The sequence below is a fragment of the Sphingobium sp. FG125 genome (assembly GCF_057809795.1).
Map to the genome: position 1 here is coordinate 57,004 of NZ_JBMDKQ010000015.1, position 42,885 is coordinate 99,888.

Below are 42,885 nucleotides of genomic sequence, written 5' to 3' on the forward strand. Positions count from 1 at the left end.
GAGCCGATCGCCATTTCCGGCACGCGCGACGATGTGACCATCGACGTCGCGCTGGAATGGAATGACAGCTATTATGAAAATGTGCTGTGTTTCACGAATAACATCCCGCAGCGCGACGGCGGCACCCATCTGGCCGCGTTCCGCGCGGCGCTGACCCGGACCCTCAACAATTATGCCGACAAGTCGGGCATGTTGAAGAAGGAGAAGGTGTCGCTGACCGGCGAGGATATGCGCGAGGGGTTGACCGCGATCGTATCGGTCAAGCTGCCCGACCCCAAATTCTCGTCGCAGACCAAGGACAAGCTGGTCAGTTCCGAAGTGCGCCAGCCGCTTGAAAGCCTGATGGCCGACAAGATGGCCGAGTGGCTGGAGGAAAATCCCGCGCATGGCAAGATGATCATCCAGAAGGTGATCGACGCCGCCGCCGCGCGGGAAGCGGCCAAGAAAGCGCGCGAACTGACCCGGCGCAAGGGCGTGCTGGACATTGCCAGCCTGCCCGGCAAGCTGGCCGACTGTCAGGAACGCGACCCGGCCAAGTCCGAACTGTTCCTGGTCGAAGGCGATTCGGCGGGCGGGTCGGCCAAGCAGGGCCGCAACCGGCATAATCAGGCGATCCTGCCCTTGAAGGGCAAGATTTTGAACGTCGAGCGCGCGCGGTTCGACCGGATGATCTCTTCCAAGGAGGTCGGCACGCTGATCCAGGCGATGGGCACCGGCATTCGCGACGATTTCAACATCGAGAAGCTGCGTTACCACAAGATCGTCATCATGACCGACGCCGACGTCGATGGCGCGCATATCCGCACGCTGCTGTTGACCTTCTTCTACCGCCAGATGCCCCAGATCATCGAGGCCGGGCATCTCTTCATCGCCCAGCCGCCGCTGTACAAGGCGACGCGGGGACGGAGCGAACTTTACCTGAAGAACGACACCGCGCTGGAGCAATATCTGGTCGACAATGGCGTCGAATCGATGGTGCTGGAAGGGCCGGGCGGCAGCCGAACCGGCAATGACCTCAAAAGCCTGGTCGATCATGCACGGCGGATGCGCGCGGTGATGCGCTATGTGCCGCGTCGCTATGACCCGACGATCATCGAGGCGCTGAGCCTGACCGGCGCGCTGGACCCCGAATTGTCGCAGGACGAGCAGGCGACCCGTCTGGCCGCTGCGGTTGCGTGGATGGGCGCGCAGGATGCGGAAGGCAAATGGACCGGCCGGATCGCAGAGGAAGGCGGCTTCCATTTCGAGCGGCTGTGGCGCGGCGTGACCGACCATCATGTCATCGAACATGGCTTTGTCGGGTCAGCCGAGGCGCGCAAGCTGCACACGTTGGCGATCGAGGAATCGCAAAGCTATGTGACGCCATCGCGGCTGGTGAGCGCCAAGGCGGCGCAGGCGGCGGAAGAAGCAGGTGAGGACGAGTTGCCAGCGGTCGCCGCCAAGGGTTCGACCCTGGTGACCCGGCCAAGCGAATTGCTGGCGGCGATCCTGGCCGCCGGGCGCAAGGGGCTGGCGATCCAGCGCTACAAAGGGCTGGGCGAAATGAACGCGGAACAGCTGTGGGAAACCACGCTCGACCCGGACAATCGCTCGATGTTGCGGGTCGAGGTCGAGCAGGCGGACGTCGCCGACGAGATTTTCAGCCGCCTGATGGGCGAAATCGTCGAACCGCGCCGCGAGTTCATTCAGGACAATGCGCTGAACGTCGCCAATCTGGACGTTTAAGGTGACGGGCTTGCGGCTGGCTGGCGTCGTGCTGATGGGCGCGGGGCTGGCTGGCTGTGACACTGAGCTGGACAATGATACAGGGTCGTTCAGTCAGGCCGCGCCAGTGGTGGTGAATAGTGCACCGCCGGTGAATGGCTCCGCGCCGGCCAAACAGAATAAGTCATTGAAAAATGACAATCTTTCTGTTTCACGCGAAACACACTCTGCCCCGTCACAAGTCAAGTCTACACCCGATTATCGGGCGATCGGCACTGAACCCTTTTGGGCGGTGACGGTGCGCGGGAACGCCGCAACGCTGGAACGACCGGATCATCCGCCGGTGCGCTTCGCCGTGGCGCATCATGTCGAGGAGCGCGTGATTCGCTATTCCGGCGACGGGTTTGCCATGACGATCAGCGAAGGACCGTGCAGCGACGGGATGAGCGACGCGCTGTGGCGCGACCGGGTGGCGGTGGCTTTTGGCGACGGCGTGTTGAAAGGGTGCGGGGGTGAGCAGGACGAGGGCGCGCCGTAAGGGGAAGGCGCGCAGGTTTCTCGACTGCGCTCGAAACGAACGGAGATGGGCTTTACTTGCGCCCTTCCAGTTGCGCGACCATGGCGTCATTGCCCTGCCCCTGCGCCACGGCTTTGGCGGTGCGGCCTGACGCATCGGCAAGTGCCGGGTCCGCGCCTGCCTTGACCAGCATCGTCACCTGCGCGCTGCGGCCGAACAGGGCGGCCATCATCAGCGCGGTCTGGCCTGCCTTGTTGCGGGCATTGACGTCACAACTGGCGGTCAGCAGCCGGGCGGCGATGGCGTCATTGCCCTTGAACGCGACGCCCATCTGCGCGGTGTTGCCCTGTGATACATCGGGCTTGCAGGGGTCAGCGCCTGCCGCGATCAGCGCGTCGAGCGTCTCTGCCTGACCATTATAGGCGGCCAGGATCAGCGGGGTGAAGCCGCGCGCGTCGGTGGCGTTGATGTCCACGCCAGCCGTGACCAGCGGGGCGATCATGTCGGTGCGGCCGAGGCGGGCGGCGTCGAACAGGAGTTGCTGGCGGCGTTCGGGCGTGGGGAGAGCGTCGGGCGCGGGGGAAGCGGCGGCAAGCGTGGCGGCGAGGAGGAGGGAGAGCATGGGGATGTCCTTGGTGATTTTCAGGCGTGGCCTCCGGCGGCGCGGCCCCACCCCAACCCCTCCCCTGAAGGGGAGGGGCTTTTATGGTTGTTATCAGCGCACGGTCATGCGCTGTTGCGGGTAGGCGGCTTCATATTCCGATACGGCCTTGGTTACTTCGCCCATCGGCACATTGACCGCCTTGGCCAGCCGCGTGCCATAATCCTTGTCGGCCTGATAGAAGTAGCTGACCATGATCGTGCGGGTGCGGTCGGACGTCACCTGACCCAGATCGCCCGCCAGGTTGGCAATCAGGTCCGCCTTGTCCCTGGCCGAGAGCGAACGGTAGAAAATGCCCGCCTGCGCGAAATTATTGGTCTTTTCGATCGGCTTGGCATCGACCGTGGCGTTCAGGTCATAGGTGGACTGGCCAAATTCCGCAGCCGCCTGCTTCTGGACGGTCGCGGGGAAATAATTGACGTTGGAGGTCGACCCCGTCCCGTCCATCACCCCGTCCTGATAATTATTCACCACCGGTGCCAGCGGCTTGTTGACCGGCAACGACATGACGTTCGCGCCGACGCGATAGCGCTGGGTGTCGGAATAGCTGAACAGGCGGCCCTGCAACATGCGGTCGGGCGAGGCTTCGATACCTGGCACCATATTGGCGGGGGCAAAGGCCGACTGTTCGGTGAACTCGAAATAATTGGCGGGCATCTTGTTCAATGTCATTTCGCCGATCTTGCGGAAGGGGACATTCAGCCATTCCTTGGTATCGTCGAACGGGTTATAGTCGAGACCGGCAAACTGGTCCGGCGTCATGGTCTGGATCATCAGGTCCCAGATCGGGGCATTGCCCTTGCCGACTTCGCGATAGAGATCGTCGGTCATGAAGTTGAACTGCGCCGCGCCGGCTTCCTTGGCAGTCAGATTTTTGACGCCCTGACGGCTGATCCAGCGGAACTTGGCAAAGGTCACCTTGCCCTGCGCGTTCACCAGCTTGAAGGCGTGAACGCCATTGCCGTCCATCGTGCGGTAGGAGGATGGCGTACCCAGATTGGAATAAAGCTGGGTCAGCATGTTGGTGGATTCAGGCGTGTTCGAGAAGAAGTCGAAATAGCGATTGGGATCCTGCTTGTTGGTCACGGGCGAGGGCTTGAGGCTATGCACCATGTCGGGGAACTGCATGGCGTCGCGGATGAAAAAGACCGGCAGGTTGTTGCCGACCAGATCCCAATTGCCCTGATCGGTGTAGAATTTGGTGGCAAAGCCGCGCGGATCGCGCAGGCCTTCGGGGCTGCCTGACGGGTGGATGACGCTGGAAAAGCGGACGAATACCGGGGTTTCCTTGCCCGATGTGAAGAGCGAGGCGCGGGTCAGATCGCTAATGTCGGCGGTGGCGCGGAACATGCCATGCGCGCCGGTGCCGCGGGCGTGGACGACACGCTCCGGGATGCGCTCACGGTCGAAGCGCGACAGCTTTTCGATGAGGGTCGTGTCCTCCAGCAGGACGGGGCCAAGGTCGCCCGCCGTCTTGCTGTTGCGATTGGCCCCGATCGGCGCGCCATTGTCGCGGGTGAGGTTGGGGATGGCTGCGGGTGCGGCTTCGGCGGGGACGGCCATGGTCGTGCCAGCGTCGGCGGGCAGGGTCACGGTCGCCATGCGTGCGGCGATCTGCGTTTCCGTCTGGGCAAAGACTTGCGCGCCGATAAGCGCGGACAGGCTGACGGCAGCCAAGGTCAGGCCGCGCAGGGGCGCGGCCGAAATCGGTGAATTCGGCATGATCAGGTTCCTCTGTTGTTTCGTCGATCGTGGCGATCGACACCCCTCGGACTGGGAAACGCTGAATGAACCCGGATGACCGCCAAGAGAAACGGCTTATCTTGCTTTCAGATAGTGGCGTTTTCGATGATTGCTCCAGACATACTCAATCGGGGCGCATCGCCTGGGCGACGAGCGCCTCCGCCTCGATCAGCAGCGCGTCGTCCGCCGCGCTTTGCGCGACATGCTCGCGACCGATGAGGATGAGGACAGGGACAGCAAGCGGACTGACCCGGTCGAGCGTGACATGCAGCATGGTCGTCGCCGCGCGGTCGATCAGGTCGCCGAGCCGCCCCACATCGGTCATGCGGGCGCGCGCGTCGGCCCAGGCGGCCTTGAGCAACAGATGGTCGGGCTGATATTTGCGCAGCACGTCGTAGATAAGGTCGGTGGAGAAAGTGACCTGCCGCCCGGTCTTGCGCTTGCCGGGATGCTGACGCTCGATCAGGCCGGATATGACCGCGACGTCGCGGAAGGCGCGCTTCAAGAGGCTCGACTGTTCGACCCAGTCGATAAATTCATGGTCGAGAATGTCGGCGGAAAACAGGCTTTGCGGATCGATGACCGGCTTCATGCCATAGATGGCCAGCGCATAATCATTGGCGACGAAGCCCAGCGGCATCAGTCCTTGGCTCTCCATACGACGGGTGAGCAACATGCCCAGCGACTGATGCGCGTTCCAGCCTTCGAAACTGTAGCAGAGCAGATAATGCCGCCCTTCATGAGGGAAGGTTTCGATGAGCAATTGCCCCGGTTGCGGCAGGACCGAGCGCAATTTCTGCATGTCGAGCCATTCGCGCACGTCGGGCGGAAAGCGGTGCCATTGGTCTGGGCTGGCGAGGAAGGTGCGGACCCGGTCGGCGAGGCGCGTGGACATGGCCATGCGAGTGCCGCCCCAGCTGGGGATGCGCGCCTGTTTGGACGTGGCGCGGACGATCAGATCGCTTGTGTCCATCTTCACCACCTCCAGCGCCATGCCGGAGAAGAAGAAGCTGTCGCCGGGCGTGAGTTGGGCGGCGAAGCCCTCCTCCACCGTGCCGAGCTTGCGGCCATTGGCGAAGCGGACGGCGAGCGCTGGCTGATCGACGATGATGCCCGCATTCAGCCGATGCTGCTGGATGAAGCGGGGGTGGGAAACGCGCCATGTGCCGTCGCTGTCCTGCGTCAGCCGCTTGAACCGGTCATAGGCGCGCAGGGCGTAGCCGCCGCCCTCGATGAAATGGAGGACGGCGGCGAAACCTTCTGGGGTCAGTGCGCTATAGGGGGTGGCGGACTGGATTTCGGCCAGCATGTCCGCTTCGCGGAACGGCCCGGCGCAGGCGAGACCCATTATGTGTTGGGCCAGCACATCGAGGCTGCCCGCGCGAAAATCATCGGCATCGCGTTCGCCCGCCTCCACCGCGTCGAGGGCGGCGCGAGCTTCGAGATATTCAAAGCGGTTGCCGGGGATCAGGATGGCTTCGCTGGCCTGATCAAGCCGGTGATTGGCGCGGCCGATCCGCTGGAGCAGGCGGGAAGAGCCTTTGGGTGCGCCCATCTGGATGACGCAATCGACATTGCCCCAGTCGACGCCCAGGTCGAGCGACGCGGTGGCGACGAGGGCGCGGAGTTTGCCGTCTGCCATGGCGCTTTCCACCTTGCGGCGCGCCTCGATCGACAGGCTGCCATGGTGGATGGCGATGGGCAGGTTGGCGTCATTGGCCGACCATAATGACTGGAAGATGAGTTCGGCGAGGCCGCGCGTGTTGCAGAATACAAGCGTGGTCTGGTGCGCGGCGATTTCGGCCATGACCTGACTGGCCGCATATTTGCCCGAATGACCCGACCAGGGGACGCGGCCTTCGGGGATGAGGATGGTGACGTTGGGTTCTGCGCCAGCCTCCCCCAGCACGGCGGCGACCGTGTCGATATCGCCATCTGGCGCGAGCCAGGCGCGGTAGGCGTCGATGTCCGCAACGGTGGCGGACAAAGCGACGCGGCGCAGGCCGGGGTTGATCGTCTGCAACCGGGCCATCGACAGGCTGAGCAGGTCGCCGCGTTTCTGGGTGGCGAAGGCGTGGACTTCATCGACGATGACGGTTTGCAGATCGGCGAACATCAGCACTGCGTCGGGATAGCTGAGCAGCAGGGAGAGCGATTCGGGCGTGGTGAGGAGGATGTGGGGCGGCTTGACCCGCTGGCGCGCCTTGCGATCCGATGGTGTGTCGCCGGTGCGGGTTTCGACGCGGATCGGGAGGGCCATTTCCTCGATCGGGGTCAGCAGGTTGCGGCGGACATCGACCGCCAGCGCCTTAAGCGGCGAGACATAGAGGGTGTGGAGCCGGTCGGTCGGGCGTTCGATCAGGTCCGTGAGCGTTGGCAGGAACCCGGCCAGCGTCTTGCCCGCACCGGTCGGCGCGACGAGCAGCGCATGATCGCCCCGGCGCGCGGCGGCGAGCATCGCGCGCTGATGGGCGCGCGGGGTCCAGTCGCGCGCGGCGAACCATTGTTCCAGCACGGGGGGGAGAAGAACCATGAACGGGATGTAGGGAGGCGCCCGTCCGGTGTCACCGGCTTCGTCCGCACCGCCGCCTATGCGGCAACTAAAATACCAACACGCGAAATATTCTTACGTCACCCTCTGGCCCTCCGGCCCGTCCCTGCGTTATCATCGCGCCATCAGGAGCGGCGCAGCAGACGCCGTATCGAGCAGGAGATAATCTATGTCTGGCGAAAGTGAAGCCGACCTTACCGGTGTCGAATCCAACCGCCGCCGTCCCAAGCCGCCGATCATGGAGATTGACGGGCGCAAGCTGAAACCTGCGACGCTGATGATGGGGCATGGCTATGATCCGACCCTGTCGGAGGGGTCTCTCAAGCCGCCGATTTTCCTCACCTCCACCTTCGCGTTCGAGAGCGCGGCGGCGGGCAAGCGGCATTTTGAAGGGGTGACGGGCATAAGGCCCGGCGGATCGGAGGGCCTTGTCTATTCGCGCTTCAACGGTCCCAATCAGGAAATTGCCGAGGATCGGCTGTCGGTATGGGAGGAGGCCGAGGATGCATTGCTTTTTTCCAGCGGCATGTCGGCCATCGCCACCACCTTGCTGGCGCTGGTGCAGCCGGGCGACGTGATCGTCCATTCAGCCCCGCTCTATGCCGCGACCGAATCGCTGATCGGGCGGATATTGGGCAAGTTCGGGGTGCAGTGGCTCGATTTTCCCGCTGGCGCGAGCGAGGACGAGATTGGCACGGTGATAGAGAAGGCCAGGGGTCTGGGCCGCGTTGCGATGATCTATCTGGAAAGTCCGGCCAATCCGACCAATGTGCTGGTCGATATCGAGGCCGTTGTCGCGCGGCGCAACTTCCTGTTTGAGGGCGAGGACCATGTGCCGCCGATCGCGATCGACAATACATTTCTGGGGCCGTTATGGTTGAAGCCGCTGGCCCATGGCGCGGATCTGGTGATCTATAGCCTGACCAAATATGCCGGCGGGCATAGTGATCTGGTCGCGGGCGGGGTGCTGGGGTCCAATGCGCTGATCACCACGATCCGGCTGATGCGCAACACGATCGGCACGATCCTGGACCCGCACTCGGCATGGATGCTGTTACGGTCGCTGGAGACGCTGGAGTTGCGGATGAGCCGGGCGGGCGAGAATGCCGCCAAAGTGTGCGCCTGGCTGAAGGACCAGCCGCAGGTGGAGAAGATCGTCTATCTGGGCTTTCCCGAAAGTGAGCGGCAGCGCGACATTTATGCGCGCCATTGCAGCGGGGCGGGATCGACCTTCTCGCTTTACCTGAAAGGTGGCGAGGCGGAGGCGTTCGCCTTTCTCGACGCGCTCAAGATCGCCAAGCTGGCGGTCAGCCTGGGCGGAACCGAAACGCTGGCGAGCCATCCCGCCGCGATGACGCATTTGTCGGTGCCTGCCGCGCGCAAGGCAGCATTGGGGATTGGCGACAATATGGTGCGCATCTCGATCGGTTGTGAGGATGCCGACGATCTGATCGCCGATTTTGCCCAGGCATTGCGGGCGATTGGTTGAGATGCGCCGTCCTCTACTGTTGGTGGGCCAGCCCTTGCTGGCCCCCGTGGTGCCGCTGTTGACGCAGGATTATGACGTCATGACTCTGTGGGAGCAGCCGGACACGGCGGCGCTGGCGCAGGTGGATGCGGTGATCTGGGCGGGCGAATTTGCGCTGGAAAGGGCGCTGATCGACGCGATGCCGCGCCTGTCGCTGATCGCCTGTTTCACCGTGGGCTATGACGGGGTTGACCTGACGCTGGCCAAGGCGCGCGGCATCGCCGTCACCCATGCCGGCGATGCCAATGCGCAAGATGTGGCCGATCATGCGATCGGGCTGATGATCGCCCATCGTCGCTGGATCGTCGGCGGCGACCGGCATTTGCGCGCGGGACTTTGGACGATCGAGGCCAAGACGCGCACCCGGTCGATGGGCGGGGCAAAGCTGGGGATCGTCGGTATGGGGTCGATCGGCATTGCAGCGGCGGAGCGGGCGCAGGCGATGCGGATGCAGGTGAGCTGGTGGGGACCGCGCGACAAGCCTGCCCTCCCCTGGCCACGCGCCAACAGTCTGGAAGCGCTGGCGCGCCAGAGCGACATTTTGCTGGTTGCGGCGCGCGCCGATGAAAGCAACCGCAAGATGATTTCGGCGGCGATCATGGAGACGCTGGGACCCGACGGGCTGCTGGTCAATGTCGCGCGCGGGCAATTGGTGGATGAGGAGGCGCTGATCGCCGCGCTGAAAAGCGGGCGGCTGGGCGGCGCAGCGATCGACGTGTTCGATCCCGAACCGACCGATCCGGCGCGCTGGGCCGATGTCCCCAATATCGTGCTGACCCCGCATACTGGCGGGGCGACGCATGAGGCGGTCGGGCAGATGGCGCAGATGCTGATCGCCAATCTGTCCGCCCATTTTGCAGGAGAGCCACTCCCCTCGCGGGTCGTCTAATCCCAGTCCACCCGCGTCCAGCCGCGCGCCGCCGCCAGTTTGGCCAGCTTCTTGTGCGGGTTGGAGGCGAAGGGGATGTCGGCAAATTCCAGCATCGGCGCGTCCGATACATGGTCGGAGTAAGCGCGGATATGGGCCTGGCTGCGGTCGATGGCTTCGGCCACCATCCATGCCTTGATCATCCGCAGCTTGCCGGTGTCGTAACAATTTTCACCCGCAATCTTGGCGCGGACATAGCGCAGATCCTGGGACAGATGATCGGTCGCGATCACCGCATCGAAGCCCAGCCTCCGGGCGATCGGCTCGACATAGAGGCGGTAGGAGGCGGTGGCGAGGACGAGGCGATAGCCATCGGCCCGGTCCTGCGCGATCTGCGCCACCGCGCCCTGACGCAAATTGGTCGCCACCACCTTGTCGGCATAGGTTTCGACATGGGGCATCAAACGCGCACGTTCGACATTGAAACCGATCATCAGCGCCTGATTCAGTTCCTTCAGGCGTTGGCGGGTGATCAGCTTGACCACATAGGCGAGCATCAGCAGCCCGACGCAGGGCAGCAACGCCAGCCGCCACGGGGCCATGGCGCGCGCCATATGGATGAGAAAGCCGGTATAGGTGCCGCTGAACGTCACCGTCCGGTCCATGTCGTAAATTGCCAGCCGGTGCGTCATGCCGTGTCCGAAACTTTTGCCTCTATGCTTCGTTCTGGCTTGCAGTTGGGCCGTTTCGGCTTGCCGTGCAACCGATATTGGACCAGTAATCCCATCGCATGAACAAAGCCGCCGATCTTGCTGAAGAAATGCGTGACGACGGCACAGTGATCCGGCTTTCCGGGTCGCTGGCGGTCGCCTGTCTGCATGACCTGCCCGGTCGGCTGGATGCGGTGCAGGGACCGGTCAGCGCGATCGACCTGTCGGGCGTGGACCATATCGACACGATAGGCGCCTGGACCGTGCATCGCACCGCCAAGCGGCTGAACAGCCCGATCACGGGCGGGCGAGACGATACGATGCGCCTGATCGAAGCGGTCGGCGCGCTGGACGAGCCGGTGGCGATCCGTCCCGATCATGTCCCCGCCGTCACCCGCATTGTCAGCCAGATTGGCGAGGCGGTCAGCACCGCCGGATCGACCATGCTGGGTCTGCTCGGCTTTTTCGGCGGCACGCTGGTCGCCACCTGGAGCGTCATCCGCCACCCCAGCCGCTTCCGCGTCAATGCCGTGGTGCAGCGGTTCGAGGTGGTTGGCGTGTCCGCGCTGGGCATTATCGGCCTGATGAGTTTCCTGATCGGCATCGTCATCGCGCAGCAGGGATCGGTGCAGTTGCGCCAGTTCGGCATGGAAATGCTGACGATCAATCTGGTCGGTCGGCTGACCTTCCGCGAACTGGGCGTGCTGATGACCGCGATCATGGTAGCGGGCCGATCCGGCTCCGCCTTTGCCGCGCAGCTTGGCACGATGAAGCTGACCGAGGAAGTCGATGCGATGCGCACGATCGGCGTGTCGCCGATGGAGGCGCTGGTGCTGCCGCGCACGCTGGCGGTCGTCATCATGATGCCACTGCTCGGCTTTTACGCATCGATCATGGCGGTGATTGGTGGTGGCTTTCTCTGCGCGATTGCGCTCGACATTCCACCGATCACCTTCGTTCAGCGGCTGCGCGAAGTCGTGCCGATCACCGACCTGTGGGTGGGGCTGATCAAGGCACCGGTATTCGGCCTGATCATCGCCATTTCGGGCTGCTTTCAGGGGATGCAGGTCAAGGGCAATGCCGAGGAAGTGGGGCTGCGCACCACCGCTGCGGTCGTGCAGGCCATCTTCCTGGTCATCGTCCTCGACGCCATATTCGCCGTATTCTTCACCTGGCTGGGGTGGAACTGATGGCGGAACAGGACGACATCGCGGCCGAGGAAGCGCGGGTTGAGGAGGTGATGGCGCAGAGCGACATCGCGATTTCGGTGCGCGGCATCCGCAACAGTTTTGGCGATCAGGTCGTGCATGACGGGCTGGACCTGGACGTGCGCAAGGGCGAGATTTTGGGCGTGGTCGGCGGGTCCGGCACCGGCAAATCGGTGCTGATGCGCGCGATCATCGGCCTCCAGACCCCGGACGAGGGCGAAATCCACGTTTTTGGCGAATCGATGGTCGGGCGGCTGGACGATGAAGCGCTGGCGATCCGCAAGCGCTGGGGCGTGCTGTTTCAGGGCGGCGCGCTGTTTTCCACGCTGACGGTCGCTGAAAATGTCGAAGTGCCGATCCGCGAATATTATCCCAATATCGGCGCGGAACTGCGCGACGAGATCGCCGCCTACAAGATCCGCATGACCGGGCTGCCGGCTGAGGCTGGCCCCAAATATCCGTCCGAACTGTCGGGCGGCATGAAGAAGCGCGCTGGCCTTGCCCGTGCGCTGGCGCTGGACCCGGACCTGCTGTTTCTGGATGAGCCGACCGCCGGGCTGGACCCGATCGGCGCGGCAGCGTTCGACGAACAGACCCGCCAGTTGCAGCAGACGCTGGGGCTGACCGTGTTCCTGATCACCCATGATCTTGATACGCTTTATTCGATCTGCGACCGTGTCGCCGTGCTGGCCGACAAGAAGGTCATTGCGGTCGGTACGATCGACGAATTGCTGGCCACCGATCATCCGTGGATACAGGAATATTTCAATGGCCCGCGCGGCCGCGCCGCAACGGCGGCGGTGGCCCGTCATCATGACCGCGAACAGGATAGGGCGGCACAGACCCCGCCCGATGGAAGGCAATAGGATATGGAAACCCGATCCAACCATGTGCTGGTGGGCGCGGTCACGCTGATCTTGCTGGCGGCGATCATTGCGGCAGCCTTCTGGTTCTCGCGCATCTCCGATGGGCAGAACAAGGAATATGACATCTTTTTCAAACAGTCGGTCAACGGCCTGGCGAAGGGGTCGAGCGTCAATTATTCCGGCGTGCCGTCGGGCCAGGTCGAAAAGATCGAGCTGTGGAAGCGCGATCCGGGCTTTGTGAAGGTGCGCATTTCGGTGAAGGAGGGCACGCCCGTTCTGCAAGGCACTACTGCGACGATCGCAGGCGTGGGCTTCACTGGCGTGAGCGAAATCGTGCTGGATGGCGCGGTCAAGGGCGCGCCGCCGATCCAGTGCCCGACCAATAACCCGCTGGCGGTCTGCCCCGACGGCGTGCCGGTGATCCCGACCAAGCCGGGCGCGCTGGGCGAATTGCTCAACAATGCGCCGCAGCTGCTGGAGCGGCTGTCGACCCTGACCGAGCGGCTGACCGAATTGCTGAACGACAAGAATCAGCAGTCGATCGCGGGTATCCTGGCCAATGTCGAGCGTATCTCCAGCTCGCTGGCCGATCGCAGCCCGGAAATCTCCGCCACGCTGGCCGAAGCGCGCATCGCAGTGCAGCGCACCGGGGTAGCGGCTGAACAGATTGGCAAGCTGGCTGCCACCACTGATTCGCTGCTGACCGATGAGGGCAAGCCGCTGATGGCCGACCTGCGCAAGAGCGTGCAGTCGGCGACCCGCAGCATCGACACGCTCGACAAGACAATCGCCGAGGCCCAGCCGGGCGTGCGCGCGTTCAGCAACCAGACCATGCCGGAGGTCAACCAGCTGGTCCGCGACCTGCGCGAAATGTCGCGCGCCTTCCGGGGTGTTGCCGAGAAACTGGACCAGCAAGGGGCCGGTTCGCTGGTCGGATCGCCCAAATTGCCGGATTACAAGCCATGATGAGAGGGACAAGGCGCATGTTCAACCGCCACACGCGCAGCGCCACGGTTGCGCTCACCGCCGCCTTCCTGCTGGCAGGCTGCGTATCGTTCGGGGCCAAACCGCCTGAGCAGTTGCTTGCTCTCAGCGCCGTGCAGAAGGTTATTCCGGGGCGCCTGTTGACCGGCGCGCAAGGACCAAGCCTGACCGTGGCCGATCCCGAAGCGCCCAAGATGCTGGATACAGTGCGGGTGCCGGTGCAACTGTCGCCCACCTCGGTCGCCTATGTGACCAAGGTGCAATGGGCCGATACGCCACGCCACCTGTTCCAGAAACTGCTGGCGGAAACGATTTCCGCAACCAGCAACCGGATCGTGCTGGACCCCGGCCAATATGCTGGCGACGCGGGCCAGCGGCTGATGGGCGAACTGGTCGCCTTTGGCATCGATGCGCCGGGCAATAGCGCGGTCGTGACCTATGACGCCATATTGACCAAGGGCAGCGGCACGGTAGTTGCCCGGCAGCGCTTCACCGCCAGCGTGCCCGTGGGTGCGAAGATTGAGGCAGGCACGGTCGGCGTGCCACTCAATGCCGCGGCGAACAAGGTGGCGGCGGATGTGGCGGCCTGGCTGGCCACGCAGCCAGGTTAAGGACTAAGGGTGTTGAGCGTCGACTCCCGACCTCCGTTCGTTTCGAGCGAAGTCGAGAAACGGTAACGCGCAGTTTCTCGACTTCGCTCGAAACGAACGGATTGAGGTAAGGTCAGGCCCGCTCCAGCGCCTCATCCACCTCGCCGCCTGCCGCTTCCAGCAAGCGGCGCTCCAGCGTTTGCAGCCGCGCCTTACTCTCTATCTTTCCGCCCAGCAGGTCGGTGACGTAGAAAGTATCGACCGCACGCTCGCCATAGGTGGCGACATGGGCGCTGTGGACCGTGACCTTCGACTGGAACAGCGCATTGGCCAGGCTGAACAGCAGGGCAGGCCGGTCGGCGGCGTTGATTTCCACCACCGTGAAGCGGTTGGACGCCTTATTGTCGATCAGCACGTTGGGAACGATGCGGAACGCTTCGGCGCGGGTCCGGGTGAGCGGGCGCGCCGACAATTTGGTGATCATCCGGTGGCGGTTGGACAGCGAATCCTCGATCGCGTTGCGGATGCGGGTCAGCTGATCGGGATCGTGGAACGCGCCGCCGAACGGGTCCTGCACCAGGAAATTGTCGATCGCCACGCCATCGCGCGTCGTATGGATGCGCGCGTCGATGATATTGCCACCCGCCAGATGGATGGCGCCTGCAATACGGTAGAACAGCCCTGGATGGTCGGTGGCATAGACCGTCACCAACGTCGCGCCGCGCTGCGGATAATAATGGGCCGCGATCGACAAGGGCGCGTCGGCGGAAGCCAATATGTGGTGCGCGTTGTGGATCAATATATCCTCTGGCTCGGCGATCCAGTAGGATTCGGGCAGCCGCCTGCGCAGCCGTTCAAACTCCGCGTCGGGCAGGCCCAACGCCAGCCGCGTCGTTTCCTGCTTGGCCGCGACCCGTTCGCTGCGGCCCTTCTGCTTATGGCCCAGCCGCAACAATTCTTCGGCTGACTCGTAAAGGTCGCCCAGCAACTGCCGCTTCCAGCTGTTCCACACCCCTGGCCCCACCGCACGAATATCCACCACGGTCAGGCAGAGAAGCAGCCGCAGCCGCTCCGGGCTTTGCACGACATCGACGAAATCGAGGATGGTTTTGTAATCGGCCAGATCGCGCTTGAAGGCGGTGGCCGACATCAGCAGATGATAGCGCACCAGCCAGGCAACGGTTTCCGTTTCCGCCGGGGTGAGGCCAAGGCGCGGGCAGAGATGTTCGGCGACTTCCGCGCCCAAGATGCTGTGGTCGCCGCCCCGCCCCTTGGCAATGTCATGCAGCAGCACCGCGACATAGAGGACGCGGCGCGAGAGCAGCTTGCCCATCAGTTCGGACGCCAGCGGATGATCTTCGGGCAGTTCGCCCTTTTCGATCCGGGCGAGCAGGCCGACGGCGCGGATCGTATGTTCGTCCACCGTGTAATGGTGATACATATCGAACTGCATCTGCGCCACGACCCGGCGAAAATCGGGGACGAAACGGCCGAAAACGGTGGATTCGTTCATCCAGCGCAGCACCGTTTCGGGATCGCGTGGGCTGGTCAGCACATCCATGAAGGCGGCGTTGGCGCGCGGGTCCTTGCGCACCTTGGCGGTGATGAGGCCAGCGTCGCGGCTGGCGGCGCGGATCGCACCGGGGTGGATCGACAGGCCATGTCGGTCAGCCACAGCGAAAATCTCGATCAGGCGAACCGGGTCTTCGCGAAAGAAATCGTCACTCGGCAGCGACAGGCGCCCGCGTTCCAGCACGAAGCCGTCCAGCTTCTTGGGTCGGCGGAACATGGCGGGGATGTAGCGCCGCCCCTTCGCCGCCATCTGGTCGTCCAGATGGGCCAGGAACATGGCAGTCAGGTCGCCCACGATTTTGGCGTTGAGGAAATAATAGCGCATGAAGCGCTCAACCCCCGACCGGCCATGCCGCCCGGTAAAGCGCATCCGCGTCGCGGTTTCCAGCTGGAGGTCGAAGGTCAGCCGATCCTCCGCCCGTCCGGTGATGGTGTGGAGGTGGCAGCGCACCGCCCACAGGAAATCTTCCGCCTTCTGGAACTGCCGCAATTCCAGCTGGGTCAGCAGCCCGACATCGACCAGCTCGGCGACCGACCGCACCCGGTTCACATATTTGCCGATCCAGAATAATGTGTGCAGGTCGCGCAGGCCGCCCTTGCCCTCCTTCACATTGGGTTCGACGACATAGCGACTGTCACCCATCCTTTTGTGACGATCTTCGCGCTCGGCCAGCTTGTCGGTGACGAAGGCGCGGGCGGTGCCCTGCATCACTTCGGCGTCGAAGCGTGTCGAGGTTTCCTCGTACAACGCCCGGTCACCCCAGACATAGCGCGCCTCCAGCAGGGCGGTACGGACGGTCAGGTCCGCCTTGGCCATCCGCATCGTCTCGTCGATGGAGCGGCTGGAGTGGCCGACTTTCAGGCCCAGATCCCACAGCGAATAGAGCATGGATTCAATGACCTGCTCGGTCCAGCCGGTCGGCTTCCAGGGCGTAATGAAGCCGATATCGACATCGCTATGCGGCGCCATTTCGCCCCGGCCATAGCCACCAACCGCGATCAAAGCGATGCGCTCACCGGTGCTGCGATTGCCCGACGGGTAGAGATGGTGCGTCGTCGCGTCATAAAGCAGGCGCAAAATCTGGTCGATCAGGAAGGCAAAGGCGGTCACCGCCTCCCGCCCGCGCGTGGGCTTCGCCTCCAGCCGCCGGGCGACCTCGGCACGGCCCTCATCCAGCGCCGCCTTCAATTCCTTGACGATCAGGCCGCGCAGCAGCATCGGATCGCTACGGTGCAGTTGCGCCTGAGCCGTGATGTTGTCGGAAATCGCGCGCCGATCAATGATCGCACGGCGCGATCCCAGCGCGGGAAATTGCATGACCATGGAGGCTATCTAGTCATGGTCGCTGGTCGCGGCCAGTTGTTTCAGCCGATATAGTTGATCGAGCGCCTCACGCGGCGACAGCGCGTCGGCATCGATGCCGTCGAGCGCCGCACGCAGCGGGTCGATCACGGGTTCGGACTGGGCAGAAACGGCGGCGAACAGCGGCAGATCGTCCAGCCCAGCCGCAATGCCGCCGGTCTTGGCCTTGCCCGCCTCCAGCCGCGCCAGCACATCCTTGGCGCGCTTCAGGACAGCGGCAGGCAGGCCCGCCAGCCGCGCGACGGCCAGGCCATAGCTGCGGTCCGCCGGTCCGTCGCTCAGCTCATGCAGCAGCACCAGATCGCCCTTCCATTCGCGGGCGCGGACATGGTGGAGCGAGAGCGAGGAGAGGCTTTCGGCCAGCCGGGTGAGTTCGTGATAATGGGTAGCGAACAGGCATCGGCAGCGATTGACCTCATGCACCGCCTCCACCACCGCCCAGGCCAGCGCCAACCCGTCATAAGTGGAGGTGCCGCGCCCGACTTCGTCGAGGATGACGAAGCTGTCGGCTGTCGCCTGCGCCAGGATGGCGGCGGTTTCGACCATCTCGACCATGAAGGTGGAGCGGCCGCGCGCCAGATTGTCCGATGCGCCGACCCGGCTGAACAGCCGGTCGACCAGGCTGAGCGTCGCGGCCTGCGCGGGGACATAAGCCCCGGCCTGCGCCAGGATGACGATCAGCGCATTTTGCCGCAGGAAGGTGGATTTGCCGCCCATATTCGGGCCGGTGACCAGCCAGAGCCGGTCGTCCTGCACCAGACGGCAATCATTGGCGACAAAGGCCTGCCCTTCGCGCCGCAGCGCATCCTCCACCACCGGATGCCGCCCGCCTGTGATGTCGAGACACGGCCCGGCGCCATCCGCCGCGACGAAATGCGGTCGCTGCCAGCCGCCCTCCGCCGCCCGTTCGGCCAGCGCGGCGGCAACATCGAGCCGGGCCAATGCCTGCGCGGCGCGGGCGATGTCGGCCTTGCGCTCCAGCACGGCGGCGATCAGATCTTCCAGATGCGCCGCTTCCGCCACCAGCGCGTGTCCACCCGCCTGCGCGACCCGCCCGGCTTCCTCGTGCAGATCGACCGAATTGAAGCGCACGACGCCTGCCAGCGTCTGGCGATGGGTGAAGCCGCTTGTCGGTGCCATCAGCGAGTCGGCGGCGCGGGCAGGCACTTCGACATGATAGCCCAGCACGCCATTATGGCGGATCTTGAGCGTCGAAATGCCCGTCTGCGCGCGATATTTCGCCTCCAGCGCGGCAATCGCGCGGCGGCCATCGCCCGCCATGCGGCGCAGCTCGTCCAGCGCAGGATCATAGCCGTCGGCAATATAGCCGCCGCTGGCCGTTTCGGTCGGCGGGGCGGGCACCAGCGCCCGCGCCAGACTGTCGACCAGCGCGCCATGGCCATCGAGCGCAGGGAGCAGGCGGGCGAGGAGCAGCGGCTGGTCGGGCAACCGCCCCAGCCGCTCACGCAGCAGCCGCGCTTCGCCAAGGCCATCGCGCAACTGGCCAAGGTCACGCGGGCTGCCCCGGCCCACCGCGACCCGGCCCAGCGCCCGGCCAATATCGGGCAGGGCGCGCAAGGCTGCACGGAGCTGGTCGCGCAGCCCCGCATCGTCGTGGAACAGCTGCACCAGCCCCAGCCGCGCCTCGATCAGGTCCATATCCATCAGCGGCGCGGACAAATCCTGCGCCAGTAGCCGCGCCCCCGCACCCGTCACCGTGCGATCGACCGCACCCAGCAGGCTGCCCGCGCGCGCGCCGCTCATCGTTGCGACAATTTCCAGACTCTCGCGCGTTGCCGCATCAATCGCGACATGGCCGCCGCTGGTCTGGCGCAGGGGTGGCGCAAGGAAGGGCAGCGTCCCCTTTCCTGCATGGTCGAGATAGGCGATCAGCCCGCCCATCGCCGCCAGCTCTGCCCGGCTGAACTGGCCAAAGCCGTCGAGCGTCGCGACCCCGAACAGGCGTTTGAGCGCTGTTTCGGCGCGGCTGCTGGAAAAGGCTGCGCGATCGAACATATGGGCGTCGGCTATGTCGAGCGTTGCCCCTTCGGCAACCACCGTCTCGCTGGGACGCAGGCGGGCGAGTTCGGCGGGCAGATCGATGGCGCGGCAGGTCATCGTCTCGAACCGGCCAGTCGATATATCGGCGGCGGCGAGGCCGATCTCGCCCTCTCCGCCCACCTGTGCAAGGGCGACGAGCATATTGTCGCGCCGGGAATCGAGCAGAGTCTCCTCGGTCAGCGTGCCGGCGGTGACGTATCGCACGATATCGCGCGCCACGAGCGTCTTGCCGCCCCGCGCCTTGGCCTGCGCGGGCGTTTCGGTCTGTTCGGCAATGGCGACCCGATGGCCTGCCTTGATCAACCGGGCGAGATAGCCCTCCGCACTATGCACCGGCACGCCGCACATCGGGATCGGCACGCCGCCATGTTCGCCCCGACTGGTCAGCGCGATGTCGAGCGTCGCGGCCGCTGCCTTGGCATCGTCGAAGAATAGTTCGAAGAAATCCCCCATGCGGTAGAAGAGCAGGCAGTCATTCGCCTGAGCCTTGAGCGCCAGATATTGCGCCATCATCGGCGTGGGGGCGGGCTGGATCGCGATGTCGTTAGGGGCGCTGGGCATGAAGCCCGGATAGCGCCAAGCTGCACAGCAGGAAAGAAGCCTTCTCGCACTTGCCCACAAGGCGCGCTTGCCGCTAGGGCCGACGCAACGGACAGCAAAGGCGAGTAAGTGATGACCGACAAGTCGAATGTGGAATTTTCCGAGCGCGAGGCGCTGTTTTTCCATTCGACCGGCCGCCCCGGCAAGATCGAGATCATCGCGTCCAAACCGATGGCGACGCAACGCGACCTGAGCCTGGCCTATTCGCCGGGCGTCGCGGTGCCGGTGCTGGCGATCGCGGCCGATCCTGCCACAGCCTATGATTATACCGCCAAGGGCAATCTGGTCGCGGTCATCACCAATGGCACGGCGATCCTGGGCCTGGGCAATCTCGGCGCGCTGGCGTCCAAGCCGGTGATGGAGGGCAAGGCGGTCCTCTTCAAGCGCTTCGCCGACGTGGACAGCATCGACATCGAACTCAAGACCGAGGATGTCGATCGCTTCATCGATGCGGTGGAGCTGATGGAGCCGACCTTTGGCGGCATCAATCTTGAGGATATCAAGGCACCCGAATGCTTCATCATCGAACAAACGCTGAAAGAGCGGATGAACATCCCGGTGTTCCATGACGACCAGCATGGTACCGCGATCATCGCGGCGGCGGGCGTCATCAACGCGGCGATGCTGACCGGACGTGAGCTGAAAGACCTGAAAGTCGTGGTCAATGGCGCGGGCGCGGCGTCGATCGCCTGCACTGAACTGATCAAGGCGCTGGGCGTGGCGGGTGACAATGTCATCATGTGCGACAGCAAGGGCGTGATCTATCAGGGCCGCACCGAGGGCATGAACCAGTGGAAGTCGGCCCATGCGGTCAGGACCGACGCCCGCACGCTGAAGGAAGCGATGAAGGGTGCGGACGTGTTCCTCGGCCTCTCGGTCAAGGGCGCGGTAACGCCGGACATGGTCAAGGATATGGGCGAAAAGCCGATCATCTTTGCCATGGCCAATCCCGACCCGGAAATCACCCCGCCCGATGCCAAGGCGGTTCGCCCCGAAGCGATCGTGGCGACGGGCCGGTCGGACTATCCCAATCAGGTCAATAATGTCATCGGTTTCCCCTTCATCTTCCGCGGTGCGCTGGACGTGCGGGCGACGACGATCAACGAAGCGATGAAGGTCGCCGCCGCCCATGCCATCGCCGAACTGGCGCGCGAACAGGTGCCGGAGGAAGTGGCCAAGGCCTATGGCCGCTCGCACAGCTTCGGCCCCGATTATATCATCCCCGCCCCGTTCGACCCGCGCCTGATGGAAGTGGTGCCGTCAGCCGTTGCGCAGGCGGCAATGGACAGCGGCGTGGCGCAAAAGCCGATCGCCGACATGGCCGCCTATCGCCAGTCCCTCAAAGCCCGGCTCAACCCGACCACCTCTGTTCTGACCAGTGCCTATGAAGTGGCAAAGGCCAATCCCAAGCGCGTCGTGTTCGCCGAAGCGGAGGAAGAAGTGGTGCTGCGCGCCGCGATCCAGTTCCGTGACTTGGGCTATGGTATCCCGGTGCTGGTCGGGCGCGGCGATGTGGTCGACAAACTCAAGGCGCTGGGCGTGCGCGATCCCGACAGTTTCGAGCTGCACAACAGCGTCAATTCACCACTGGTGCCCAACATGGTCGACCTGCTTTATGCCCGGCTCCAGCGGCGCGGCTATCTGCGCCGCGATTGCGAGCGGATGGTCAACCGGGACCGCAACATCTTTGGCACATTGCTCGTCAAGATGGGCGTGGCCGACGCAATGATCACCGGCATGACCCGACCCTATGCGCAGACATTGCGCGAAGTGAAGCGGGTGATGGACCCCGCAGTGGGGCGCACGCCGTTCGGCATCCATGTCATGGTATCGAAGGACAAGACCGTGTTCCTGGCCGATACTACGGTCAACGAGCGCCCGACGGCCAGTGAACTCGCCGATATCGCGGAAGGCACGGTGGCGGTTGCCCGGCGCATGGGCCATGACCCGCGCGTCGCCTTCCTCTCCTACTCCAATTTCGGCAACCCGCCGGGCGCATTCCTGGAAAATGTGCGTGGCGCAGTGAAGCTGCTCGACGAACGCGATGTCGATTTTGAATATGAAGGCGAAATGACCGCTGACGTGGCGCTGAATCCGGCGGTCATGAAAAGCTATCCGTTCAGCCGCCTGTCCGGCCCGGCCAATGTGCTGGTGATGCCGGGGCTGCAATCGGCCAATATCTCGGCCAAGCTGTTGCGCGAACTGGGCGGCACGTCGATGATCGGCCCGGTGCTGGTCGGCATGGAAAAATCGGTGCAGATCGCCACGATGGCATCCAATGCGTCGGAGCTGCTGACACTAGCGGTGCTGGCGGCGGGCGGGATCGCGCTCTGATCGACACACGGGCGCAAGATGGGAAAAGCGGACATGAATGACACCACCAGTTTCGACAGCGCAACCTTCCGTCGCGTGCTGGGCCATTATCCCACCGGCGTGTGCGTCGTCACCGCCGTGGAGGCGGACGGCGCGCCCGTCGGTATGGTGGTGGGTTCCTTCACCTCGGTTTCGCTCGATCCGCCGCTGGTCGCCTTCTTCCCGGCCAAGACATCGAGCAGTTGGCCGCGCCTCGCTGCGGTCGGCAGATTCTGCGTCAACGTCCTGGCGAGCGATCAGCAGGCGCTGTGCCGTCAGCTGTCCGGGCGCGGCGAGGACAAGTTTGCCGGTGTCTCGCACCGTGTATCGGCCAACGGATCGCCGATCCTGGACGATGTCGTCGCCTGGATCGACTGCACGCTGGACGCGGTGCATGAGGCAGGCGACCATTATATCGTGCTGGGCAAGGTCGTGGCGCTGGAGGTCGACCGGCCGGAAAGTCCCTTATTGTTCTTCCAGGGCAATTATGGCGAATTTTCGCTGATCGCGTAACGGCGAGGGCGAGGGCGCGACGTCTGGCGGGAAAAGTGCGGATTGACGGCCCAGTGCCATCTTTCCAATATGTGACCCATGGGACATATGGGGGAAATATTACTCGTCCTTAACTCCTGACGCCTATTGCTGTCCAATTGCCTCCCCCTGCCGGATCGCCCATGACTGCTCTGCTCATCACCGTCGATACGGAACTGTCCTCCTCGCTGCATCAGCGCGGCCTCAGCCTTGACGAGAATGTCCAGCGCTCGATCTGGGGGCAAGCGCAGGGGCAGGCGCATGGCATTGGCTGGCAGATGGACATGCTCGACCGCCATGGGCTGAAAGGCGTATTCTTCCTCGATCCCTTGCCAGCGCTGGTCCATGGTGCCGATTTCCTGACGCCCATCGTCACCGCTATCGTGGCGCGAGGCCATGAGGTGCAGATGCACATCCACACCGAATGGCTCGCCTGGGCCAAGCAATCGCCGGTCGAAGGACGACAGGGCCGCAATATCGGCGACTTCGTGCTGGACGATCAGATTGTCCTGCTGGGCCTGGCCAAAAGGTTGCTGGAAGAGGCCGGGGCGCCCGTCATCACCGCCTTTCGCGCCGGCAATTTCGGCGCCAATGACGATACGCTGCGCGCCCTTGCCGCGATCGGCGTGGCATGGGACAGTAGCGTCAACCCCGCCTATCTGGGCCGCGACTGCAAGATTGACACCCATCCGGGCGAGATAGGCGCAACCCGCCTGTATGGCATCACCGAATTGCCGGTGTCGGGCATAACCGACCGGCCCGGCAGCTTTCGTCCGGCACAAATTTGCGCCATGTCCGCCGCCGAGATGCGCGTCGGGCTGCGCCATGCCGCGCGCGAGGACCATGACGCTTTCGTCGTCGTCACCCACAGTTTCGAAATGCTGTCGCGCGACCGCCAGCGGGCCAATGACACGGTCAAGGCGCGGTTCGTCGCGCTGTGCCGGGAGGCCGCCCGCCTGCCACAGGTCCGCGGTGCAGGCTTCCACGACCTGCCCGGCGATCTGGCCGATCGCCCCGACCGCAGCCTCACCCGCGTCCCACCCAGCCGGCTGCGCACCGGGCTGCGGGTCGCGCAGCAGGCCTGGGCAACATGGCGCTATGAACATCGGCTTGTGCCTGCGTGACATCATTCCCCGGTGCCATTGTCCTGGGTCTGGAGAACGCCATCGGCCTGACGGTCGTGCGCGAACTGGGCGAGCATGGCGTGCCGGTCCATGGCGTGGCCCGCGAAGCGCACAGCGTTGGCGCAGCCTCGCGCTATTGCACCCAATCGCTGTTACGCCCGCCCGGCCCTGCGGCCCTCTGGCTGCCGAAGATGATCGCCCTGACCGGCGCGGGCGCGGTGTTGGCCGTGTCCGAATCGGACCTGCTGGAACTGGCGGACCTGCCCCCGACGATCGGCGACTGCCACATATTGGTGCCCCGACCAGACCGGCTGGCCAAAGTCATCGACAAATTCTGTACGCTCGACATTGCCGAAAAGGCGGGGCTGCGCGTCCCGCAAACCTGGCAACCGCAGCCGGGCGAGGATTTTGCCGCCCGCATCGCGGCGATGCGCTATCCGCTGGTCGCCAAATGGGCCAATCCCCCGGCGATATTACCGATATTGGAACAGGCGGGGCTGGAATGGCTCAAGACCGAATATATCCGCACCCCGCAGGAGTTGACCGCGCTGCTGGACCGCTATGCGCCGATCGGGCGCTGGCCATTGATTCAGCAATATTGCGGGGGCGTCGGGCTGGGGCAGATGCTGTACATGGAAGATGGGCGCGCGACGTTGCGCTTCCAGCATCGCCGCCTGCACGAATGGCCGCCTGAAGGGGGCATATCCACGCTGTGCCGGGCCGAACCGGCGGAACGGCATGGCGAACAGATGGCGCTGTCGGAACAATTGTTGCGCGCGCTCGACTGGGACGGGCAGGCGATGGTGGAGTATCGCTATGAGCCGGATAGCGGACGCTATTGGCTGATGGAGGTGAATGGCCGCTTCTGGGGCAGCCTGCCGCTTGCCCGCCATTGCGGCGCGCACTTCGCCTGGGAAGCCTATCGCCGCACCGTGCTGGGCCAGCGTGATTTGGCCCCGCCGCCGCGCGACGATCTGCGCGCGCGCTATATGGTGCCGGAAACCAAGCGGCTGGTGCGCCTGTGGATCACCCCGGAGCGAATCGGCGATCCCTTCTTCAAGCGGCGACCGATTAATGATCTGATCGACTATGTGCTGGGCTTTTTTGACCCCGCCACCCGCTATTATGTGCTGACCCTGTCCGATCCACGCCCCTGGATGCGGGACATGACGCAGATGCTCAGGAAAGCCGTGCGCCGGGAAAAGCGCTGACCAGCCGCGCCACCGCCTGTTCGATCCGGGCCAGGCACGTCGCCATATAGCGGTCGTCCAGTCCATAGGGATCTTGCAGATGCGGCAGCATCGGCCGGGTCCAGCGCCCCAGCAACAGCCGCGGCAGATGGTTCAGGCGCGGGTCGGCGGCCAGCCGATGCAATTGCCGCACCTCCATCGCCAGCAGCAGGTCGCCCTCCTGCGGCGCATAGTCGGCCAGGTCGATCGCCCGGTGCTGCGACAGGTCATGCCCCAAAGCGTGGGCGGCAGCGATGGCGGGATCATGCGCGGCGCGGCCAGTGGTGGTCGACAGGCCAAAGGAGGCGGTATTTAGCCCTGCCCGGCGCGCCACGACATCGGCAAAGGCGCTGCGACAGATATTGCCCTGACACACAAAGACCAGCCGCCGCACCTGCGCGGGATCAGCAGCGCGATTGGCAGACAGGCCGAGCGCGAGTTGCGGATAGGACAGGATCAGGCGGACCAACCCGCGCAAAGTGCCGAAACGGGCGCGGATCATCGGCTTGGTCCGAAAAAGGGTGGCGGAGACGGAGTGTTCATAAAGTCTTTTCTAAGAATTTAATAAAAAGGGAGTTGCAAAGATTAAATGCGCTCGGTCCGGTACTGACCCCTTTTCTGCGCGGCGGAGTAGGTTTGGCTGTGACGGAGTGCGACGCGCATGTCATGAATCTCTGTCAAAAAATGAACGCAGGCCACCCGAACTCTTCTAAAAATTTGCTCGAAGTAGCTCCAAGAAAAGCTCGCGCATTGTGGGCGGCGGGTAATCTCTGCATAGCGTTGGCGGTCGCCATGAAATGGCGTCACGGGAAATTTGAATGGATCACGTAACACAGCTGAACCATGATTCCGACATTCGCATCACACCCGTCATTTTGGCGGGTGGGTCAGGCACACGGCAATGGTCGCTGTCCTGCAAATCCTACCCCAAACAGCTCTTGCCACTGGTAGGGGACATCACCCTATTTCAGGCTGTACCCCCTCGCCTGTCGGGTGCAACGGAACATTATGCACCATGCCGGTCGATCGGGCGGACATGATCGTGACCATTGCATCGACGGACACACTATGACCGATCCGATCAAAGAACCGCTTTTGCCGCATGATTTCATCGCCAGCGGCGCGAGCGCCGAACTGTTCGATCTTGGGGGTGGGCAGGTTATCAAGCTGTTCCGCGACAGCGTGTCGGAAGAGATGATCGCGCGAGAGGCACAGACCTCCGTCCATGCGGCGGCAAGCGGCGTGCTGACGGCGGCGGCGATGGGGCGGCGAACGTGGGATGGGCGACGCGGCATTGTCTATCCCCGGCTCGAAGGCGGGACGCTGATGGACTGGATCCGTCGGAACCCGATGCGCGCGCGATGGGCGCTTGGCCAAATGGGCGCTATCCATGGTGCCATGCACCGGGCGAGTGGCGGGAGTTTAAGGTCATTGAAGCAGGTGCTGACGACCGACATCGCCTATGGTCCGGCACCGATCATGGTGCAACGAGCCGTCATCGCCTATCTTGACACGCTACCGGAGGGGGACATGTTGACCCATGGCGATTTTCATCTGGGTAATGTCATGATGACACCAAAGGGAATGATGGTGATCGACTGGTCTAAAGCGGCGGCAGGCCATCCCGCGGCTGATGCTGTGCGATCCGAAATGCTGATGCGTTTTGGCATCGGTCCCACCGATTGGATAACGAACCTGTGGCGGGACTGGGCGGCGGGACGGTTGCGTAAAAGCTATATGGCATCATCCGCCGTGACGGCCCGCGACCTGGATCAATGGCGTCCCGTCGTGGCTCTCGCTTGGCTGCGGGCACGGGACGCAGGTCGGACGCCTGCGTTTATGCACTATCTGGACTGGGCGTTGCAGCGAGTAGGGCTGCCGACATTGCGGTGACCTGAATCATTCGGGCTTTTCGAGCACCGCCAGACTCTGCCAGACAAGCCGATGGTCCGTACCGTCCTTCCGGTTGACAAAGTGCAGTTCGGCGAAACCGACATTGCGAACGAGGGGGCGGATCCAGTCATGATGCAGGAAGGCGTCCCACACCCGATCATGCTCCGCCTCTTCCCGTTCAAGCAAGGAGAAGATCATCTTGCCGCCGGACTTGAATGCGTGAAAGCATCAACTGAAAGACCATATCGATAGCAGCATCGGGCGCGCCAATCGCCAGTGCAAGTGCGGGATCGTCGAGCAGCGTTTTTAGTTCGGTGCGAACGAGCGCTCGATAATCGCGGACGAAATGGCTTTGCGAACCATTACGGACGAACGCTTCCTGCTAAGAAAGCGAGGAAGCCTGATCATGAAAGGCTTCATGCGATATTGGGCCGGAATTTCATATTGATGGATGGAAACTTCGGCAACAGCAAGGGTCGTTGTCAATCCGACCCGAACAGGTCCCGTGTGAAAATTCTGTCCGCGACGTCCTCGATATCGGCCGTCATGCGATTGGCGATGATGACGTCGCATTCCTCTTTGAAAGCAGCGAGATCGCGCACCACCCGCGATCCGAAAAATTGCGGCTCCTGCATCGCGGGTTCGTAGATCACCACCTCGATGCCCTTGGCCTTGATCCGCTTCATGATGCCCTGGATCGAAGATTGCCGGAAATTGTCGGACCCGGCCTTCATCACAAGGCGGAATACGCCAACCTTCTTCGGCCGCTTCGCGATGATCTGGTCGGCAAGGAAATCCTTGCGGGTATGATTGGCATCGACGATCGCGCGGATCAGGTTCTGCGGCACTTCGGAATAATTGGCTAGAAGTTGCTTGGTATCCTTGGGCAGGCAATAGCCACCATAGCCGAAGCTGGGGTTGTTATAATGTGAGCCGATGCGCGGATCGAGGCCGACACCCGTGATGATCTGGCGCGAGTCCATGCCATGCGCGATGGCATAACTGTCCAGTTCGTTGAAGAAGGCGACCCGCATGGCGAGATAGGTGTTGGCGAACAGTTTGATCGCTTCCGCTTCGCTAGGGTCGGTGAAGAGGATCTCCACATCCTTCTTCACCGCGCCCTGCAACAGCAGGTCGGCAAAGATACGCGCGCGGTCCGACCGTTCGCCCACGATGATGCGCGAAGGGTAGAGGTTATCTTGCAGCGCTTTGCCTTCGCGCAAAAATTCCGGGCTGAAAATGACCTGATCGGTCGCCAGGCGCAGGCGGACATCCTCTACGAAACCCACAGGGATGGTCGATTTGATGACGATTGTTGCGGCGGGGTTGATCTGCTTGGCGATCTGAATGACCGCCTCTACCGATGAGGTGTCGAACTTGTTGTTGCCGACATCATAATTGGTCGGCGTGGCGACGATCACATAGTCGGCACCAGTCAGCGCCTGTTCCGGATCGAGCGTGGCGACAAGGTTGAGTGGCCGGGTCGCGAGAAACTCTTCAAGCTCGGCATCGACGATAGGCGATTGGCGCGCGTTGAGCATCTCGACGCGTTCCGGCGTGATATCGACAGCCACGACTTCATTATGCTGTGCGAGCAGGACAGCATTGGACAGCCCGACATAGCCGAGTCCGAAAACTGCGATCTTCATTCTTCGTTCTTCCCCCGCATCATGCGAAAGTGGCAGCGAAATCTTCGCCATTGGGGTGCGAACCCCGTTTCCACGCAAACTTGAACATCAGTCATTTGAGTGCGCGCACCCCTGCTACCGACGCGATCAACTTACAGCCTGTCGTTGGGCGAAGCACAAGCGCAATTTCTCCTCCCTTAGATTTTATCTGTGACCAATGACGTTATCGCATATTAACTGCCTTTCGGTCCTATCTTCATGCATCCATGGGTCAGCGTGCCTTCGATCACCTTACCACCGATCTTTGCGCCGGCAGAACCGGTCGTGCCTATGCGTTTTGTTGAATTTTCCCCGGCCAATATCCGCAATGCTCACCTGCGGCTCGCCTATGCGAAACGGCGGGGCAGGACGGGGTGGTGGCACGACGCAATGCCAAGTTGCTAGGGTCCAAACTCAATCAGCCTCTTGAAAATCTGCGCGCACATTGATTCAAGGAGGCTGCGCTGAAGCAGCAGGTTGTCGGGAATGTCGCGTTCGTTGTTTTGGCTGTCGGATCAAGCATAGGCAGCAATTGAGCCTCATCTGCCGAAGAACCCGCCCGGAGCGCGGCGCGTCGATGACCGGCGGGTGATCTCAGGCATCATCCACATGCTCAAATGCGGTGGCCGCTGGGCGGATTGCCCTTCGGAATATGGCCCTTCGACGACGGTCTATAATCGATGGAACGGTGGAGCCACCGGGGCATCTGGACGCGCATCCTAATAGCACTGACAGAGGAAGGCTGGATCGCGGAAACGGGTCAGATCGACAGCAGCTATATCAAGGCTCACCGCTCTGCTGGTGGCGCAAAAGGGGGGCGCGGGCCAATGCCATTGGCATCTCGCGTGGCGGCAGGACAACGAAAATCCACGCTCTTGTCGATGTCCTCGGACGGCCCCTCCGCCTCGTCCTGACGCCCGGCAACACCTCGGATGTGAAAGGGGCCGACCTACTGATCAGCGAAACAGCAGGAATGAAACGGGTGATCGCCTACCGTGGCTACGATGCGAACCGCATCAGGGCTGCCCTGCGTGAGCAGGGAACGATCCCAGTGATCCCAGGTCGATGGAACCGCAAGCGCCCAATCCAATATGACCAACGCCGCTACAAGGACGGTTGGCGGGTCGAAGCGATGTTCTGCCGCCTCAATCCGCCGCATCGCTACCCGTTACGACAAGCTCGCCAGGAACTTCCTCTCAGCCGTGAGCCTCGAGGCTGCCGTCGCCTTCTGGCTCTGAACGACTCTCGACCCTAGTCCAAGGCGGCACGAGTGGAGCGGAAAATCCTCTTTACAACCCTCGCAACCTGCCTGTCTGAACAGGCTAATTTGACCAATCGTTGGGGTTCGATAACGATCGGCCGTGCAGTGATTGCGGTGCCAAAGCGCATTTTTTGGACTTGGCAAGCTTGCACTTTACGCCCATGAAACCCGCATCGTTCGTGGGATAATGCCACATAACGGCGAAATATCATTACTTATTTCAGGCGAGACATGGCCAACAACATCATGAATATCGTTCCTGTCATCCTGTCGGGAGGATCGGGTACGCGGCTTTGGCCCGTTTCCAAGCCTGAACATCCCAAACAGTTGCTGCCGTTGACCGCCGACGAAACCATGCTTCAACTGACTGCCGTGCGCGTACAAGGCTTTGATGCGGCATCAATAGGTCGTCCAATCCTTGTAGCGAACACCGCGCATGCCGATATTATCGACGAACAACTTCACCAAAGCGGTATCGACGATTATCAGGTCATCCTGGAGCCGATCGGCCGCAATACCGCGCCCGCGATCGCTCTTGCCGCTCTGGAGGCGCAGCCGGACGATGCCTTGCTGGTGATGCCGAGCGATCATGTCATCGCCGATCTGCCCGCGTTCCACGCAGCCATCGCTTGCGCCTTGCCTCTGGTGGAACAAGGATGGCTGGTAACCTTTGGTATCACGCCCGACGGCCCAGAAACCGGTTATGGCTATATCCAGATCGGGCAGTCCTGCGGCGACGCGGTGCATGAGGTCGTGCGCTTCGTCGAAAAGCCCGATGTCGCCAGTGCGCAAAAGATGCTGGCAGAGGGTAATCATGTCTGGAACGCAGGCATCTTCCTGTTTCGCGCTGACGCCTACCTCGCCGCCATGGAGCGGCATCAACCGGATATGCTGGCGGCCGTTCGGACGTCGATGACGCAGGCCAAGCGTGATGGTGCGCATGTTTTTCCCGACGCCATGGCCTTTCATGCCTGTCCTTCGGACTCGATCGACTATGCGATCATGGAACGCGAAGCGCATGTCGCCTGCGTCCCGGTCGCCATGGGTTGGTCGGATGTAGGGAGTTGGGATTCCCTACACACCATCAGCGCCAGAGATGCCGGCGACAATGCTGTTCGCGGTAACGCACTGCTGTTGGGAACCAGCAATTGCCTGGTCCATAGCGACGGTCCGCGCGTCACGCTCGTCGATATAGACGATATGATCGTAGTCGTGTCACAGGGCGAAGTCATGATCCTCAAGCGCGGTGAATCCCAGAAGGTGCGCAAGGTGACCGAAGCGCTCAAGGCTCTGGCCGCCGCGACATCCTCACACTGATTTTCCATCGCATGGCCGCCCTGATATGTGCGGCATGGAGAGATTCATGACGCAATCCGTTTCCATCGCTGATCTGATGGCGCAGTCGGGCGTCGCGTTCGGCACCAGTGGCGCGCGCGGCCTGGTCAGCGCCATGACAGACCGGGTCTGCTTTGCCTATACCGCCGCCTTCCTCCAGCATCTGAGCGCCATCGGGCAGTTTGCGCCGGGCGTCCATGTGGCGATCGCAGGTGATCTGCGCCCGTCCAGCCCGCGCATCATGGCGGCCTGCGCGGCGGCGGTGCGCCATATGGGCGGGGAGGTCGATCTGTGCGATTTTGTGCCGTCGCCGGCCGTGGCGGCTTACGGGTTCGCGCGGGGCATCCCGTCGCTGATGGTGACGGGCAGCCATATTCCCGACGACCGCAACGGCATCAAGTTCAACCGCATCGATGGCGAGGTGCTGAAACCCGACGAGCTGGCCATTCGCGCGCAGAGCGTGACATTGCCCGACCTGTTCGATGGGGACGGGATGCTGAAGGATGCGCAGCCCGCAGCGCGACAAGTGGACGTCGAGACCGCCTATATTGCGCGCTATGTCGATTTCTTCGGTGGGCAGGCTCTGGCCGGACTGAAACTGGGCATATATGAGCATTCCGCCGTCGGCCGCGACATATTGGTCGCCCTGGTCAAGGCGCTGGGCGGGGATGCGGTGTCGCTGGGGCGGTCCGACCGTTTCATTCCCGTCGATACCGAGGCGGTTCGCCCCCAGGACCAGGCGCTGGCGCGGGAATGGTCGGCGGCGCTCAAGCTGGACGCTATCCTGTCCACCGACGGAGATTCCGATCGGCCCTTGCTGGCCGATGAGAACGGCCTGTGGATGCGCGGCGATGTGCTGGGCATGTTGAGTGCGCGGGCGCTAGGGATCGGTGCCATTGCAACGCCGGTCAGTTGCAACAGTGCGGTTGAATTGTCGGGCCTGTTTGCGGCCGTGCGACGGACCCGGATCGGGTCGCCCTTCGTGATCGAGGCGATGAACAGGCTGGTTGCAGAAGGACAGGAAAGCGTCTGCGGCTATGAGGCCAATGGCGGTTTTCTGATCGCCACACCGGTCGAGACGGAAGGGCGCATTCTGCCTGCGCTGCCGACGCGCGACGCGGTATTGCCGATCCTGTCGGTGCTGGTGGATGCGCGCCGCCGCGGCGTGACGCTATCCATGCTTCAGGCGCAGTTGCCGGCGCGCTATACGTTCAGCGAGCGGCTGGAGAGTTACCCGACGGCGCAGAGCCAGGCGCTGATCGCGCATCTGGAGCAAGGGAGCGAGGCGGCCATATTGGCGCGGCTGACCGCCATGTTTGGGGCGCTGGCTGGTGAAGCGGACAGGATCGATCGGACCGATGGGTTGCGCATCCATTTTACCGACGGCGACATCATCCATCTGCGGCCGAGCGGCAATGCGCCGGAACTGCGCTGCTACACCGAAAGCGACAATGCGCAGCGGGCAACAACCCTCAACGAGCAGGCTCTGAAACTGGTCCGCGATTACACTATCGCGGCCTGACGCGCTATCGGCTGAAAAGTCGACAGCGAGTTGGACAATGACTCGTTGTTTGCGCAACATCAAATCATTGTAAATCAACGATTTTCTGTCTCAGCCCTGTCCCAGATGTAACGGTCATAATCCTATTTATCTTTATAGTCAGGGACTTGTGGACATCGGCCGGTCGCCCATCATGCGCACAGATGGGGAGCGGCCAATATCCGCCGGTTCAGCGCGGAATGGCGAGCAGGGCAGATACCGGTCCTGCCGTCAGGGTGAAGATGCACTCGCCCTCCAGCAGCAGGCAATCGCCCTTTTCCCAAGGGAGACCATTGACCATGCCTGCGCCGGTCAGCGGTGTGAACCATAGCAGCTTGCCGTCGGGCAAGGAGAGGCTTTGATCCGTCGTCCAATGCACCAGATCGAGTGAGAAGGGCGCTTCGCTGTCGGCGATCAGCCGGGCTTCCCTGCCCAGGGGCGCTTCTGTCAGGGCGCGATCATAGGGCTGGAGGCGGCTGACGGCAGCACCATCGTCCAGATGCAGTTCACGGGGACGGCCATAGTCATAGAGCCGATAGGTGAGGTCGGCATTTTGCTGGATTTCGGCAAGCGTGATGCCGGCGCCGATCGCATGGACGGTGCCGGCCGGAATGAAATAGCAGTCGCCCGGTTTCACCGGCTTCCAGTCGATCCACTGTTCCAGCGATCCGTCCTGCGCCGCCGCCCGGAACTGGTCGAGGGACATGGGGGCCGTCAGGCCGATACCCAGGGTCGCACCCGGTTCGCAATCAAGGATATACCAGATTTCCTCCTTGCCGCGCGCCAGTCCCTTGGCCCTGGCCTGCGCGTCGTCGGGATGCACCTGGATCGACAGCCGTTCGCTGGTGAAGATATATTTGACGAGCAGCGGCAGGTCGCGCCCATCGGCGCTTTCGAACCACACCTCCCCGATCTGCCGCCCAGCGCCAGCGGCGAAGAGCGACGGGAGATCGGTTCGGCCCCACGGTTTTTCGACATAGTGGGGGGAAAGCTTTTGTGTCAGCATGATATCCTACGGGTTCTAGCGCTTTTAGCTCTCTTTAGCGTCAGTTTCCGCATGAACCAAACCCCATGTAGATTGCGATCACCTCCAGACTGGCGATGTTCAGGCCAGGGCGCATTTTCAGGATATCATAAGATCGTTGGCCCGCGCCATTGATGCCAACATAAACGGCAGCGGTTACGCTGAGACTGGATATGACGATGTTGAAAGCAGAAAGCATCCAGCCGTCTGGGGGCTGTTCAATCTTCATATGTTCAGACCCAGCCTCTGCCCGTCATAATGTTCGCGCAGCGGCTGCCACCACCACTTGTTTTCCAGATACCAGCGCACCGTCTTTTCGATGCCGCTGTCGAAATTCTCCTGCGCGCGCCAGCCCAGTTCATTCTCCAGCCTGGTCGCATCGATCGCGTAGCGGGCGTCATGGCCGGGACGGTCGGTGACATGTTCGATCAGCTCCGCACGCGGCGCATTGGTCGGCACCAGCTTGTCCAGTACGGCGCAGATCCGCAGCACCACGTCGATATTCCGGCGCTCGTTGCGACCGCCGACATTATAGGTTTCGCCCGGTTCGCCGCGTTCGATGATGAGGTTCAGCGCGCGGGCATGATCGTCGACATAGAGCCAGTCGCGGATATTGTCGCCCTTGCCATAGATGGGCAGCTTGCGGCCCTCCAGCGCGTTGATGATCGTCAGCGGGATCAGCTTTTCGGGGAAATGATACGGCCCGTAATTGTTCGAGCAGTTCGACACCAACACCGGCAAGCCGTAGGTGCGCTGCCAAGCCTTGGCGAGATGATCGGACGCTGCCTTGGACGCTGAATAGGGCGAGCTGGGGTCGTAGGCGGTGGTTTCCTTGAACAGGCCTTCATCACCCAGCGAGCCATAGACTTCGTCGCTCGATACGTGGAGAAAGCGGAAGGCGGCCTTCGCATCGCCCTCGAGCCTGTTCCAATGGGTACGCGCGGCCTCCAGAAGGGTGAAGCTCCCCACGATATTGGTCTGGATGAAATCAGCCACGCCACTGATCGATCGGTCGACATGACTTTCGGCGGCCAGATGCATGATGCGGTCGGGGCGGAAACCGGCAATCGCCGCGTCCATCGCCGCGCGATCGCAGATATTGGCGTGCACGAGCTGGTGGCTGTTCCTGCCTTCCACTGCCTTCAGCGAGGCTTGGCAGCCGGCATAGGTCAATGCATCGATGGTCAGGACATCATAGCCCCTTTCCAGCACCAGATAGCGGACAAGTGCCGATCCGATGAAGCCGGCGCCGCCGGTGACGATTACCCGCATGGGTTAGTTGCTCCAGCTGAAATAGGCAGGAAGATCGAAATAGCCCCGCTCGTCGTCAATATGACGGGGCAGAATCGCGATGCCCGAAACGTCCAAGCCTGAATTTTCATCGGCTTGCAAGGCACCAGATCGAACGATGAACAGGTGCTTCCATCAGACGCAATGCCGATACTGGCCTGCAAACACCGTTCTAGGGGTGCTCACACTGCCGCAGCCTCGCTATCGGTATGCGACGCCTCCCCACAAAAAATATGGACTGCCGATTGGCTCGGTAATATCATGGAGTTGCATCGTTTACCAAGCCAGTGGCAGATCTCTTGATCATTAAATTGCTAATTACGCTAAAACAAAAATTCTGTTGGAGTGATTTGAAATTTGTTTCGTAGCCGTCGATGTAAATCGACAACAGATCGCTGACTTATCACAAGAATATTTTAAAGTTACATAAGGATACGGTTTTGGGTATTTCAATTATTAGCTTGGGTGCATGGTGCAGGCCAGCGTGGCAAGTTCGCAAGCATTTTTCGAACGATGTCGCATATCCATTTGATTGGAATATCACGTCTTTTTCGGCGCTCATGCACGTTCTACATCCGGCGTTTGATCCTGCGGCTCAATTATGTGTCGAAGATTGCTATGTGAATCCACTCGGATCGGTCACCGATGGCCGCTCAGGCTGGATACACCACCATGATCTACCTGCTTCGGCCGTTGGCGGCTTTCCCGGCAGCGTCGTCATGTCTGACAAACCAGAGACGCTCGAACTGCTGAAAAATACCAGGGAAAGATCCGCCTATCTGTTTCAACGCATGCGGCAACATTGCCGATCCAACCCGGTCATTTTTCTGCGATGGATTCGTCAAGGGCATCCCGATTGGGAGTTCCCTGCCGCATTCGAAGGTGAAACCCCAGGCTTGCTGCATCAGCGCCTGAAGGAATTTTGCCATCATGACGACGTACGCACCCTGTATGTCGTTAGTTCAGACGTTAAAGGCAAAGAAGAGATGCCGTCACGTTTCAATATCACGCCTACATCCTACGGCGCATTTGTGCATCTGTTCGAACAGGTGGAAAATTTCCCACCTGAAGCATGGACCGGGGATGAACAGAGCTGGTCAAGCATGCTTGGCAAGATCAGTGAAGATTATCTGGGATTGACCGAAAAGGTCATCACGGCCTGATTTGTCATGGCGATATTGAGGATGCGTATCTGACGAATCGCGACGATGGTGCAGCATCAGTTGATTGTTCAGCCTGTTTCACCGCGGTTCCATCTCTGATGGGCATGCCAGATCATGCCCACAGCCTGCTATGGCATCGCTGAAGTGTCTCCCGTGCAGGTGAACAAATCTGCCGATCCGGGGATGGAGCCATATCCGACCGACATTTGCGACATCGCATTGGGCCGCGCTCATCTGGCCTCACAATCTTGAGCACTCGATGATCCGACGCGGCAGCTGCCACGACAATGCCGTCGTGGAGAGCTTCTTATCGTCGCTCAAGCGTATCCGACGCCGCACCTACAAAACAAGCGAGGAAGTTTGGCATGACCTGTTCGATTACATTGAGATGTTCTATAATCCGATCCGCAATCAGGTCAGGAACGGGATGCCGTCACCCGTCGAGTTAGGTTTCGTGGACAAAGGTTGACATTAGGTTCGCTGCTTTATTCAACGCTGACTTTTGGAGGTAGCGTTGGGTGAGCGGATCGGGTGTCGGATGCGGAATGGGCAATCATCGGCCCGCTGTTACCTCCTGAGCATGGTCGCGGCTGCCGGCCCGCGCAGGATAACCGACAGTATTTCGAAGGGATGATGTGGATCGCCCGGACATCCGAGGTGTTGCCGGGCGTCAGGACGAGGCGGAGGGGCCGCATTTAGCCGGCGCATCACGCTACCGCAGTTCATTTCTGATGACGAAGCTATTGATCCGCCGATCATCGATACGCGGCCCCCATGCGACGGTAGAAAATGCGGCTCGATCCGGCGCATCTGCGCCTCCTAACGCCGCCATTGAATCAACCGATTGACATCTCTGTAAATAACTTAATAATTCCTGAGTCTATGTGCCTCCGATACTGAGGATGAACTTCTGAAGAGCGCCGCGCGTCTAGTGTTGGGGAAATCTGCTATATGGAGACGACGATGCCCGATGATGTCAGCGCCGCTCTGGAGCGGTTTCAGAATTTCCTTGGCGGATATGCAGAGCAGGTAATTGATGAGGAGAGCGGCTTTAGCTGGGCAGACGGAATGCTGCTGATTGGCGAAGTCGAAATATCGACGGCTCATGATCGGTCGATCGACTGAACATACGCAATTGGGCGGCCGATCGCGCGGTCGCCGCCGCCTTATGCAACGAGATCATCGTCCAGCAGTTGAAGCACTATGGTCAACCGAGATCCTGATAGCCCGGATTATCGCTTTCTGATGTTCGCCGTACTCGTGGGTGCGGTTCTGGCTATAGTGACGGGAATCTTCAGCTTCTATTGAATCACGGCTTCAGCGTCGAGGCCGGCGCGACAGCGTCGTCGAACCAGAGTCCGCCAAGTGCGGTGTTGAGTTTCGCTAATTCGTGGCTGACACAACTCGCGTCGCCACAGCTGTGACCGAGACGGTCAGATCTTCCAAAAAAATGGACTGAATGACTGATCGGCTGACGCCGTTAGGATCAAGGCGAGGGGCTGACGCCGCTTTTGTGGCCATGTTTGTCCAGGTAACGCAGGATAGTGTCATCGGTGATGTTGCTGGATGTAATCGAGAAGTAGCCGCGCTGCCAGAAGCGTTGGCCCCAGTAGCGCTTGCGGATATGCTAGAACTCCTGCTGGATTTTGCACGATGACCACCCCCCTTCGACAGGCTCAGGACAGGCTCAGGACAGGCTTGGCCCGGCGCACGAAGTCGCTGACCGAGACGTGCGGGGGTATCTCGGCGAACATGTGGACGTGATCGCGCGAAAGCACGCCGTGAACGATCGTCACGCCCATTTCGGCACAGACCTGTCGGATCATCTCGCGAACCCGCAGATGCACGTCGCCATGCAACACCTTGAACCGATTTTGAGCTGCGCTGAACTGCGTTTCGGTGCCCAGCGAGATGATAGCGACAATGAAATGTTGTGTGACAACCGCTGCTATAGCCCATAGCCTGCTATCCTCGGAAAAAGTGAACTATCGCCCTTTGGGCTGTTCACTTTTTCCGAGGATAGCAGGCTACTGGCCGAGTCCGGGGCTGAAGCCAGTATCCGACTGAAGTCGGAGGGGTTGCTCCTTATGGAGGACTCTAAAAGATCCCACGATACCACATTATTATCGGCGATCCCCGCGATTCGTACTGATATGCTCCCGTCGGTCGATCCGACTCGACGGTCGATGCGTTAGTGAAGCCCAGCACAACACCGCCCAGCGATACATCAAAGCTCACCGTCTACATTCGGCGCATCGCGTCGATTTCATACCGGATGATCGCGAGATCAAAATTGATCGTGTTGCGACCGGTTGCAATGATGACGTTTGTCTTGTGGCGGAAGAATATATCGGCCCGCGCCGTCCAATTGGGCGGGATCGCGATGGCGGTGCCGGCCGTCTCGCGATACCAGTTGCAGCTGCCGTCAGAGGTGCACTGGAGCGTTCTCAGACCACCGGGTGATCAGCCAAGCGGCAGATTTCGCGCCATCCGGCTAAGGCGCGTCTGCCCCGATCGTGCCAGTTGATCTTGCGGAGATCGCCGCGCCGTCCCGTGAAAATGTAGAGATCACCGACGAATGGATCGCGCTCGAAACTGTGCTGCACCTGCAAGGCCAGGCTGCGCCTGCCGCGCCGTATGTCCGTGTGCCACGTTGCGATCCATGTCCGGTTTTGGCCATGAGCGTTCGATTGTGCGGGCTTAGCTTTCACACCATCCAATTGGGCAAAAGGCTATACAAACGCAGTTGATCGCATCATTGAAACGGTATGACGATATCTGACTTTTTTTTCTGAAACGGTCGATCCGTCAGATGAGCGGCCATCAGAATTTCCGCCCAGTGGTCCGCATGCCCAAGTCCGTCATGGCCCGAATTGGGCACACGCAAATCAATAATCCGGCTATCTCCGGAGACCGCGCTACCAAGGTCATGCTCATTTACGCACGCTAAAGAAAAGTTCAAACTAGGATAGATACTTTGTAACTTTTCACAAAGAGATATTGCCTCTCCACCATTTATATCTCGACGTATAAAACAGATTTTTTCTGAACTATGTTGATAACTATTAAAACGATTTTTGAAGTGATTAAACTTTTCTTTTACGCAATCGAGGTCGTCCAGAAAATTATGCGGTATCTCATGACGCTCATTCCTTCTAAATACATGACCATATTGGATGCCTGTCCGCCTGTTATTGACAAAATTCTTGTCTTCTTGTCGGTACAAATCCTGGCCATCCATGAGGCCTTCAAAGTTCTGGTTGAGTGCCATCATGAGGCCTTCGAATGGCGTTATGAGCCAATCAAAATAGTCAGAGCCTACCTGCGAGGTGTGCAGGCGTATTTGAAAACCAACTTCGCAGGCCCGACCAAGTGAAACTAAACGCATGCCATTTTCCCGTTTTGCGGACTGTCCAGTGAAATTAACAGCTAAACATATAGTGAACAAGCAAGAGATGTCCACTTCAGTTTGTAATTTTTCCTATGTCATCGAAGATAGTGAAGGTATATGTTTACATCAAAGGATAAAGAAAAATATTTTATACCTTTGATCTTGATCGTGATCATCCCCGCTACTGCATTCAGTTTTACTTTTAATTTCCGAACGAAAGCGTAACGATTGGCTTCCCGGGCGAGGATGGTCTCACCGGCATAGTGCCGTGTACACTTGGTCCGTACGGGCGATCTTCAGCATCTCCCGGCAGAGTTTCGTGAACTCACCCAACAGAGTGGCTCGCGCTGCCAGCATTCGGCAGACCACCCTTGATAATGTGGCGTGTCCTGTGATCAGCTCCGGAATGCACGCCTCGAAACGACCACGCTGACCTCGCCAACTGCCAACCTGTAGCCGTTCAGAATACCCAGCATGGCCTGCTGCCGGTTTGGTGAACACCAAGATAAGGTGCTTACCAGTCTGGAGGACATGAATGGAGCGAAGGAAGTTTAGCCGTGAGTTCAAGATCGAAGCGGCGAAAATGGTCAGCGATCGTGACGTGAGCGTGGCGCAGGCCTCAAGAGATCTGGATGTGCATCAAACGGTGCTGCGTAAATGGGTGAAGGAGTTTTCCGGATCGCCCCGTGATGCGTTTCCGGGCCATGGCCAGATGAAGCCGGAACAGCAGGAGATACAGCGGCTACGCCGCGAAGTGGCCAAGCTCAAGGCGGAGCGCGACATACTAAAAAAGCCGCGGCCTACTTCGCGAAGGCCTCGATATGAGATTTGCCTTCATCACGAAACACCGAGGGATATGGCCGGTATCGTGGATTTGCGGAGGGCTCGGCGTCTCGCGCAGTGGCTTTCATGCCTGGCTTGCCCGTGCGTCGTCAGCGCCGGCGCAGAGCGATGTGGAGGTCGGCGGAAAGGTCAGGACTAGCTTCAAGCTGAGCGATCGAACCTGTGGCGCACGTCGTGTCTGGCATGACGTGCTGCTGAAGGCATCTCTTGCGGCTTGCATCGTATCGAGCGGCTCATGCGTCAGCAGGGTCTTCGAGCACGACCGCGCCGCCGTGATCTGCCAAAGGACAATGGCGAACGATCAGTCATCGCTGACAATGTCCTGGATCGCCAGTTCGCTGCGGTCATCGACCTGTTCTCCCGCCGGGTGGTGGCCCTTCGACAGGCTCAGAAGGTCGATGAGCGCCACCATGAACGGCCCAACTCGTGACGGGTTCCCTGATCATGGCGATCTGGCGTCGTGGCAAGCCCGATGCCCTGTTGCATCACTCGGATCGGGGTAGCCAATATACCAGTGAGCAGTTCCAGCGTCTGATGAAGGACAATGGCGTCACCTCTTCCATGAGCCGGTCCGGCACCTGTTGGGACAATGCCGCGATGGAAAGCTTCTTCTCATCCTTCAAAACAGAGCGGATCAGGAGGAAGGTCTACCGATCGCGAGATCAAGCCCGAGCCGATGTGTTCGATTATATCGAGAGATTTCATAATCCGACACGCCGACACTTGACCCTGGGGTATCTCAGCCCCATCGACTTCGAGCGGGAAGCCGGTGTAGCTTGAATGAGCTTATCTTGGTGGCCAACAAACCGCCAGCAGGCCAATCATATTGGTGCCTGAAGGGGGCGAACTCGAGATTGACGTGCGCGGTGATCTGGCGGGCATCCTCTCGGTAAGCGTGGCCTGAGTGCCGCGGTTCGGTCGGCTTCGGCGATTACCTAATTATCTGGCTGCCATTTCCACGGCATGAGTTCGTCCCAGCGGGCAGCAGGCCAGTCGGCAGCGATCTTGGCGATGACATCGGCGACATAGGCCTGGGGTTCTAGGCCATTGAGCTTGGCGGTCTCGATAACGGTGTAGATGGCAGCAGCCCGATCGCCGCCTGCCCTTGAGCCTGCGAACAACCAGTTTTTGCGACCCAGGGGCACGCAGCGCATGGCGCGTTCGGCTATGTTGTTATCGATTTCCAGACGTCCATCATCGAGAAAGTGCGTCAGAGCGACCCAGCGCTTGCGACCATAGGCAATGGCCTTGGCCACATCGGATTTGGGCGAAAGGCGGCGCGTTGCATCGTCGAGCGCCTCGCGCAGTTCGTCGATCAATGGCTTGGTGCGGTCCTGCCGGCTTCGTCGTCGGATATCGGGCTGATGACCGCGAACCTCTGCTTCGATCTCATAGAACTGACCGATACGCTCCAGCAGATCGGTGGTGAGCGGCTTCGGCTTGGTCGCATGAATATAGAATATCTTGCGCTGGGGATGTGTGCCGGTGCGATCGGTGGTGAACTCATACCAGACCATTGGTGGGGTCGTTGCCCCAGAATCCCGATCATCGACCCCATAGGCCCGGAGCCTATCGTCGGTATGGATCTTCGAGGCTGTCAGGCCGACGTCGCGGATGCGGCTGATGATCGGGTCGAGGAGCACCGATGCTTGCCCGACCCAGCCTGCCAGCGTTGAGCTGTCAATCTCGATGCCCTGCGCAGCCATAATCCAGGCTTGACGGTAAATTAGCAGATGATGATCGAACTTGGAAGACGACGACATGGGCCAGCGTGCCAAAAGTCGCCTTGCACCGGGCGATCGCCTTTACCGGCGCGGGCGCCTGCACGATCTTCTCACAGGTCCTGCAGCTATATTTGGGACGGATGACGCGCCACTGCACCGGCACAGCATCGAGCATCTCATCGCTGTCCTGTTCCAGCGACCGCAGCGCACCGCCGCAGTCGGGACAGGTGCAGTTACCCTGCTCAGGCTCGATCCGCTGTTCCTCGCGCGGCAGATGGGCGGGCAGCGCGCGAACCGGTGATGGCCCAACGACGGCCACCGGATCGCCTCGACGCGCGGCGGCGGCGATGGCCTCGCCTTCGAGTTCTTCAGGGGCCAGCGCAAGCTGGGCAATCTGGGTATCGAGCTTCTCCGACGACTTGCCGAACTGCATCCGCCCTTCGACTTCGCTCAGGAGAGCCTTGAGGCGTGCAATCTGCACGCACAGCGTATCAATCAGGATGTCGCGGGCGGAAATATCAGCGTGAGCAGCCGCCAATGTAGCTTAAAGCTCGGCGAACCGAGCATCTTTATCAGGGGTGAAAAGGCCTGCGTCCGACACCGCGATTATATAGCAGATCGGTGGTGGCAATGCTAATAAAAGTGCCAGAAAATGGGCGTTTCACCCCGCCAATGAAGGGATGAAAGTACGTTCAGGTCGCCGCCAGTCGATGCCTTCCAATAGCATCGAAAGCTGGGCTGCGGTCAGCGTGGGCGCTCGGCTTCACCTCGCCCCCCTCTCCTAGACTGGAGTTGCCTCCAACCAACCCTCCCCGCCGGGCAGGGTAGATGAGTCACAATCATCGCACGTTGGTATCAGGCCCCGCTTACAAAAAACCCGCCTCAAGGTCGGGTTCTTCGAAGGCTGCTGCCCCCTGTGGAGGATTACAATTTCAGTTGGTTGCGGGAGTAGGATTTGAACCTACGACCTTCAGGTTATGAGCCTGACGAGC

The 42,885-nt window shown here is 61.4% G+C and carries 33 protein-coding genes and 6 pseudogenes (1 of these 39 only partly in view); 22 read left to right on the top strand and 17 right to left on the bottom strand.

What is annotated here, in order from left to right; translation table 11 throughout:
* Both gyrB and ACODSR_RS14665 read left to right on the top strand, forming a co-directional pair.
* On the top strand, positions 1-1,725 hold the 3' portion of the coding sequence (gyrB, locus tag ACODSR_RS14660; RefSeq protein ID WP_489077405.1) for a DNA topoisomerase (ATP-hydrolyzing) subunit B. Its footprint begins 765 nt before the window's first position; 1,725 of the gene's 2,490 nt are visible here — the last part of the coding sequence; the start codon falls outside the window, past its left edge; its stop codon occupies positions 1,723-1,725.
* Position 1,726: 1 nt separating this feature from the next.
* Positions 1,727-2,242: a COG3650 family protein gene (locus ACODSR_RS14665; protein WP_489077406.1), complete on the top strand. Its 516-nt coding sequence runs from the start codon at positions 1,727-1,729 to the stop codon at positions 2,240-2,242.
* Between the two features lie 52 nt (positions 2,243-2,294).
* Here the strand turns inward: ACODSR_RS14665 and ACODSR_RS14670 are convergent, their stop codons facing one another.
* The 3 genes from ACODSR_RS14670 to ACODSR_RS14680 all read right to left on the bottom strand — a co-directional run bounded on the left by ACODSR_RS14670 (position 2,295) and on the right by ACODSR_RS14680 (position 7,158).
* Complete coding sequence (locus ACODSR_RS14670) at positions 2,295-2,843, bottom strand: ankyrin repeat domain-containing protein (protein WP_489077407.1); 549 nt, start codon at positions 2,841-2,843, stop codon at positions 2,295-2,297.
* Positions 2,844-2,936: 93 nt separating this feature from the next.
* Positions 2,937-4,604, bottom strand: coding sequence for a catalase (locus ACODSR_RS14675; RefSeq protein WP_489077408.1), 1,668 nt, complete (start codon positions 4,602-4,604; stop codon positions 2,937-2,939).
* A 145-nt stretch (positions 4,605-4,749) separates the two neighbouring features.
* Entirely contained in the window at positions 4,750-7,158 is a 2,409-nt protein-coding gene (locus ACODSR_RS14680) for a ligase-associated DNA damage response DEXH box helicase (protein ID WP_489077409.1), read from the bottom strand.
* 187 nt (positions 7,159-7,345) lie between these two features.
* Between ACODSR_RS14680 and ACODSR_RS14685 the strand changes: the two genes are divergently transcribed.
* Positions 7,346-8,665 carry a cystathionine gamma-synthase family protein gene (locus tag ACODSR_RS14685; RefSeq protein WP_489077410.1) on the top strand — a complete coding sequence of 440 codons (1,320 nt, stop codon included), beginning with the start codon at positions 7,346-7,348 and terminating at the stop codon, positions 8,663-8,665.
* 1 nt (position 8,666) lies between these two features.
* Entirely contained in the window at positions 8,667-9,593 is a 927-nt protein-coding gene (locus tag ACODSR_RS14690) for a 2-hydroxyacid dehydrogenase (RefSeq protein ID WP_489077411.1), read from the top strand.
* On the opposite strand, the gene ACODSR_RS14695 is transcribed toward ACODSR_RS14690, so the two are convergent.
* Positions 9,590-10,264 carry an HAD family hydrolase gene (locus ACODSR_RS14695; RefSeq protein ID WP_489077412.1) on the bottom strand — a complete coding sequence of 225 codons (675 nt, stop codon included), beginning with the start codon at positions 10,262-10,264 and terminating at the stop codon, positions 9,590-9,592. The two genes, ACODSR_RS14690 and ACODSR_RS14695, sit on opposite strands and share 4 nt — an antisense overlap.
* 98 nt (positions 10,265-10,362) lie before the next feature.
* Between ACODSR_RS14695 and ACODSR_RS14700 the strand changes: the two genes are divergently transcribed.
* The 4 genes from ACODSR_RS14700 to ACODSR_RS14715 are packed head-to-tail and all read left to right on the top strand — an operon-like array spanning position 10,363 to position 13,951.
* Positions 10,363-11,472, top strand: a complete 1,110-nt coding sequence (locus ACODSR_RS14700) for an MlaE family ABC transporter permease (RefSeq protein ID WP_489077413.1) — start codon at positions 10,363-10,365, stop codon at positions 11,470-11,472.
* Positions 11,472-12,356 carry an ABC transporter ATP-binding protein gene (locus ACODSR_RS14705; RefSeq protein ID WP_489077414.1) on the top strand — a complete coding sequence of 295 codons (885 nt, stop codon included), beginning with the start codon at positions 11,472-11,474 and terminating at the stop codon, positions 12,354-12,356. The genes ACODSR_RS14700 and ACODSR_RS14705 overlap by 1 nt, the downstream gene beginning before the upstream one ends.
* A 3-nt stretch (positions 12,357-12,359) precedes the next feature.
* On the top strand, positions 12,360-13,322 hold the full coding sequence (locus ACODSR_RS14710) for an MlaD family protein (RefSeq protein WP_489077415.1): 963 nt from the start codon (positions 12,360-12,362) through the stop codon (positions 13,320-13,322).
* Between the two features lie 17 nt (positions 13,323-13,339).
* A complete protein-coding gene (locus ACODSR_RS14715) occupies positions 13,340-13,951 on the top strand; it encodes an ABC-type transport auxiliary lipoprotein family protein (protein ID WP_489077416.1) in 612 nt (203 codons plus the stop codon).
* 112 nt (positions 13,952-14,063) lie between these two features.
* Here ACODSR_RS14715 and ACODSR_RS14720 read toward each other — a convergent pair whose 3' ends face one another.
* Positions 14,064-16,826, bottom strand: coding sequence for a [protein-PII] uridylyltransferase (locus ACODSR_RS14720; protein WP_489077417.1), 2,763 nt, complete (start codon positions 16,824-16,826; stop codon positions 14,064-14,066).
* 9 nt (positions 16,827-16,835) lie between these two features.
* The gene (mutS, locus tag ACODSR_RS14725) at positions 16,836-19,487 is read right to left on the bottom strand and encodes a DNA mismatch repair protein MutS (protein WP_489077418.1); all 2,652 of its coding nucleotides are present in this window, start codon (positions 19,485-19,487) and stop codon (positions 16,836-16,838) included.
* Between the two features lie 111 nt (positions 19,488-19,598).
* On the opposite strand from mutS, the gene ACODSR_RS14730 reads away from it, so the two are divergent.
* From ACODSR_RS14730 to ACODSR_RS14745, 4 genes are all read left to right on the top strand, one after another.
* Positions 19,599-21,860, top strand: a complete 2,262-nt coding sequence (locus tag ACODSR_RS14730) for an NADP-dependent malic enzyme (protein ID WP_489077419.1) — start codon at positions 19,599-19,601, stop codon at positions 21,858-21,860.
* A 33-nt stretch (positions 21,861-21,893) separates the two neighbouring features.
* Complete coding sequence (locus ACODSR_RS14735; RefSeq protein WP_489077420.1) at positions 21,894-22,391, top strand: flavin reductase family protein; 498 nt, start codon at positions 21,894-21,896, stop codon at positions 22,389-22,391.
* A gap of 161 nt (positions 22,392-22,552) precedes the next feature.
* Positions 22,553-23,533 carry a polysaccharide deacetylase family protein gene (locus tag ACODSR_RS14740; protein WP_489077421.1) on the top strand — a complete coding sequence of 327 codons (981 nt, stop codon included), beginning with the start codon at positions 22,553-22,555 and terminating at the stop codon, positions 23,531-23,533.
* Positions 23,530-24,744: a carboxylate--amine ligase gene (locus ACODSR_RS14745; protein ID WP_489077422.1), complete on the top strand. Its 1,215-nt coding sequence runs from the start codon at positions 23,530-23,532 to the stop codon at positions 24,742-24,744. The genes ACODSR_RS14740 and ACODSR_RS14745 overlap by 4 nt, the downstream gene beginning before the upstream one ends.
* Here ACODSR_RS14745 and ACODSR_RS14750 read toward each other — a convergent pair.
* Positions 24,713-25,264: an arsenate reductase/protein-tyrosine-phosphatase family protein gene (locus ACODSR_RS14750; protein ID WP_489077423.1), complete on the bottom strand. Its 552-nt coding sequence runs from the start codon at positions 25,262-25,264 to the stop codon at positions 24,713-24,715. The genes ACODSR_RS14745 and ACODSR_RS14750 overlap by 32 nt on opposite strands.
* A 316-nt stretch (positions 25,265-25,580) precedes the next feature.
* Between ACODSR_RS14750 and ACODSR_RS14755 the strand changes: the two genes are divergently transcribed.
* Both ACODSR_RS14755 and ACODSR_RS14760 read left to right on the top strand, forming a co-directional pair.
* A complete protein-coding gene (locus ACODSR_RS14755) occupies positions 25,581-25,802 on the top strand; it encodes a sugar phosphate nucleotidyltransferase (RefSeq protein WP_489077424.1) in 222 nt (73 codons plus the stop codon).
* 28 nt (positions 25,803-25,830) lie between these two features.
* Positions 25,831-26,655 (top strand): phosphotransferase, encoded by an 825-nt coding sequence (locus ACODSR_RS14760; protein WP_489077425.1) that lies wholly within the window; start codon positions 25,831-25,833, stop codon positions 26,653-26,655.
* Positions 26,656-26,661: 6 nt separating this feature from the next.
* On the opposite strand, the gene ACODSR_RS14765 is transcribed toward ACODSR_RS14760, so the two are convergent.
* Both ACODSR_RS14765 and ACODSR_RS14770 read right to left on the bottom strand, forming a co-directional pair.
* Entirely contained in the window at positions 26,662-26,841 is a 180-nt protein-coding gene (locus ACODSR_RS14765; RefSeq protein WP_489077426.1) for a hypothetical protein, read from the bottom strand.
* A gap of 296 nt (positions 26,842-27,137) precedes the next feature.
* Positions 27,138-28,304, bottom strand: coding sequence for a nucleotide sugar dehydrogenase (locus ACODSR_RS14770; protein ID WP_489077427.1), 1,167 nt, complete (start codon positions 28,302-28,304; stop codon positions 27,138-27,140).
* A 549-nt stretch (positions 28,305-28,853) separates the two neighbouring features.
* On the opposite strand from ACODSR_RS14770, the pseudogene ACODSR_RS14775 reads away from it, so the two are divergent.
* The 3 genes and pseudogenes from ACODSR_RS14775 to ACODSR_RS14785 all read left to right on the top strand — a co-directional run bounded on the left by ACODSR_RS14775 (position 28,854) and on the right by ACODSR_RS14785 (position 32,440).
* Positions 28,854-29,560 (top strand): annotated as a pseudogene (locus ACODSR_RS14775) (IS5 family transposase).
* Between the two features lie 254 nt (positions 29,561-29,814).
* Positions 29,815-30,900 carry a mannose-1-phosphate guanylyltransferase/mannose-6-phosphate isomerase gene (locus tag ACODSR_RS14780; RefSeq protein WP_489077428.1) on the top strand — a complete coding sequence of 362 codons (1,086 nt, stop codon included), beginning with the start codon at positions 29,815-29,817 and terminating at the stop codon, positions 30,898-30,900.
* Between the two features lie 46 nt (positions 30,901-30,946).
* Positions 30,947-32,440, top strand: a complete 1,494-nt coding sequence (locus ACODSR_RS14785; protein WP_489077429.1) for a phosphomannomutase — start codon at positions 30,947-30,949, stop codon at positions 32,438-32,440.
* Positions 32,441-32,648: 208 nt separating this feature from the next.
* Here the strand turns inward: ACODSR_RS14785 and ACODSR_RS14790 are convergent, their stop codons facing one another.
* Genes ACODSR_RS14790 through rfbB form a run of 3 tightly spaced genes read right to left on the bottom strand, consistent with a single transcriptional unit; the run spans position 32,649 to position 34,754 of the window.
* On the bottom strand, positions 32,649-33,464 hold the full coding sequence (locus ACODSR_RS14790) for a class I mannose-6-phosphate isomerase (protein ID WP_489077430.1): 816 nt from the start codon (positions 33,462-33,464) through the stop codon (positions 32,649-32,651).
* A gap of 40 nt (positions 33,465-33,504) precedes the next feature.
* Complete coding sequence (locus tag ACODSR_RS14795) at positions 33,505-33,711, bottom strand: hypothetical protein (RefSeq protein WP_489077431.1); 207 nt, start codon at positions 33,709-33,711, stop codon at positions 33,505-33,507.
* Entirely contained in the window at positions 33,708-34,754 is a 1,047-nt protein-coding gene (gene rfbB, locus ACODSR_RS14800) for a dTDP-glucose 4,6-dehydratase (RefSeq protein ID WP_489077432.1), read from the bottom strand. The genes ACODSR_RS14795 and rfbB overlap by 4 nt, the downstream gene beginning before the upstream one ends.
* 458 nt (positions 34,755-35,212) lie before the next feature.
* Here rfbB and ACODSR_RS14805 point away from each other — a divergent pair, with 458 nt between their 5' ends.
* The 4 genes and pseudogenes from ACODSR_RS14805 to ACODSR_RS14820 all read left to right on the top strand — a co-directional run bounded on the left by ACODSR_RS14805 (position 35,213) and on the right by ACODSR_RS14820 (position 37,060).
* Positions 35,213-35,935, top strand: a complete 723-nt coding sequence (locus ACODSR_RS14805) for a DUF1796 family putative cysteine peptidase (RefSeq protein WP_489077433.1) — start codon at positions 35,213-35,215, stop codon at positions 35,933-35,935.
* A 217-nt stretch (positions 35,936-36,152) separates the two neighbouring features.
* Positions 36,153-36,404 (top strand): annotated as a pseudogene (locus ACODSR_RS14810) (IS3 family transposase); the annotation flags it as partial.
* Between the two features lie 62 nt (positions 36,405-36,466).
* Entirely contained in the window at positions 36,467-36,634 is a 168-nt protein-coding gene (locus ACODSR_RS14815; protein ID WP_489077434.1) for a transposase, read from the top strand.
* Positions 36,635-36,886: 252 nt separating this feature from the next.
* A complete protein-coding gene (locus ACODSR_RS14820; protein WP_489077435.1) occupies positions 36,887-37,060 on the top strand; it encodes a hypothetical protein in 174 nt (57 codons plus the stop codon).
* A 361-nt stretch (positions 37,061-37,421) separates the two neighbouring features.
* Here ACODSR_RS14820 and tnpA read toward each other — a convergent pair.
* The 3 genes and pseudogenes from tnpA to ACODSR_RS14835 all read right to left on the bottom strand — a co-directional run bounded on the left by tnpA (position 37,422) and on the right by ACODSR_RS14835 (position 39,323).
* Positions 37,422-37,894, bottom strand: a pseudogene (tnpA, locus tag ACODSR_RS14825) (IS200/IS605 family transposase).
* Positions 37,895-38,382: 488 nt separating this feature from the next.
* The gene (gene tnpB / locus ACODSR_RS14830) at positions 38,383-38,646 is read right to left on the bottom strand and encodes an IS66 family insertion sequence element accessory protein TnpB (protein ID WP_489077436.1); all 264 of its coding nucleotides are present in this window, start codon (positions 38,644-38,646) and stop codon (positions 38,383-38,385) included.
* Positions 38,647-38,690: 44 nt separating this feature from the next.
* Positions 38,691-39,323 carry a DUF1796 family putative cysteine peptidase gene (locus tag ACODSR_RS14835; protein ID WP_489077437.1) on the bottom strand — a complete coding sequence of 211 codons (633 nt, stop codon included), beginning with the start codon at positions 39,321-39,323 and terminating at the stop codon, positions 38,691-38,693.
* A 538-nt stretch (positions 39,324-39,861) separates the two neighbouring features.
* Here ACODSR_RS14835 and ACODSR_RS14840 point away from each other — a divergent pair.
* Positions 39,862-40,949: pseudogene (locus ACODSR_RS14840) on the top strand (IS3 family transposase).
* Between the two features lie 155 nt (positions 40,950-41,104).
* Here ACODSR_RS14840 and ACODSR_RS14845 read toward each other — a convergent pair.
* Positions 41,105-42,494: pseudogene (locus ACODSR_RS14845) on the bottom strand (IS66 family transposase).
* A 60-nt stretch (positions 42,495-42,554) separates the two neighbouring features.
* A pseudogene (locus ACODSR_RS14850) lies at positions 42,555-42,641 on the bottom strand (IS66 family insertion sequence element accessory protein TnpB); the annotation flags it as partial.
* Between the last annotated feature and the right edge of the window lie 244 nt (positions 42,642-42,885).

Coding starts and splice junctions, on each gene's coding strand:
- ACODSR_RS14670 (WP_489077407.1), bottom strand. CDS start 2,843: ATGCTCTCCCTCCTCCTCGCCGCCACGCTTGCCGCCGCTTCCCCCGCG.
- ACODSR_RS14675 (WP_489077408.1), bottom strand. CDS start 4,604: ATGCCGAATTCACCGATTTCGGCCGCGCCCCTGCGCGGCCTGACCTTG.
- ACODSR_RS14680 (WP_489077409.1), bottom strand. CDS start 7,158: ATGGTTCTTCTCCCCCCCGTGCTGGAACAATGGTTCGCCGCGCGCGAC.
- ACODSR_RS14685 (WP_489077410.1), top strand. CDS start 7,346: ATGTCTGGCGAAAGTGAAGCCGACCTTACCGGTGTCGAATCCAACCGC.
- ACODSR_RS14690 (WP_489077411.1), top strand. CDS start 8,667: ATGCGCCGTCCTCTACTGTTGGTGGGCCAGCCCTTGCTGGCCCCCGTG.
- ACODSR_RS14695 (WP_489077412.1), bottom strand. CDS start 10,264: ATGACGCACCGGCTGGCAATTTACGACATGGACCGGACGGTGACGTTC.
- ACODSR_RS14700 (WP_489077413.1), top strand. CDS start 10,363: ATGAACAAAGCCGCCGATCTTGCTGAAGAAATGCGTGACGACGGCACA.
- ACODSR_RS14705 (WP_489077414.1), top strand. CDS start 11,472: ATGGCGGAACAGGACGACATCGCGGCCGAGGAAGCGCGGGTTGAGGAG.
- ACODSR_RS14710 (WP_489077415.1), top strand. CDS start 12,360: ATGGAAACCCGATCCAACCATGTGCTGGTGGGCGCGGTCACGCTGATC.
- ACODSR_RS14715 (WP_489077416.1), top strand. CDS start 13,340: ATGTTCAACCGCCACACGCGCAGCGCCACGGTTGCGCTCACCGCCGCC.
- ACODSR_RS14720 (WP_489077417.1), bottom strand. CDS start 16,826: ATGGTCATGCAATTTCCCGCGCTGGGATCGCGCCGTGCGATCATTGAT.
- mutS (WP_489077418.1), bottom strand. CDS start 19,487: ATGCCCAGCGCCCCTAACGACATCGCGATCCAGCCCGCCCCCACGCCG.
- ACODSR_RS14730 (WP_489077419.1), top strand. CDS start 19,599: ATGACCGACAAGTCGAATGTGGAATTTTCCGAGCGCGAGGCGCTGTTT.
- ACODSR_RS14735 (WP_489077420.1), top strand. CDS start 21,894: ATGAATGACACCACCAGTTTCGACAGCGCAACCTTCCGTCGCGTGCTG.
- ACODSR_RS14740 (WP_489077421.1), top strand. CDS start 22,553: ATGACTGCTCTGCTCATCACCGTCGATACGGAACTGTCCTCCTCGCTG.
- ACODSR_RS14750 (WP_489077423.1), bottom strand. CDS start 25,264: ATGATCCGCGCCCGTTTCGGCACTTTGCGCGGGTTGGTCCGCCTGATC.
- ACODSR_RS14755 (WP_489077424.1), top strand. CDS start 25,581: ATGGATCACGTAACACAGCTGAACCATGATTCCGACATTCGCATCACA.
- ACODSR_RS14760 (WP_489077425.1), top strand. CDS start 25,831: ATGACCGATCCGATCAAAGAACCGCTTTTGCCGCATGATTTCATCGCC.
- ACODSR_RS14770 (WP_489077427.1), bottom strand. CDS start 28,304: ATGAAGATCGCAGTTTTCGGACTCGGCTATGTCGGGCTGTCCAATGCT.
- ACODSR_RS14780 (WP_489077428.1), top strand. CDS start 29,815: ATGGCCAACAACATCATGAATATCGTTCCTGTCATCCTGTCGGGAGGA.
- ACODSR_RS14785 (WP_489077429.1), top strand. CDS start 30,947: ATGACGCAATCCGTTTCCATCGCTGATCTGATGGCGCAGTCGGGCGTC.
- ACODSR_RS14790 (WP_489077430.1), bottom strand. CDS start 33,464: ATGCTGACACAAAAGCTTTCCCCCCACTATGTCGAAAAACCGTGGGGC.
- ACODSR_RS14795 (WP_489077431.1), bottom strand. CDS start 33,711: ATGAAGATTGAACAGCCCCCAGACGGCTGGATGCTTTCTGCTTTCAAC.
- rfbB (WP_489077432.1), bottom strand. CDS start 34,754: ATGCGGGTAATCGTCACCGGCGGCGCCGGCTTCATCGGATCGGCACTT.
- ACODSR_RS14820 (WP_489077435.1), top strand. CDS start 36,887: ATGGAGACGACGATGCCCGATGATGTCAGCGCCGCTCTGGAGCGGTTT.
- ACODSR_RS14835 (WP_489077437.1), bottom strand. CDS start 39,323: ATGCGTTTAGTTTCACTTGGTCGGGCCTGCGAAGTTGGTTTTCAAATA.